This window comes from Salinirussus salinus, assembly GCF_009831455.1.
GTDB classification, from domain to species: Archaea; Halobacteriota; Halobacteria; order Halobacteriales; family Haloarculaceae; genus Salinirussus; species Salinirussus salinus.
The window spans coordinates 57,672-112,359 of the sequence record NZ_WOWO01000001.1; the positions used below are offsets into that span (position 1 = coordinate 57,672).

A 54,688-nucleotide genomic window follows, 5' to 3' on the forward strand; every position below is an offset into this window, starting at 1 on the left:
TAGCATGCCTCACACAGACGCACGCTTTGATACCACGTCGCAGTGGCCAGAAACCGCGTACCAATAACACACTAAGGACGTTATTACTTGCCGATTCACTCTACTCTATTGCCTACACCTCGCTTTCGCAGCCGATTCCGATCCGTGGCGGGCCTGTTCCAGAAGTGAGTTCTACAGCTCCCCGGTCGGAGGGCCGCGTCGACCCTCAGTCCCCGTCGGACTCGTCGCTGCTCCGGAGGTCTCCGACAGTGTCCCAGACCGACCGGCCCTCTCCGGTGAGCGCGCCGGCGATCCCCGAGGGGAAGAAGAGGACGAACAGGACGTAGACGATCCCGAGGATGATCGGCCATCCCTCGATGATGCCGGTGAGCATCTCCCGGGCGCCCAGCAGGAAGGCCGAACCCAGCGCGGCCCCCCAGAGCGTCCCCATTCCGCCGATCAGCGTCACCAGCAGCGCGTCACCGCCGGTCGACCAGTGCAGCAGGTCCGGCGTGACGATACTGAGGAACAGTCCCTGCAACATCCCGGCGACGCCGGCGAAAAAGCCCGCGACGATGAACACCGCCAGCTTGTAGCGGAACGTGTTGTAGCCGAGGAACTGGGCGCGCTCCTCGTTCTCCCGGATGATGACGAGCACCCGGCCCAGCGGGGAGTTGACGAGCCGCCACATCGCCAGAAACGAGAGGACGACGGCGAAGAAAGTCAGGTAGTAGAAGGTTACGTAGTCCGATAGCGGCAAGCCGAGGAGGTCCGGACGGAAGACCAGCAACCCGTTGTCGCCGCCCGTGATCGCCGTCGTCTCGAACACGAAGTAGTACCCGACCATCGACAGCGCGAGCGTCAGCATGGCGAAGTAGACGCCCGACTGCTGGAAGGCGAGATACCCCGTCAGGACCGAGACCACGACCACTGCGACCAGCGCGAGCACCACCGCGACGGGAAGGGACACGCCCGCCTCGGGGATCCCGGGGAGCGGACGCCCCGCCATCGCGATCCCCATCACGTAGGCCGCGGTCCCGAACGGCAGCGCGTGGCCGAAGGAGATCACGCCGGTGTAGCCGATCAGGAGGTCGTAGCTGGCCGCGAAGACCAGAAAGAGCATGAACTCGACGACCAGTCCCGACTCGTAGCTCCCCAGGAACTGCGGGAGGGCTGCGAAGACTGCGAGCAGGACGGCGAACCCGAACAGCCGGACGCGCCGCGAGCCGAGGCCGAGGCGCTGACCGAGGCCGACCGCCATCAGTGCTCCACCCCCTCAGTCCCGAACAGACCGGCCGGACGCACGAGCAGGACGGCGATCATCAGCGCGAAGATGATGATCGACGAGAACTCGGGGACGTAGAAGTTCCCGAACGACTGTGTCAGGCCGGCGAGCAACGCGCCGACGACCGAGCCCTTGAAACTCCCAAGCCCGCCGATGACGACGACGACGAAGGCCTCGATGACCATCTCCGTCCCCATCGCCGGATAGGCCGACATCATCGGGCCGGCCGCGACCCCGCCGATGGCAGCCATTCCCGCCCCGACCGCGAACATGATCGTGAACGCACGCTTGACGTTGACGCCGCTGGCCTCGGCCATCGTTCGGTTGTCGGTTCCCGCACGCACCACCAGTCCGTACCGGGTCCGCTGCAGGAAGAGGTAGACGCCGACGGCGACGACTGCCCCGAGCGCGATGACGAACAGGCGGTAAGCCGGGAAGGCGGCGCCGGCGACGTTGAAGATCCCCTCTGCCCACGAGGGCGTCGCAAAGGAGAGCGCGTTCGGTCCCCAGATGAGGACGACCGCCTCGTCGAGGATGAGCGCGATCCCGAAGGTGAGCAGGATCTGGTACAGCGGGTCGCGTCCGTAGAGCGGCCGGAGGGTGAGAAACTCCATCACGATGCCGATCGCCGCGACGAAGAAGGGGGCGACCAGCAACGCGAGGAAGAACACCCCGGTGCTGTCGAACACCACGAGCCCGAGGTAGGCCCCGATCATGAACAGCGACCCGTGAGCGAAGTTGACCACTCCCATCAGCCCGAAGATGAGAGACAATCCCGAGGCAACGAGCAACAGTAACATCCCGATCGCGAGTCCGTTCAGGACTATCCCTGTTATCGCACTAACTGACGTCATCGGTCTTCCTGGGGCAAGAACGGGGGGATGGTTAAATTTATGGGAACCCCACCTGAGCGTGGTTGTAGGATGAGTCGACGTGCCAGACCCACGCAGTCCGGAGGACCCAGACCATGAGTCTCCTCGAGACTGAGGGACTGACCAAGCACTTCGGCGGTGTAACGGCGGTACAGGACGTCGACCTCTCGGTCCCCGAGGGCGAGATCACGTCGCTCATCGGCCCGAACGGGGCCGGGAAGACGACGCTTTTCAACATGCTGACCGGCTCGCTCGAACCCTCCTCGGGCGAGGTCCGGTTCCAGGGCGAGGAGATCACCGGCCTCCCGCCGGAGGAGATCGCCCGGGAGGGGGTCGCCAGGTCCTTCCAGATAACCAACGTCTTCGAGGGCGTCTCGGTGCTCGAGAACGTCCGCGTGGCAGTCCAGGCCCGCCACCGCGGCGGCTGGAACTTTTACCAGGATGCGGACAACAAGCAGGAGTACATCGACGAGGCGATGGAGATCCTGTCGACGGTCGGGCTCGCAGAGCAGCGCGACCAGCAGGCGAGCGCGCTCTCCCACGGGGCGAAGCGCTCGCTCGAGATCGGGATCACGCTCGCGACCGGCCCCGACCTACTCCTGCTCGACGAACCGGCCGCCGGAATGAGCCAGGTGGAGATAGAGGAGCTGCTCGACCTCGTTGACGACCTGGCCAGGGAGTACACGATCATGCTCGTCGAACACAACATGGACATCGTGATGAACATCTCGGATACGGTTACCGTGCTGCACAACGGCGCGATCATCTCCACCGGGCCGCCGGAGACGGTGCGCGCGGACGAGTCAGTACAGGAAGCGTACCTCGGGGGTGGAGCCTGATGGCCCCGCTCCTGTCGGTCGACGGGATCGACACCTACTACGGGCAGAGCCAGGCGCTCCACGACGTCTCGCTGTCCGTGGACGAGGGGGAAGTCGTCACGGTGCTCGGCCGGAACGGGGCGGGGAAGACGACGACGCTGCGCAGCATCGTCGGGATCGCGCCGCCGCGGCACGGCCGTATCGAGTACGGCGGCGAGGACATCGTCGGGATGTCAACACACGACATCATCCAGCGCGGCATCGGGTACGTCCCGGAGGACCGCCAGGTGTGGTCGACGCTGACCGTCGCCGAGAACCTCGAGGTTCCCGCCGGACGGGGCGGCGACTGGACGCTCGAGGACGCCTACGACCTGTTCCCGACGCTCGACGACCTCCGCGAGGCCAGAGCCGGGACGCTCTCGGGTGGCGAACAGCAGATGCTCGTCATCGCGCGCGGACTGCTGGGCGGGACGGACCTGCTCCTGCTGGACGAACCCAGCGAGGGGCTGGCGCCACAGATCGTCTCCGACGTCCGGGACGCGATCGTCGACCTGAAAGACGACCTGACGATCCTGCTCGTCGAGCAGAACGTGAACCTGGCCCTCGACGTCGCCGACCGCGTCTTCGTGCTGGCAAACGGGGAAGTCGTCCACCAGAGCAGAGCCGACGACCTCGACGCCGACGACCCCGCGATCCGCGAGCACGTCGCCGTCTGAGGACCCGTCGCTCTCGTATCCTTCCTCTCGCCGTCCGCGTGCGTGCACGCTCGAGAACACTCGCCGCCAGCGCCGCTGGCTCCCCGCTAATGGGTCTTCGCGGCCGGCGCGAAAGAACGTCTCCGGCCCGGCTCAGATGTTACAGCCCGTCTCCTCGCAGGGACGGGAGTTCTCGCCGGCCGGGTGCTTCATGAAGATCTCGGGGATGGGGTAGTCGAATTCGGTTCCCTCCGGGTCCACGAGCTGGGACGACCAGACGTTGTTGGTCGCCTGGTGGTCACACGCCCGGACCGTCATCTCGCCTTTCGGGCCGGTGTAGGAGACTCCCTCGAGTGCCGACACGAGGTCGTCGGCTCCGGTCGACCCGGCGTTGACGGCAGCCTTCGCGAGGAAGCGCATCCCCATGTACGACGTACAGGAGTAGGTGCTTGGGTCCGAGCCGTCGCTCACGTCCCGGTAGTCGCTGACGAACCGCTCGTTCTGGTCGTTTCCGGTCTGCTCGCTGGTGAGTGCCGCGTGGTAGGGGACGCCGCCGTAGTTCCCGGTCGCGGCCTCGCCGGCTCCCTGTGCCACGATGGTCGTCTGGTTGGTGATGACGTCCATCTGGTCTTTGAGGCCGAAAGAGGCGATCTGCTTTGCGGACCTAACGCCGTCGGTGCCCGAGGCCCGGACGACGAGGAAGTCGGCGTCCGTACTGGCGACCTGCTGGATGTACGTGGAGTAGTCCGTCGCGCCCAGTTCGGGCCACACCTGCTCGACGACCTCGCCGCCGTTCCGTTCGGCCACCTCGACGAACGCCCCGACGCTCTCGCGGCCCCACGAGTAGTCCGCGCCCATCGTGGCGAATTTCGTCCCCAGGTTCTCCATCGCCCACTCGGCGTTGGGTTTCTGGTTCTGGTAGGTGTGGGTGTTTGCCCGGAAGGTGTACCCGTTACAGTTCTCGCCGGTCAGCGATTCCGCGGTCGAGACCGTGATCATGAACGGGACCTCCTGTTGTCTGGCGTAGTTGCCTACCGCGTTGGCGACCGACGAACTCGCGGTCCCGATGAGTGCGTCAATATCCTCGTTCTGGACGAGTTCCCTCGCCTGGCGCAGGCCGACCTCGGGGTCGAGCTGTGTGTCCCGCTCCACCAGGTCGACCGAGACGCCGACGTCCTCGTCTTCCATGTGCTGGAGCGCCACCTCCACACCGTTACTGCTATCCTCGCCGATCGCGGAGTACGGTCCGCTCACCGAGAACAGCCCCCCGATGGTCAGTTCGAGGTTGCCGTCTCCGCCACCGCCGCCACCGCCACCACCGCCGCCGCCACCGCCACCACCGCCGTTGTCGCCGCCGTCACCGTCGTCGCCGCTCGTACACCCGGCCAGGCCGACGAGCCCGCCAGCGAGCACTCCGGTTCCGACTTTGGACATAACCTCCCGTCGAGACTGCCGCGAATTGCCTCGTGACATGTACTTTCATACCTCAACGGAGCTATTCATAAAGCTTTGGCATCGTTCCCGTGCCGGCTGGGCCCGCTGAGGCTCCTCTGACCTAGTCTCGCGGGGCGGGCGTCGCGGCCGGCCCCGCTGCACGCCCGTCCCCGTCGGCCATCCCTGGCGCCGGCCGGGAGAGCGACTCGGGTATCGTCACAGGTCACACGGGCTCTCTCCGCAGGGCCGGAGGTTCGTCCCGGGCTCGGAGATGGTGAGGATCTCGCGGGTCGGGAAGTCCTTCTGCCCCCACCACCCCTCCTTGCTCTCGACGGCCCTGGAGATGGCGATGTTGCGCGTCGCCTGGTGGTCACACTCCCGGAGCGTCGACTCGCCGGACGGGCCCTGGATACTCATCCCCTCGAGCGCCGAGGCGAGCGCCGACGTGTCCGCCGACCCGGCGGTCGCCTCCGTCTCGGCAGCCGCCTTGGCGGCGAGCATCGTCGCCTCGAACGCGGTCACGGACCAGGTGTCCGGCACTGCCCCGTCGTTTTGCTGCATGTACTCCCGGACGAACGCCCGGTTGGCCTCGGTGTCCATCTCGAAGTAGTAGCCCGCGCCGTAGGTCCCCACAGCCGCCTGCCCGGCCCCGCTCATCACGTCGACCGAGTTGAGGATCAGGACGTCCATCTGGTCTTTGAGGCCGAAGGAGGCGATCTGGTTGGTCGACCGCACCGCGTCGGTCCCGGCCGTCCGGACGACGAGGAAGTCGGCGTCCGTACTGGCGACCTGCTGGACGTACGTGGAGTAGTCCGTCGCGCCCAGTTCGGGCCACACCTGCTCGACGACCTCGCCGCCGTTCTGTTCGGCCACCTCGACGAATCCCCCGACGCTCGAACGCCCCCACGAGTAGTCCGCGCCCATCGTGGCAAAGCGGGTCCCGATGTTCTCCATCGCGTACTCGGCGAGGCCCTTCGTGTTCTGGTACGTGCTGCCGATCGTCCGGAACGTATACCCGTTGCAGTCCTCGCCGGTCAGTGGCTCCGCCGCCGCCCCCGTGATGATGAGCGGCGTCTGGGTCTGGGCAGCGTGTGACGCGACGCCCGCCGCGACGGCGGAACTGTTGGTCCCGACTAGCACGTCGACGTCTTCCTGGCCGGTGAGCTCCCTGGCCCGTCGCAGTCCGGTAGCGGGGTCTAGCTGGGTGTCCAGGATCCCCGCGTTCTCGACCTCGACGCTCCCCTCGGACGCGAGACGGTCGAGGGCCAGTTCGGTCCCCCCGACCTGGTACTCGCCGAGTGAGGAGTAGGGCCCGCTCGTCGGGTAGAGGAAGCCGACCCGGAGCGACGCCTGTCCGTCACCGCCGGTCGAAGTGCCGCCGCCACCGCCGTCGCCGCTGTCCCCGCCACCGCCGTTGTCTCCGCCACCGCCGCCGCCGCCGTCACCGTCTTCACCGCTCGTACAGCCGGCGAGTCCGACGAGTCCGCCGCCTGTTATTCCGACGCCGATCCGTTTCAGTACGCCACGCCGCGACCTGCCCGAGGTACGCATACACGTCCCACACCAAATCACGGGGACAAAAATCTTTGTGTCGTTTGAAAGCGTTCCCGGCCACGGATGGAACCGGTCTACCTCCCGGTTCCGGACCAGTCAGCTCCCCACGGACTGGCTACTCCCGGAGTTCCTGGACGATGGTCCGCTTTTGCATTTCGTCGGTCCCTTCCGTGAGCCGCTTGCCCCGGGCCGTCCGGAAGCGCTCCTCGACCGGTCCCCGGCGGGAGTAACCCTCGCCGCCGTGGACCTGCATCGCGACGTCGGCCGCCCGCTGTTCGAGGTTGGCGGCCGCGAGCTTCGCCATGGCGACTTCCTTTCTGGCGTCCTCGCCGTTGTCGACCTTCCAGGCCGCGTACCGGTAGAGCTGGCGCGTCCGCTCGACGTCCATCGCCACCTCCGCCAGCGGGAACGAGATCCCCTGGCGCTCGATGAGCGGCTGGCCGAAGGTCTCGCGCCCTTCGGCGTACTCGACCGCCTCGCGTACGAGAAAGTCCGCGGAGCCGACACAGCCGGCCGCGACGCCCAGCCGCGCGCTGCCGATCCAGTCCATCGCCTGGAAGAAGCCTTTCCCCTCCTCGCCAAGCAGCGCGTCCTCGCCGACACGACAGTCCTCGAAGACAAGCTCGGCCGGCGCGACCCACGCGTGGCCCATCGGGCGGTGGATCTCCCCCACTTCCACTCCCTCCGTGTCCGTATCGACGAGCAGACACGAGATCCCCCGGATCTCTCCGGGATCGCCGGAGGTCCGGGCGAAGACCATCGCGAAGTCGGCGTAGGGCGCGTTGCTGACCCAGGCCTTCTTCCCGTCGATGACCCACTCGTCGCCGTCTTTCTCGGCGGTCGTCTCGAGGAAGTTCGGGTCGCTCCCGTGCTCGGGCTCGGTGAGCGCGAAGCAGGTGGTCGCCTCGCCGGCCATCAGCGGCTCGAGATAGCGCTCGCGCTGGCCCTCGTCACAGGCCAGCAGGATCGGCGTCGGCCCCCCGCCGGCCCCGCGGACGGCGTAGGTGTGCAGCCCCGCCGGCCGGTTCGCCAGGAACTCCGCGACGATGGCGTCGGTGAGCGTGTCGACCCCCCGCCCGCCGACCTCCTCGGGCATCGTCATCCCCCAGAAGCCGGCCTCTGCTGCCTTCTTCCGGATCGTCTCCTTGAGGTCGAGGTACTCGGGGACCTGTCGGAACTCGTCGTCGAAGATGTGTCGCTCCGCGTCGGGGCCGAGAAAGCGCCCGTGTTCCTCCTCCAGCGGCCTGATCTCCGTCTCGATGAACTCCTCCAGTTCGGATTTGAGCCGGGTCGCACGCTCGGGTTCGCTGAAATCCATGCGAAGTCACACTTCGGTGTGACACATAAAACTATGCGACGGTGTGCCACACTGGCTCCCGCAGCGGTGGCAGCGCCGACACCCGATACCGGGGCGGCGTCGGAGCGTTCGAGACCCCCGTCGAACTGGCCGACGCCTGCGCCGGCCTACTCGACGACCGTCCCCTCGACCGCCGAGAGGTCGTTCTTGAGGACTTTACCGGTCGGGTTCCGTGGCAGTTCATCGAGGAAGGCGACCTCCCGCGGTTTCTTGAAGTCGGCGAGCCGCTCGCCGACGTACTCCCGGACTCCCTCCGCGGTCATCCCGGCGTCGTCGTGGAGGACGATGACGGCCTTGACGCGCTCGGTCCACTCCTCGTCCGGCACGCCCACGACCGCCACCTCGTCGACCGCCTCGTGTTCGTGGAGCACCTCCTCGATCTCGGCGGGATAGATGTTCTCGCCGCCGGAGATGATCATGTCGTCCGACCGGCCGACGAACTCGACGAAGCCCTCGGCGTCCATCCGGACGAGGTCGCCGGAGTGGAACCACCCCTCCTCGTCGATGACCTCGGCGGTCTTCTCGGGCATCCCGTAGTAGCCCTGCATCACCGTCGGCCCCTTGTAGCAGATCCGGCCGATCTCGCCGGGGTCGACCTCCTCGCCGGTGTCGGGGTCGACCACCTTGGCCATCACGTTGAGCAGGGGCTTCCCGACGGTCTCGGGCTTCTCGAGGGCGTGTTCGGGGGTGAGAGTGGTCGCCGTCGGCGACATCTCCGTCTGGCCGAACGCGTCCATGATATCCGCGCCGAAGCGCTCCTGGATCGTCTGTTTCAGCTCCCGCCCCGACGGGGCCGCGCCGATCCGGAACCGCTCGAACGCCGAGAGGTCGTAGCTGTCGAAGTCGGGCTGGTTCAGCAGCGCCCGGGCCATCATCGGGACGAAGAAGGCGCCGGTGCACTCCTCCTCCTCCAGGACTTCGAGCACCCGCCCGGGCTCGAAGTCGGCCATCAATACTGTGGTCGCCGAGACGTAGAACGCGTTGAGAAAGAGCCCGAAGGCGGCGATGTGGAAAAGCGGTGTGACGACCAGGTCCCGCGCGTCGACGTCGACCTCCCGGCCGCTGGTCGCGGCGACGACCACCGAGTTCGTCGCCTGCATCAGGAGGTTCTCGTGGGTGAGCACACACCCTTTGGGCCGGCCGGTGGTGCCCGAGGTGTACATCAGCGTCGCCTCGTCCAGCCGCGAGGGGACGATGTCGACGGGTTCGGGGCTGGCCCCGGCGCGGAACTCCTCGTAGGAGTCGGCGTAGTCGGGGCCGCCGTCGCCGGCGTAGAGGTACTCGTCGGGGGTCGTGTTCCGGCCCTGGAGCTCGTCGACGGTCCCGCGCGCGTCCGCGTCGAACACCATCAGGTCCGCCCCCGAGTCCTCCAGCACGTACGCCACCTCGTCGACCTTGAACCGGTGGTTGACGGGGACTGGCAAGGCGCCGATCTTCATCGCGCCAAGGTAGACCTCGAGCGTCGGGACGTTGTTCTGCATGTAGACCGCGACCGTGTCGCCCTGCTCGATGCCCCGGTCGCGCAGCCCGCGGGCCACGCGGTCGGTCCGCTCGTTGAACTCCGCGTGTGTCACCGCCTCCTCGCGGCCGTCGGGCCCCTGCATCACCACCGCCTCCTTCTCGGGGTACTTGTGAGCGTTGCGCTCGGCCAGCCAGCCGACTGTCATGCCGTCCATGGTACCACACTCCAATCCGGGCCACATAATTCTATCCTCGCATCGACCGCCGGGCCGCCGCAGGCGTGTTTTCGATGGCCGGGTCGGGCCGGGTCAGGTGCGGTCGTCCTCGACCGCCGCCAGCAGGTCCTCGATGTGGCCCGGGACGATGTACTGGAACCACGCGCTGCGGACGCCGTCTGTCTCGCCTTCCTGGTACCGGTGGGCGCCCGCGACGCCGCGGGTCATCATCGTGAACGCGGAGAAGGCCTGCCAGTAGCGGACCCGGTCGCGGTCGACCGTCCGGCCCGTCCGCTTCTCGTACTCGTCGTAGAACCACTCGCGCTCGACCAGCGCGCTCGCCAGCTCCGGCCGCTCGGTGGGCTCGATGAGCTTCCCGGAGAAATAGCGGGTGCTCGCGTAGCCCAGGTCGTACAGCGGGTCGCCGACCCGCGCGAACTCCCAGTCCAGCACGCCGGTGAGTTCGTCCTCGGTGACCAGGACGTTCCCGATCCGGTAGTCGCCGTGGACGAGCGTCGTCTCCGGCACCTCCGGCTTGTTGGCCCGGAACCACCGCAGCGCCTCCTGGACCGCCGGCTCCTGTTTCAGCTTCGTCTCCTCGTAGATCCGCTCGTAGGTGTCGAGTTCGCGGTCGACGACCTCGGCCGGGTCGGTCTGCTCCAGGGAGGGGACCGCCTCTGGGGGGACGGAGTGGACGGCCGCGGTCGCGTCGACGAACTGGCTCGGGAGCGTGTTCTCGGGGTCGTCCCACGCCTCGTACAGCTGCTGTCGGTCCCGGGGGTCCCAGGTGATCGGCGCCTCCCCCTCCAGATGTTCGACGAGGAAGAAGGCCCCGCCGAGCACGGACTCGTCGTCGGCGTACAGCACCGGCTCCGGCGCCGGGGCGCCCGCCTCGTGGGCGGCCTCCATCGTCCGGTACTCCGTCTCGATGTCGTTTCGCGTGTCGTGCGAGCGGTCGACGTCCTCGTCGGTGTCGACCCGGGCGACCAGCCGCCGGGCAGTCTCGTCGCCACCTTCGGTCCACGTCGCGGTGAAGGAGACGGTCTGTCTGGACCACCCTTCCGTGTGGTACTGGAGGTCGGAGACCTCGACTGTCCCCTCGGCCAGCTCGCCCGACAGGTACGCCGCGAGGGCGTCCGTCGAGATGTCGTCGTCAGTCATCGGTCTCCCTCCCGAGCATCTCGAGCTGTGCGGTGACCCGCACGCGGAGGAACTCGTAGAGCGGGTCGCGCACGGCCCGGGCCGCCTCGCCGTCGAGCTCTGCCTCGACTGCGGTGAGCGCGTCCGAGCTCACCTCGAGGAGGAGCTCCTCGTGGTCGTAGACGTCCGCCGGCGGGTCCGCCAGCCGCTCGCGTCCGTCCGCGACGGCCGTCCGGACGTCGGGCGCCCCGGTGTCGACGCCGTCGAGCGCCTGCTCGGCGCCGTCGAGCGCCTCGAGCAGTGCCTCGTGCTGGGCCTCGACAGCGTCGCGCATTCCCCCCAGCTCCTTCGAGAGGAAATCGAGCGTGCTCGACATCGACCCGACCTGCGCTTCGAGGAACTCGTCGCCCTCTCCCACGACCGAGGGACGGACCTCCTCGCGTGTGAACCCCGAGAACCGCCTGAGGACAAGCTCCGGGTGGAGATACGGCATAGATGCTCCTGATTCGACCGGCCGGTAAATAGCTGTCGACGGCGCGGTCCGGGCGGCGCTGGCCCGCGGAGCCGTCTCCTGCGCCTGACTTCGGGGGAACTTATTTGACCCGCTGCACGCAACGCCGATCCATGGCATATGGAGTGCCCGACGACGTCCAGACAGTGCTAGACGACCTCGACGAGTTCATCGAGGAAGAGATCAAACCGCTCGAGGAAGAGCACATCCAGTACTTCGACGAGCGCCGCGAGTACGCCCGCACGGACTGGGAGAACGGCGGCGTCCCCACGGAGGAGTGGGAGGCGCTGCTCGGGGAGATGCGCGACCGGGCCGACGAGGCCGGCTTCTACCGGTATCCGCTGCCCGAGAAGATGGGGGGGATGGACGGCTCGAACCTCGGGATGGCCATCATCCGCGAACACCTCGCTCACAAGGGCCCCGGGCTGCACAACGTCCTCCAGAGCGAGGCGTCGGTCGTCGGGAACCTCCAGTTCCCGCAGATCCTCGACCGCTTCGGCGACGAGGCCCAGCAGGAGATGATCGAGGACGTCATCACCGGCGAGACCCGGATCGCCTTCGGGCTGACCGAGCCCGACCACGGGAGCGACGCGACGTGGATGGAGACGACCGCCGAGAAAGACGGCGACGAGTGGGTCCTCGACGGCGAGAAGCGCTGGAACAGCGGCATGCACGTGGCCGACTACGACATGGTCTTCGCCCGGACCTCCGGCGAGCCCGGCGACGGCGAGGGGATCACCGCCTTCCTGGTGCCGACCGACGCCGAGGGCATGGAGATCGACTACTACTGGTGGACGTTCAACATGCCGACCGACCACGCGGAGGTCACCATCGACAACGTCCGCGTCCCGGAGTCGGCGGTCGTCGGCGAGGAGGGGAAGGGGCTGCACGTCGCCCAGCGGTTCGTCCACGAGAGCCGGATCCGGCAGGCCGCCGCCAGCCTCGGGGCCGCGCAGTTCTGCATCGACGAGGCCGTCGACTACGCCAAAGAGCGGGAGACCTGGGGGGAACCGCTCGCCAGGCGCCAGGCCATCCAGTTCCCGCTGGCGGAACTGCACACCGAAGCCGAGATGCTCCGGAACACGATCCGCAAGACTGCGGCGGCGCTCGACGACCAGGGCGGCCAGATGATCACCGAGTCCCGCTCGTCGATCAGCCAGCTGGTCGCGATGTGTAACTACACGGCCAACGACCTCGTCTGCCGGGCGGCCGACCGGGCGATGCAGGTCCACGGCGGCGTCGGGTACAGCCGGCACAAGCCCTTCGAGCACATCTACCGCCACCACCGCCGCTACCGGATCACCGAGGGGGCAGAAGAGATCCAGAAACGCCGCGTCGCCGGCCACCTCTTCGACTACATCTGACCGGCCGTCCGTCCCGTCTTCCGGGCAGCTCCCGCCCGTTCCCCGACCCGCACCACCACAACATTGAAGTGATGGAGAACGATGAACCGTGTGTCGGCCGTCATCACACCAGCCCGTCTGGCAACCGCCTGGTCACACCCCTTGCCTGGGTCAGTCCCGTATCGCCAGCCACACGATGTCGGCCGGCTGCACGACTCTCTCTTCCGTCGTCTTTTTTGCGGCGCGCGCCCGCTGACCGCGCCCGCCCGCTCGAACGACGACCCGTGTGACCGTTGTGGTCACGAACGCGGCCCACGGTGGACTATCCGCGGTCGGCACTCCACTGGGAGCGTGGGGTCAGGCTCCCGGAGACGCCCGGGGGCGGGGAGGGTCAGTTTGAAATGTACCCGCGAAAATAGGTAGGCTATGGCGACGACAGACGAGCGTGTGATCGACGGTGTGAGCTTCGAGACCGACGACGAGACGCAGCTGATCCTCGACAGCCTCGACGACTTCATCGAGCAGGAAGTCGAACCGGTCGTCGACGACCTCGGTGAGACCTACAGCAACCCCCGGCTGCGCCACGAGCCCGACGGCCGGGTGGTCGACGAGGTCGTCGAGGCCAAGGAGACGATCCGGAAAAAGAGCGCGGAGGCGGGCTTTTACGCGATGAACCTCCCGGAGGAGGCCGGGGGCGGCGGCGTCTCGAACGTGACGTGGTACCGCGCGAAGAAACGGGTCGCCTCCCACGGGACCGGGCTGACCGAGAACGTGCTCGCGGGGCCGGAGGGGCCCAAGCCCCTGCTGCTCCAGGCCGAGGACGAGCAGGTCGAAAAATACCTCGAGCCGACCATCGCCGGCGAGAAGTCGACGGCCTTCGGCCAGACCGAGCCGGGCGTGGGCTCCGACTCGCCGAACATGGACACCACAGCGGAGAAGGAGGGCGACGAGTGGGTCATCAACGGACAGAAGCAGTGGATCACCAACGCACCCTACGCCGACTTCATCCAGGTCTTCGCCCGCACCACCCCGCAGGAGGAGGCCGGCCGTTACGGGGGGATCACCTGCTTCATCGTCGAGGACGACGAGTTCGAGGTCGGGTCGTTCAATAACGCCGTCGGCTCCGTGGGACTGCAGGCGGAGGTCATCCTCGACGACGTCCGCGTGCCCGAGGACCGCGTGCTCGGCGAGGTCGACAACGCCTTCTACGCGGCGATGGGCTTTCTCTCGCTGGGCCGGCTCGAACTCGGCGCGGAGGCCGTCGGGGCGGCCGAGAACGTGCTCGACCTCGGCGTGGAGTACGCCAACAGCCGCGAGGCCTTCGGGCGGACGATCGGGAAGTTCCAGGGGATCTCCCACAAGCTCGCCGAGGGGCGGGCCCGGACCTACGCGGCAGACGCCGCCGGCCTGCGGCTCGCGTGGGCGATGGACCGCGGCGAGGAGACCATCGAGGAGTCGTCGATCTTCAAGTACTTCGCCACCAACGTCTTCTTCGACGTCGCCGACGACGTGTTGCAGGTCCACGGCGGCAACGGGCTCTCCGAGGACAACCCCTTCATGGACAATCTGCAGTACGCGCGGCTGCTGCGGATCGTCGAGGGGACCGACGAGATCCAGCTGAACACCATCGCCAAACAGCTGGGCATCGAGTGACGACAGGAGCCTGACTCCTGCCCCGGACCGGCCGGGGGACTCTTTTCGACGAGCGGTCGAGGGGGACGCGAGCTCGGAGCGACCTCCCTTAATTATATGTCCCAGCCTTCAGTCTGACTGGTAGGATGCGCGAAATCGGTAGCGGAAACGTGAAACTCGAGATCGAGGACAGGCGGGCGGAAGTGCGGCTGAACCGGCCGGAGAAGCGAAACGCGATGAACGAGGCGCTGCTCACCGACCTCCGGACGGCACTCGAGGAAGTCGAAGCCGACGACGACGTGCGGGCCATGCTCCTGCTCGGCGAGGGGCCGGTCTTCTGTGCGGGAATGGACCTGGAGATGATGCGCGAGCGCGGGGAGGGCGACAGCGCCGAGATGGAGACGTCGCTGGACGACGTCACCCACTTCATCGACGACATGAGCGTGCCCTCGGTCGCCGGGATCAGGGGCGCGGCGGTCGCCGGGGCGTTCGAGCTCGTGTTGCCGGTCGACTTCCGGGTCATCGACAGCGAGGCGAACTACGGGCTGCTCGAGGTGAACCTCGGGGTGTTCCCCTCCGGCGGGGCGACCCAGCGGCTCCCCCGGATGGTGGGGCTCTCGAAGGCCAAGGAGCTCGTGCTCACCGGGGAGCTGATCGACCCCGAGGAGGCGGCCGACTGTGACCTGGTCCACGAGGTCGTCGACGACGCCGACGACGTCGAGGCCCGCGCCCGCGAGTGGGCGGACAACCTGGCCGGGAACGCGCCGCTGGGAATGAAACACGCCCGCGAGATGCTCAACTCGGCGCTCGATATGCCGCTGTCGGAAGGGCTGGAACTCGAGGCCGCCCGCGGCCAGCAGCTCGTCGACACCGACGACTACACCGAAGGGTTCACCGCCAGACTCGAGGGCAGAGAGCCCGAATTCGAGGGGAAGTAAGCGGGATTCACCGGCGTGCTCTTTCCAAACGCGACCCTGTGAAAACCAAAAAAACCGCCGTGCTTATTTTCGGCGGGAGAGAACCCCGGGTGATGAGTGAGTACGGGTGTAAAGTTTGCCGGGTGTTGGACGAGTACGGCATGGAACGCTACGAGGAGCAACTCCTCGAGCAGTGGCAGGCGGACCCGCCCCAGCGGAAGGGCTACCGGCAACTCGCCGAGTGGTTCAACACGCTCATGCTGCGCCGCGAGATGGACCGCGCCGGTCTCTCGACGCTGGGCGGCGAGGCCGAGTCGAAGTACGAGCGGCTCCGGGGTGACGGGACGCTCGCCGAGGAAGTCGCGACGGGGCTGTCGAACGCGGGGGTTCCGATCGCCCAGCTGCGGGACGACTTCGTCTCCTACGGCGTGGTCCGGACACACCTCACGGAGTGTCTCGGTGCCGAGGTCGACCTCCAGAGCGGGGACTGGGAGCGTGACGCACTGGGGATCGCGCGGGACCACGCCGCCACGAAAGCCGAGGAGGCGGTCCGCTCGCTCCGGAACAAGGAGCAGCTGTCGGCCGGCGGCGAGGTCGACGTCTCCGTCACCGTCGAACTCGAGTGCGAGAGCTGCCACACCCGCGTGCCCGTCGACCGCGCGGTCCGTCGCGAGTACGTCTGTCACTGTGACGATTGACGATGTCCGGACACCTGCACCTCGAACTGGAGAACGTCGGTGGTATCGAACACAAGCAACTGTCGCTGGCCGAGGGGCCGACGTTCATCCAGGGGCCCAACGCGGCGAACAAGAGCTCCTTTCTCAGAGGCTTGCTCTTCGCGCTCGGGAGCCGGACGGTCCCGGTTCGTAGCGGCGCGGACGAAGCCCGCGTGGTGCTGTCGACCGACGAGCGACGCGTCGAGCGGGTCGCCCGGCGGACCGACTCCGGCATCCGGACCGAGGGCGAGGCGTGGGTCACCGACGCCGACGACGTGACGCTGCTCGAGCGGTTCGCGGGGTTGCTGGGGACGAACTCGCTGCGCAGTGCCGTCGCCCGCAACGAAGACGTCGAGTCGCTGTTGAAAGAGCCGATGGACATCGAGGCACTCGAGCGCGAGCGGGCGCGGAAGGTCGGTCGCAAGCGCGAACTCACAGCGGAACTCGAGTCTGCGGGCGATGTCGAGGACCGCCTCGAGTCTACCGAACGGGACCTGGCCGACAGGCGCGAGCGCCTCGAGGAGCTGGAATCGGCCCTGGCGGAGCTGCGCGACGAGCGCGACCCCGCGGAGACCGATGACGCCCTCGAACAGCTCCGCGAGGAGCGGACCGAACTCCGGTCCGAGGCGGCCGAGTGCGAGACCCGGATCGAGGAGCTGGAGGCCGCTATCGACCGTCTCGAGGAGCGGCGGGCGGAGCTCACCGCGACCCTCGAGGAGGCGCGCGAGGCCGCCGAGGGAACTGACGTCGAGGCACTCGAGCGGGAACGCGAGTCGGTGCAGTCCGAACTCGAGGACGTGACCGAGCGACTCGACGTGCTGCAGTCGGTGCTCACCGCGAACCGCGAGATGCTCGATTCCGGGTTCACCGGCGCGCTCGGCAGCGAGGCCGGGCTGATGGGTGACGAGCTCACCTGTTGGACGTGTGGCCAGCCGGCCTCAGTCTCGGACGTCGAGGGGACCGTCGAGGAGCTGGTGGCGCTCGTCGAGGAAGACAAGCGCCGAAAGCGCGAGCGCGAACCGGAGATCGAGGAACTCACCGACGGGATCGAGCGCGCCCGGGAGGCCGAACGCGAGGTCCGGCGCCTCGAAAGCGAGAGAGAGACCGTCGAGCGGAAGCTGACCGAGCGCCGCGACTCGCTGGAGGAGCAACGGGAGCGACACCGGGCCATCCACGAGCGGCTGGACGAACTCGACGACGAGGTCGCCGCCCGACGGGCCGACCAGGCCTCCGCACAGTCGGGGCTCGCCGAGGAGATCGAGGAGACGCGGGTCGAGGCCGAGACGCTGCGCCGGGAGGTCGACCGGCTCGAGGAGGCCCGCGACTCGCTGCGCGAGCGGCGCGCGGAGCTGCAGCGCAAACGGGAGGAGGTCGACCGGCTCTCCGAGGAGATAACGACGCTGACAGACCGGGTCGAGAACCGCGAACGCGAGCTCCGGACGGTGTTCAACGGGACGATGGACGAGCTGCTGGAGGCGCTGGCGTTCGAGGGGATTGAGCGCGTCTGGCTCGACGGGGAGTTCGACCTCGTGGTCGCCCGGTCGGTCGACGGCCGGACCCGGTCGGACTCCGTCGAGCACCTCGCCGAGAGCGAGCGGGAGATGGTCGGGCTCGTCCTCGCGCTGGCCGGCTTCGTCACCTACGACGTCGACGACGTCTCGCCCGTGCTCGTGTTGGACTCGCTGGGGGCCTTCGACGCGGAGCGGACCCGGCGGCTCGTCGACTACTTCGCCGACGAGACCGACTACCTGGTCGCGACCGTCCATCCGGAAGCCGCCGTCGACGCCACCTTCGACACGGTGCAGTTCGAACCGCCCGCCCGGAGCTGAACGCGGCCCCGGTCGGGTCCCGGGGACGGTGCCCGGCCGACGGCGGGTCAGTACACCGGGAGGTAGTTTCTGATGTTCACGGTGCGGTCGGTCTCGATGAAGTAGTCGACCTCGGTCACCGGCTCGAGCGCCCGCACGTCCACGAGCAGGTCGTCGATCTCCGGGTTCGACTCCGCGGTCGCGATGCCGTACAGGTCGACGGTGCCAAAGCCCTCGGCGACGAACCAGAAGTCCATGTCCGACATCGCGTCGAAGGCTTCCCGCTTGGCGTCGGCCTCGTTCCGCGTCCGGGCGGTCACGAGCACGATCTCCCAGCTGTTGCGCTCCGGGCGCGGCAGGAAGAAGCTCGTCATGTTCGACAGCAGGGAGGTCACGCGCCGGCGGACGCCCTCGCTGCTCATGTCGATGTCGTACTCGGCCAGTTCGTCCGCGATGTCGGCGTAGGGGCTCCGGGGGTCGTTGGCCAGGATCTCGAGGATCCGGCGGTCGATCTCGTCTATTTCGAGGACGTCGTCGCGCGAGCGGTCTGTCATGCTCGAACACTGCAGCCACCGCCTATTAAAAGCCGCTCTACGGGCCGTCGCCCGGATCCGCCGGACGGCTGTGGAAAACACTATACCACTCGGAGAGTGACCACGACCATGGAGGGACTGACCCTCGGTGACGTCGCGGAGACGAACGCAACGAAATATCCCGACGACCACTGTCTCGTGTCACTCACCGGCGACACGCGGCGGGAACTCACGTTCCGGGAGTTCGACGACCGCGTGAACCAGCTCGCCCGCGCCTTCGCCGACCGCGGGGTCTCGAAGGGCGACCGCGTCGCGGTCTACATGCAGAACCACCCGGAGACGCTCGTGACCTACTACGCCGCGATGAAACTCGGGGCACTGCCGGTCCCCGTCAACCACCGGTTCAAGGACGAGGAGGTCGGCTACGTCCTCCGTGACAGCGGCGCGGGGCTCTGTGTCTTCGACGCCGACGCGAGGGAGACGATCTCGACGGTCGCCGACCGGGGCGGGACGGACATCCAGGAGTACCTGTATCTCGGGGACGACGTCCCCGGCTTCGCAGACGGCTTCCACGCCACGCGCGAGACCGCGTCGACCGACCGGGTCGAGGTCGTCCCGGACCGGCTGGACGAGGCCGCCCTCATGTACACGAGCGGGACGACGGGGAAGCCGAAAGGCTGCGTCCTGACCCACGACAACGTCATCCAGAACTCCGTCAACACGGTGTACACCTGCAACTTCGAAGAGAACGAGGACCGGTTTCTCGTCGTCACTCCGCTCTTTCACGTCGCGGCCTTCGCGCTGTTCAACAACACCTTCTACTGCGGGTCGACGACCTACCTGATGAACGACTTCGACCCGGTCCGGGTGATGGAGGCCATCGAGGCGGAACGGCTCACCGGCTCGTTTTTCGTCCCGACGATGAGCCGCGCGTTGCTCAACGTCGACGGCTTCGAGGACTACGACCTCGGGTCGTTCCGCCACTACATGACCGGCGCCGCGCCCTCGGGGGAGGAACTCAAGCGGGAGGTCATCGACGCCTTCGACGCCAACCTCTATGACATGTTCGGACAGACGGAGATGTCCCCGGTCACGTGTCTGCTCGACCCCGAGGCCGCCCTCGAGAAGCCCGACAGCATCGGGAAGCCGATCGTCAACGTGGCGGTCAAGGTCGTCGACGACGACGGCGAGGAGGTGGAGCAAGGCGAGGTCGGGCGGATCGCCTACCGCGGCCCGACCGCGTTCCGGGAGTACCTCGGCATGCCCGAGAAGACCGAAGAGGTGTTCGACGACGAGGGATACTTCGTCTCCTCGGACCTCGTTCGCGAGGACGAGGACGGCTTCTTCTACTTCGTCGGTCGCCACGACGACATGATCATCTCCGGCGGCGAGAACATCCACCCCGCGGAGGTCGAGGAGGTGCTCCACGAACACGACAGCGTCGCCGAGGCGGCGGTCGTGGGCGTGCCGGACGAGGAGTGGACCGAGCGGGTGAAGGCGGCCGTCGTCCTCCATGACGGCGAATCGATGACCCCCGGGGACGTCACCGAGCACGTCGGACGAAACCTCGCCGACTTCAAGAAACCGCGCGAGGTGGAGTTCTACGACGAACTCCCGCGCAACCCCTCCGGCAAGGTCCTCAGGGCGGACCTCGAGTGAGTCCGCCAGCGGGAGTGACACCCCGGCCGGTACCGGCGGACGTGCCGTTCCTGGCTGGTACCGGTGGGCGCGCCGTTCCCGGCTGGTACCGGCGGGGGAGCCGCGCCCCCGCTCTCCCGTCGCTCCCGGCGCCCGTCGGTTCGCCGGTGACACCAGCACCGGAGGTGTCGGTCTCGTCCGGACTGTGTCACACTGTCCTCGCTCAGGTACTAACGAACTAAGGGTGTTATTTTTCTCCGGCCGCGGTACGGGATCGCAATCGTTCGTCCCAGCAGATGCAATGTCGACCCGGCGGGGAGCCCGGCCAGCGGGTAGCCGGGCTACCCGGCGTCGCCGCTGACGCCGACTATCTCCCCGTTCTCCCAGACGTAGAACCCCTCGCCGGTCTTCCGGCCGAGCTTCCCGGCCCGGAGCTTTCGCTTGAGCAGCTGTGGCGGCTTGAACCGTTCGCCGAGTTCCTCCCGGAGGTACTCCATCACCTCGACGTTGACGTCGACTCCGGTGTGGTCGACGAGCTCGATCGGTCCCATCGGGAGGTTGTACCCCAGCCGCATCGTCTCGTCGATGTCCTCGACGCTCGCGACTCCCTCCTGGGCCATGCGGATCGCCTCGAGGCTGAATATCGCGCCGAGCCGGGAGGAGGCGAAGCCGGGCACGTCGGTGACCGTCGTCGGTGTCTTGTCGATGCTGTCGACGTACCTGTCCGCGAACTCCTCCGTCTCAGCGTTCGTCTGCTCGGCGACGACGACCTCCACCAGCGGCATGATGTGGGCGGGATTGAAGAAGTGAAGCCCGATACAGCGCGAGGGGTCCTCCAGCGCGCCGGCGATCTCCGTGACGGACAGCGACGAGGTGTTCGTGGCCATGACAGCGTCGCCGGGTGCGACCGCCTCGGCCTCCTCGAAAACCTCCTGCTTGAGGTCGAGACGCTCCGGGACCGCCTCGACGACGAGGTCGGCGTCCTCGACGGCCGGTTCGAGCGAGACCGTCCCGGTGAGCCGCTCGATGGCGTCTTCCTTCTCGGCCGGCGTGAGCTTCCCGCGCTCGACACCGTCCTCCAGGTCCGCCTCGACCTGCTCGAGGCCCCTCTCGATGCGCTCCTGTTCGACGTCGCGGACGATGACCGAGTGTCCGCCGAGGGCGCTGACGTGAGCGATGCCGTGGCCCATCGAGCCAGCTCCCAGGACTGCAACGTTCATACTGTGTCGATCCTCACCATCCCCATCCACACCCCTCGGCATATATTTACTGTCGGCGCAGCCACGACGCGATCACCCGACCTGTCGATGACTTCGACCCCAGCCCGCTCACGACGGCACCGGGACCGCTCGGGCTGACTGTTTAGTTATCACCAGATAGCTGTTCGAGTACTCGAAATGCTCGCAGAACTGGATATCGGCTGGAAACAAGATTTATAACTGACTACCCAGTAACCTCGGATATGAACCGGCCGGTGTCGCGGAAACGGCCCTGGGTCGCAGCCGTCCTGGGCGCGGTCGCGATGGGGCTCGGCCACATCTATCTCCGCCGGTGGCGCCGCGCAATCGGGTGGTTCGCCGTCTTCTTCGGCGTGAGCTTTCTCTTCGTCGACCCCGCCGCGCTCGCCGCGGTGGCGCGCGGGAGTGCCGCGGACCCGACAGCGCTAGCACCGGTATTCGTGGTGGGGAGCCTCAGCGTCGCCGACGCGTACCTGCTCGCCCGTGCCCGGAACGCGACCGTGCGGCCGGTGTCCGTACCGGAGGAACGGCCGACTCGCTGCCCGAACTGTGGCGACGAACTCGACGCCGACCTCGATTTCTGTCACTGGTGTGCGGCCGACGTCTCCGGATCCGACGCCACATCCTCCCACGACCGCGACGGGAAGCGGTGAGCGGCGACGGCCGACCGAGCACACGAGACATCGACCGGCCCGACCGCTTGCGCCCGCGACGCCGCACCGACCCCTCCGGGGTGACCGGCAACGAGCACGGGAAACGACTCCCGATTCACGCGAAAATCTACTGATTAGTCAGCTCAAGAACTGTCCAATAAGAATACTGAACCTCAATTTACGGCCTCACTCGGAACGATGAATATCTTGACTAATTAATCAGTAAGCAACCGGCCGTCATCGCGGTTTCCTCTCCGACGCTGGGGGTGATACCGTCCGTGTAGCGGCGGGTGAGGTGGCCGGCCCTTGGTCGGGGGGCGTGCGTCCGCGAGCGTACTCACGTACCCCGTTTCACGGCGGGAGGCGGCGGGTCGGGGCAATCTATCTAGCCTCTCAGACCGGAGTCGTCCACGAGCGTAGTGAGGTCGCTTGTGGGGATCGGGCGTGTCCGGACGAGTATGAACGGACTCCTCCCACGGGAATCGACGGTCGACCAGCCCGAGCAGCCACAGGTCGTGGGCCTCGACGACGGGGATTCGGCGGACGCCTTCTCGGTGCTCTCCTCGGACACCGCCCGGTCGGTGCTCGGCCAGCTGTACCGGGAGCCGGCGACCCAGTCGGAGCTGGCCGACGAGCTCGGGCTGTCGATCCAGAACGTCGCGTACCACGTCGAGCGGCTGGAGGCGGCCGACCTCCTCACCGTCGTCGACAGCTGGTACTCCGAGAAGGGACGGAACATGGACGTGTACGCCCCTGCCGGCGACCCGCTGGTGCTGGTGGCCGGCGGCGGGGACGGACTGGACGAGGCCCGTCGGGCCGTCGCCGGGCGCCCGGAGGACAACCCCGACCGGGGTGCCGGTGACTGACCCCCGCTGTCGCTTGCGCGGCTGACTTCGACAGCCACAGCCCGACAGTCTCCGCCGACGAGCGGCGACGGGGAACCCACAGTCCGGTGATGGGTGCCCGACGGTTCGGCGGTGCGGCGCCGGGTGCCGGGAGGCAGGGTGCTACTACCCGATCTCTGCCCGGCCGAAGGCCAGGACTCCGAGCACGAGCGGCACGACCGTCCACAGCAGCAGGATGACGACCATGAACCACGTCTCCAGGTAGAACGGCAGCGAGCCGGAGACCTGAATCGCCTGGAAGTTCTCGGGGCTGAATATCGCGAGCGTCGAGTTGAGATAGGCCTCCGCGGGCGAGGCGACTGCCACCATTCCGGCGTACAGGTCGTCCCCGATCCCCAGCCCGAGCAGGTCACCCAGCACCCATCGGAGCGCCGACTCGATGGAAAAGCCCTGGAAGACGGTGAGGACGACCGTGACGAAGTAGACTGCCATGGTGGCCGAGATAGCGCGCGAGCGGCTGGCAGCCGCCGCGGAGATGCCGACGGAGACGGAGACGTAGGCGCCGACCAGAAGCAGCGAGAGGCCGAAGAACTTCCCTATCGCGGCCGGCTCGAGGGCGGGGTACAGCGCGACGACGAACCCGACGCCGACGAGTACTGCGAGGAGCAACGCGAGTGCGAGCGTGAGCCCGCGTGAGAGAAACTTCCCGAGGACGACCGAGTGCCGGGCGGTCGGCTGGCTCAGCAGGAACCGCGCCGTGTTCGACTCGCGCTCGCCGGCGACGGCGAGATACGCCCCGGCGACCGCGACCAGGGGCAACAGCAGCGTCGTGAGAAACACCGCGCCGAACAGGGTCTGTGTCACCGCGGGGCTGTCGCCCGTCCCGCCGGTGTAAAACAGCAACGCGACGAAGGCGACGTAGATCCCGACCACGCCCCACAGCAGCCGCGAGCGACGGACGTTCCGGAAGTCGTTGCGGGCGACCGTCGAGACGTCGTTCAACAGCCCGCTCATCGGGCCACCTCCGCGGGCCGCCGCTCCGGCTCGCCGCTCGCGCTCTCACTTCCGTCCGCCCTGGTCGCCGACGGCGGATCGCCCCCGGAGCCGGCGTCGGTGCGCGTGTAGCTCTCGAACATCGCCTCCAGGGATTTCTCCTCGGAGATGATGTCCTCGACGCGTGCCCGCTCGTCGAGTGTCCTGACGACGCGGACCTTGTCGCCAGGGTCGTCCAGCTCGACCCGGATGGTGGTCCCGTCGGCGGTCACCGACCGAACGCCGTCCAGCGCCGCCAGGTCGGCCGCGACGTCCTCGGGGACCGCGTCGACGGTCACCGTCATCGGCACGTGGCTGACCGACTCCTGGCGCAACTGTGCCAGCGAGCCGACCGCCGCCAGGTCGCCACCCGACAGGATCCCGACCCGGTCACAGACCGCCTCCACCTCCGAGAGGAGGTGACTGGAGAAGAAGACCGTCGTGCCGGCCTCGGCCTCCGACCGGATCAGCTCGCGCATCTCCGCCATCCCCTCGGGGTCGAGGCCGCTGGAGGGCTCGTCGAGCACCAGCAGGTCGGGGTCGCCGACGAGGGCGGTCGCGAGCGCGAGGCGCTGACACATCCCCTTGGAGTACTCGCCGGCCGGCCGGTCCCAGGCCTCCCGGTCGAGGCCGACCCGCTCGAGCAGCCCCTCGACGTCGGGCCGACACTCCTTGATCCCCGCGGCGTACTCGACGTGTTCGCGGGCCGAGAGCCGGTCGTAGGGCTGGAACGCCTCGGGAAGGACGCCGATGCGCTCGCGGACCCGTCGCGACTCCGTCTCGACGTCGTGGCCCAGCACGGTCGCCGACCCGGCAGTCGGCTCCAGAAAGCCCAACAGCATGTTGATCGTCGTCGACTTCCCGGCGCCGTTGGGCCCGAGAAAGCCGAACACCTCGCCGCGCTCGACGGCCAGGTCCAGCCCGTCGACCGGCGTGAGGTCGCCGAACTGCTTGGTCAGGCCGTCGGTTTCGATAGCCGTCATTGTAGTTCCCACCTCTTACCCCTCCTCAAAAAACCGGGTCGGAGCGTTGCGCGGCCGACAACCCGGCCGGTATTGTTTTATATCAGGAATGCTACCGCCGTTCCGAAACGGGGCCGACCCCGTTACTGCTCGGCGACGGAGTAGCCGCCGTCGACGACCAGCGAGTGGCCGGTGACCCAGTCGGCCTCGTCGCTCGCCAGGAATAGCATCGCGTTCGCGATGTCCCTGGGCCGGCCGAGCCGCCGCAGCGGGTACTGTTCGGCCATCTGGGACTTCAGCTGCTCCCACTCCTCGTCGTCGGTGTCGCCGCGGGCCAGCGGCGTGTCGGTCACCGCCGGACAGATCGCGTTCACGCGCACGCCGTCGGGGCCGGCCTCAGCCGCGAGCGAGTGGGTGAAGTTCACGACCGCCCCCTTCGTCAGCGAGTACGCCGACAGCCGCGCGACGCCGGTGACCCCCGCGAAGGAGGCGGTGTTGATGATGCTCCCCGACCCCTGCTCTTTGAGGTGGGGGAGGGCTGCGTGACAGCCGTTCCAGACGCCCTTGATGTTGACGTCGATGACCTGGTCGCGCTCCTCCTCGCCGATCTCCTCGGCGACTGTGCGGGTGTGGCTTATGCCGGCGTTGTTCACGACGACGTCGAGCCCGTGCTCCTCTGCGGTGGCGTCGACCGCCGCGTGCACCGCTTCGGCGTCGGTGACGTCGAGTTCGTGTGCCACCGCCGTCCCGCCGTCGTCCTCGATGGCGGCGACGGTCTCCTCGGCCGCCGCGGCGTCGATGTCCGCGGCGACGACCGTCGCTCCCTCCTCCGCGAACCGTTTCGCTGTCGCCCGTCCGAGCCCCGACCCGCCGCCGGTAACAAACGCCGTCTTGGTATCGAGTCGCATACCGACCCCCTCGACCGCCAGGATATAAAGATTCCCGCGACGCGTCCGGTCGCGGGTCCGCGGCGGTGGGCCGGCCGGTCGCAAGTCCCGGCAGGCTGGCCGTCCCCCCGACCGCGGGTCAGTGATGCAGTTGCTGTGGGACCGGGCTCTCCTCGTCACGGTGTCGGTCCAGGAGCGAGCGCCGGGTCTCCTCGTCCATCCCGTCGTAGCGCCCGGCGGCGTCCAGCACCATCGCGACGAGCTTCGGGTCGCCCGGGGTGACGACGCTGGTCAGTCCCCGCGCGGCCGCGAAGTCGAACCGTTCCTGTACTGCTGCCGGCGTCCGGACGGGCTCGTACCAGGTCGCGTAGGGCCGGTCGGCCGGGGCGAGGTCCTCTGCCGGCGGCCACGGCCCTTTCGCGAAGGCCTTGATCCCGAGCGTCCCGACTCCCTCCCGCTCGGCCAAGTCGAGGACTCCCTCGTAGTCGTACTCCTCGCCCTCCTTGGCGGCGACGACGGGGTTGAACGGGAACATGACGGTCTCGAAATCCTCGACCCGGTCGAGTGCCTCGCGGACGAGGGCGGGCTGGCCGTGGCTGGTCAGCCCGATGTGGTCGACCAGCCCCTCCTCCCTGGCCTCCCGGATGGCTGCGAGTGCGCCGTCCGGTTCGGTGATAGCGTCGAGTTCCTCCCCGGTCTCGAGCCCGTGGACCTGGTAGAGGTCAATGCTGTCGACGCCGAGCCGGTCAAGCGAGCGCTCCAGTTCGCGGCGCGCGCCCTCGTAGTCGCGGTTCTGGGTCTTGCAGCCCAGGAATATCTCCCCGCGGTGCTGGCGGAGCTTCGGCCCGAGCTTGAGCTCCGCGTCGCCGTAGGTCGGGGCGACGTCGACGTGGTCGACGCCGTACTCAAGCAGAAGCTCGACGAGCTGGTTCGCACCCTCCTGTTCGAGCCAGTTGAGCGCGATGGCGCCGAACGTGACGACCGTGCTGTCGTGGCCGGTCTCCCCGAGTGGTCTGGTGTCCATGCACACACTTCGCCCGCGGGGCTCAAAAGCGTGTGCCGGCCGACTGGGGCGGATCCGCTGGGTCTGCAACAGCGCTGTCCAGTTTATATCCCGCCCGGCCGTAGCGTCGCTCGTATGGCAGACATCACCGTCACCACGACCGACAGCATCGAAGGCAGAGCGGTCTCGGAGTATCTCGGCGTCGTCTCCGGGGAGGCCGTCATCGGCGCGAACGTCGTCAGCGACATCGCCGCCGGTATCCGCGACGTCGTCGGGGGCCGAAGCGGCTCCTACGAGAAGAAGATCGAGACCGGACGACAGGAAGCCGTCACCGACATCAAGGCTGAGGCCGAGCAACTCGGGGCGGACGCCGTCGTCGGAGCGACCATGGACTACGAGGAGATGGCCGAGGGGATGCTCTGGGTCAACATCTCCGGGACCGCGGTCAAGACCCGCCGGGCGTAGCGGCTGTCACCGGCCCCGGGACCGCTCAGACCGCGTCCGGCTTCGTGAGGACCGCGTGGCCGGCGACCTCGTACCGCCGGGCCTGCGGTTCCTCCTCGGTCAGTTCGTAGTCGAGGTCGCCGTCGAGGATCGCTTCCAGTCCCTCGAGATAGCTGTCGATGATCTCCAGTTCCTCCCCCGAGAGCGTGTGTGCGTGCGAGACGTGCAGCGTGTCGAAGGCGCCCGAATCGCGCAGGTCACGGACCCGCTGGAGGGTCTCGACGTACTCGTGGATGTCACACCCCTCGAAGTGGATGTAGAGGTCGTGCTCTCGGTGGAGCAGGTCCGCGCCGTAGAGGACGCCGTCGCCCCGGTCCAGGACGGCCAGCTGGCCCGGCGAGTGGCCGGGCACGCCGACCAGTTCGAGTTCGCGGCCGCCGAGGTCGACCGTCTCGCCCGCCTCGGCGGCCCCGACGCCGGTCGCCGGCGGGATCTCGAACCCCTCGGCGTCGAAGCCGTCGGGGAACTCGCGACCGGCAGCCTCCCAGTCGGCGATGAAGTCGGCGGGGCTGTACCCGAAGTCGTCGGTCACCACGTCGGTCGTCACCCGGCCGTCGGCCGTCCGCTCGCGGTCGTCGATGCGAACGTCCTCGAACTGGTGGGCCGCGCCCATGTGGTCCCAGTGAGAGTGGGTCAACAGGAGGGTGACGGGGACGTCGACGAGCTCGTCGACGGTCCCCCGGAGGTCGCCGAAGCCGCCGCCGGCGTCGACTTGGAGGGCCCGGTCCTCGCCGACGACGAGGAAGGTTCCGAACAGGCCGCCCTCGGTGACCCGGTAGCTGTGGTCCGTGAGCCGGTCGATGTCGTACCAGTCGTCGGTCGCGTTCATCGCCTTCCCCTTGGGACCACGGGGGAATGAAGGGTTCGCCCGGGCCGGGCGGCGGAGTCGGGTGCCGTCTCCCGAAGCTCAGCCCCACGTCTCCAGCGCCTCGTCGACGAGCGCCCGGACCTCCCGTGTGGCGTCCTCGTCCAGCGGCCTGTGCGGGGACCGCGGCTGCCCGGCCGGCGCGCCGCGGTGTCGCATCGCCGCCTTGACGCCCGGCACCCCGTACTCGGCGGTGATCGCCCGGTTCAACTCGACCAGGTCCGCACACAGCTCGCGGGCGCCCGCCACGTCGCCCTCGCGGTGGCGGTCGTAGACCTCGCTGGCCAGGTCGGGGACGGCGTTGGCAAGCGCCAGGACGCCGCCGTCCGCGCCCGCATCGAGTGCCGGCGCGTAGAGGCCGCCGCTGCCTACGAACGTCTCGAAGTCGGGGCCGGTCATGCGGCGCGTGCGCTGGAAGGTGACCAGGTCACCCCCCGAGTCCTTGATCCCGACGACGTTGTCGTGGTCGGCGAGGCCCGCCACGGTCTCGGGCTCGAGGCGCGCCCCGGTCATCTTCGGGACGTCGTAGAGGTAGACCGGCAGCGGGCTCCCGTCGGCGACCTCCCGGTAGTAGGCCGCGAGGTCGGCCTGGGAGTGCTCGAAGTAGAAGGGGGTCACGACGAGCGCGGCGTCGGCGCCGGCCTCGGCCGCCCGGCGGGTCCCCTCCAGCGTCTCGACAAGCCCGGGGTGGCCGGTCCCGGCGAGCACCGGGACCGACACCTCGTCGGCGACCGTCGCGACCACGCGGGCGCGCTCGTCGAGGGTCATGAGTTCGGACTCGCTGTTCGACCCCGCGGGGACGACGAAGTCGACGCCGCGGTCGACGACCCACGAGGCGACCGCGCGCAGCTTCGACTCGTCGACGGCACCCGAGTCGTCGAACGGCGTGGCCATGGGAACGCCCGTTCCGTTCATGCCCGAGGGTGGGAGTGGCCGACAGAAGAGGATTCGGGCGAGAGGGTGGAGAACCGGTGGCGCGGACAGCCTACTGGTCGGCCACGCTGTAGGTGACGGTGCCGATGGCGACCTGCTTGCGCTCGCCGTCGGGGGCGGTGCTCTCGACGTCGACCTGCGCGATGGCCGCCGAACTCCCCACGCGGACGACCTTCGCGGTCGCGTAGGCGGTGTCGGTGATCGGCCGGAGGTAGTTGATGTCGAGGTTCGTCGTCGCCATGAACGGGCGGTCCTCGCGGTCCTCGAAGGTCGACCCGATGGCGACGCCGCCGGCGACGTCGATCAGCGTCGCGGTCACGCCGCCGTGCATCACATCCCCGGGGTTTCGCTTGAACTCCTCGTAGTCGACGGCCAGCACCACCTCGCCCTCGCCGTACTCCTCGACCCGGAGGCCGACCCAGTCGTTGAACGTCCCCTCCGGGAAGAAGTCGCCGTCCTCGCGGGCGCCCGGGCGGTCGTCGGTGTCGACGTCGGCTTCCGGCCCCTGCTCGTCGTCGGAGTCAGTCATCGGCCGGGAGGTGTCCCGCCGGTCGCAAAGAGCCTTCGCTTACCCGCTGGAGTAGCCGCCGTCGACGACCAGCTCGTGGCCGGTCACGAACGAGGACTCCTCGCTGACCAGAAAGAGGATCGCGTTGGCGATCTCCTCGGGCTGGCCGATCCGGTCGAGCGCGTACAGGCTCTCGAGTTTCTCCCGGGCGGCCTCCGGGTCGTCGCGGGACTCGAGCCCGCCCCGAACCAGCGGCGTGTCGGTGAACCCGGGGCAGACGGAGTTGGCGCGGATCCCGTCCCGGCCCAGCTCGCCCGCCAGCGACTTCGTGAACTTCGTGACCCCGCCCTTGGTGAACGCGTAGGCCGCGGCGAAGGGCTGGCCGATGACCCCCGCCAGCGAGGCGATGTTGACGATCGACCCCGACCCCTGTTCCTTGAAGTGGGGGATCGCGGCCCGGCAGCCGTTCCAGACCCCCTTGCCGTTGATGTCGAGGATCCGGTCGCGGTCCTCGAGTGAGAGCTCCTCCATCGCACAGTTGGTCTGGCCGATGCCGGCGTTGTTGACGATGGCGTCCAGCCCGTACTCCGCGGCGGCGGCGTCGACGGTCTCCTCGAAGGCCGCGGCGTCGGTCACGTCCAGTTCGTGGAAGGCCGCGCTCCCGGGGCGGTCGCTGTCCTCGATCGCGGCGACGGTCTCCTCGCCGCCCTCGACGTCGACGTCGGTGACGACGACTGTCGCCCCCTCGTCGGCACACCGCTTTGCGGTCGCGCGTCCGATACCCGAGCCTGCACCGGTGACGAAGACGGTCCTGTCTTGGAGTCGCATACCCCAACGACCACAGCGGGGCACAAAAGTCCACCTACCGGCCCGGCGAGTACGGGACGGGGTGAACCGCGCCGGCCTCGCCGGCGAGGGCAACGGTTACGGCCCGACCCCCCGTGCTCCAGCTATGGACGTCGTCGAGGCGCTCGCGGCCCGGTCGGGAACCACCTGTCTGGTCGGAGCCGGCGGGAAGAAGACGACGATGCGGACGCTCGCCGCCCGGACGGACGCCGTCGTGACCGCGACGGTCCGCATCCCGATCTTCGACCGGTGGGTCGAGCGCGTCGTCGTGACCGGCGACCCGGTCAGCGCCGCCGAGCGGGTCGACGAGCGCCCGCTCGGGGTCGTCCCCGAGCGCGAACGCGAGGACCGCTACCGCGGCTACGACCCCTCCGTCGTCGACCGCCTCGCGCGCGCTGTCGGCGACCCGCTGGTCGTGAAGGCCGACGGCGCGCGGAGCCGCCTGCTGAAGGCCCCCGCGGACCACGAGCCCCAGCTCCCCACCAGCGCCGACACGGTCGTCCCGGTCGCGAGTGTCCGCGCCGCCGGCAGGCCCCTGACCGACGAGCACGTCCACCGGGTCAACCGGGTCGCGGCCCTGACCGGCCGGAGCCCCGGCGAGGAGCTACGCCCCGACGACATCGCAGCGGTCCTGGCCGACGAGGCCGGCGGGCTGAAAGACGTCCCCGACGGCGCGACCGCCGTTCCGCTGCTCAACATGGTCGACGACGAGCGCCTGGCGGCGACGGCCCGCGAGGTCGCCCGCGCCGTCCGCGACCGCACCGACGCGCCCCGCGTCGTGCTCGCGGAGATGCGTGCGGCCGACCCGGTGGTCGACGTGGTCTGAGGCTCACTCGCCGCGGAGCCGCTCGGCGGCGGCCTCGAACTCCGCTCGCGTGTTCAGGTTCTCGAACGTCTCCGCCGTGGCGTGTTCCGCGACCTCCCCGGGGCCGACGACGACGTAGTCGAGGTCCTCCAGCGGGGCGATCACCCTGCGGTCCCCGCGTTCGAGCGCGGCCGCGCAGGCCGCCGCCGTCGGCCCGGCCCGGTAGACCGCCTGCATCGGCTCGAACCACTCGTCGGGTTTCGGGACCGCCGCGTCGTGGCCCGCCGCGCGCTCGAAGAGGTAGTCGAGGAAGCCGGGGGTGACGAAGGGCATGTCACAGGCCACGGCGGCGGCGTACTCGCTGTCGACGGCCCGCAGACCGGCCATGAGCCCGGCCATCGGCCCCCGGTCAGGCTCGGGGTCCTCGGCGAACCGCGGCGCTGGGTCGACGCCCGCCAGGGCGGCCTCGATGGCCGCGCGCTGGTCCGGCCTGCAGTTGACCACGAGTTCGTCGACGACGCCCCCGAAGCGGTCTGCTACCCGGCGGACCAGCGGGGTTCCGGCGAGGTCGGCGACGGCCTTGTCCCGGTCGCCAAAGCGGGTCGACCGCCCCCCGGCGACGATGACACCGGCGCGCATCGTCGGCCGTTCCGCGCCGGCGGTAAAGAGGCTTGGCCGCGGCGGGCCCGGAACGGGTCGGGATTCCCGGACTCGCCCCGGGTATTGCGGGGGTTTTTGAGCCCCCGCCCCATCGTGTGGCGGCATGTCACACGCACCGGAGACGGCCGGCGACGCGCCGCTCCTGCGGGTCGCGGCACGCCCCGGGGACGGTCGGGAGGTCGCGACGGCCGCGCGCGAGGCGGGGGAGGTGCGGGTCGTCGAGACCGGGCCGACCGGCGTCGAGGGGCTGGAGCCGCTCGTCCTCGCGACCGCCGGCGGACGGACGGCCTTCCTCCCCGACCCCGACCGGGAGACGGTCCGGGAGGTGGTCGGGGACCTGGCGGCGGGCGAATTCCCCGACGGAACGTGGACGGTCGACCACGACCCCGGCCGGCGGACGCTTCCCCGGCCCGCGGCGGGGCCGCTGTCGGTGGGAAAGCGGCGGGTGCTGGGCCCCTGTGGCTGGGTCGACCCGACCACCCCTGGCGACCACGATTTCGTCTCGCCCGACCGGGACGCCGGCGACTGCGCCGTCGACCTGCTGGGGCGCGGTCGGGGCGACGCGGTCGCGGACGAGCCCGCGAGCGGCGCGTGGGAGCGCGCCCGCGCGACGGAGGGTGAGCCGGTGGTCGTCGTCAACGCCCACGAGACCGACGGTCGCCCGCGCGCGGACCGGACGCTGCTGGCCGGCGCTCCCCTGACTGTGCTCGACGGCGCCGCGGCCGTCGCGGCCCACGTCGACGCGACCGACCTCGTCGTCTACCTGGCCGCGGGCGACGACCTGCTCGCCGAACGCGTCCGGGAAGCCGCCGACGCGGCGACCGTGGCGCTCCCCGCCGCGGTCCAGGTCGTCGCCGGCCCCGACGAGTACCGGGCCGGCGCCCCGACCTGCGCCCTCGAAGCGATGGAGGGAGCGGACCGGGTCGAGCCACGTCTCCAGCCACCCACGCCCGCCGAACACGGCCTGTACGGCCGGCCGACGGTCGTCCACACGCCCCGGACCGTCGCGCAGGTGCGGGCCGCGCTCGCGGAGCCCGAGGGGTTCACTTCCCGGGCTCGTGACCCGGGGACGCGGCTGGTGACCGTGACCGGCGACGTGGCCGCACCTGCGACCGTCGAGCTGGCCCCGGGCGCGGACCTCGAGGAAGCGAGAGGGGCCGTCGACCTGGAGGGCGCGTACAAGATGGCCTGCGTCGGCGGCCCCCTCGGGGGACTCACCCGCGACCTTTCGGTGGGGCCGGATGCGCGCTCGCTGTCGGCGGCCGGCCTGGGGACCGACGGCGTCGTGGAACTGTTGACCGACCGGCGGTGTGTGGTCGCCGTGGCCGGGCGGCGGGCCCGCTTCGCCAGCGAGGAAAACAGCGGGCGCTGCGTGCCCGGCCGCGAGGGGACCGAACAGCTGACCGCGCTCCTCCGGGACGCCTCCCGGGGCGACTACGAGCCCGAGGCGGTCCGCGAACTCGGGCGGGTGATGCGCCGGTCGGCGAACTGCCGGATCGGCGCACACGCGTCCCGACCGGCGATGACCGCGATGGAGGCCCTCGGCGCGGAGTTTCGCGCCCACGCCGAGGGACGGTGTCCCGCCGGCGTCTGCGAGGTGGGTCGATGAGTACCGACCCAGTTCCCGGGGTGCCCGATGTCGACGACTCCGCCCGGGAGACGCCCGTCACCGCCGAGTTCGAGACCGGGACCGCCAACGACCCCGAGGTGGGAACCGACGGGCCGACGGCGCTGACCGTCGACGGCGAGCGCGTCTCGGTTCCCGCGGGATCGACGGTCATCGACGCCCTGCGGCGGGCCGAGGAGGTGACCGTCGACGCCGGCACGGAGGGACTGGCCGAGGGCGGGACCGCCATCGACAGCACGGCCGACGTGGCCGCGCTCTGTCACTACGACCGCGAGAGCGAGCAGAGCGAGGGCGTGGGGCCGCGCAGCGAGTGCCGGACCTGCATGGTCGAGACCGACGCCCACGGGCTCGTCCCGGCCTGTTCGTTCCCGGCGGAGGAGGGGCTGACCGTCCGCGTCGACACCCCCGACGCCGCGGAGGCCCGGTCGGTCAACCTCGACCTGGTGCTCTCGAACCACAACCTCCGGTGTACGACCTGTAACGGGAACGGCCGCTGCGAGTTACAGGAGGCGGCCGTCGACCAGGGGGTCGACCACCCCCGGTACGGCGTCTTCGACGAGCGCGACGCCTACGAACCCCTCGACGACACCTCCTCGTTCATCCAGGTCGACCGCAACAAGTGCATCCTCTGCAACCGGTGTGTCGAGGCCTGCAACGACGTGCAGGTCGAGGGCGTGTTGCGCGTCGAGGGGTCGGGGGCGGAGACCCGGATCGGCTTCCAGTCCGACGCGGTGACGATGGACGACTCCGACTGCGTCTCGTGTGGGCACTGTTCGACTGTCTGCCCGACCGGCGCACTCACCGAGAAGGGGATCGGCGGCGCGACGACGCTCCCGGTCCCGGGGTTCAGCCAGCGCAACTCCGTCGGCGACGTGCTGGAGGGCGAGCGCGCCGAGACCATCGACGACACCGTCGCGCCGAACCGCGGCTCCCCGGGCGAGCAGGGGTTCGGAGGTGGGGGGCACCAGCGCGGCGCGGGGATGGTGGAGAGGGACCTCAGTGACGGCGACCTCGGCCAGTTGCTCTCGGCGGCCCGGTCGTGGGCCGGCGACGCGGCGGGAGCCTTCGGGCGACGGGCCGCCGTCGCCGGCGAGCACGCCGCCGAGAACATCGCCGCCCGGACACTGCCAGAGGGGTTGCTGTTCGACGTGGCGACGCGGGTCGCCGACCTCCGCAAGCGGGGCATCGACACCGAGGAGACGACCTGCGGGTTCTGTGCCGTCGGCTGTCGGGTCGAGATGTGGGGCAAGGACGGCGACGTTCTGGGCGCCGAACCCGTCGACGACCCCGCCGACGCGCCCGCCAACGACTTCTCGACCTGCGTCAAGGGGAAGTTCGGCCACGAGTTCGCCAACAGCGACGGCCGGCTGACCGAGCCCCTGGTCAGACGCGACGGCGACCTGGAGCCGGTCGGGTGGGACGAAGCGCTTGAGTACGTCGCCGACCGGCTGGAGGCGATCCAGGCCGAGCACGGCGTCGACGCCGTGGGGGCGCTCGCCTCCTCGAAAGGGTCCAACGAGGAGGCCTACCTCGTCCAGAAGTTCGCCCGGCAGGTCCTGGGGACGAAAAACGTCGACAACTGCGCGCGGCTCTGTCACTCCTCGACGGTCGCGGCTCTCCAGCAGACGATGGGCTACGGCGCGATGTCCAACCGGATCAACGAGGACATCGGCGAGGCCGACGCCTACCTGATCACGGGGTCGAACACCACCGAATCCCACCCCGTGCTCGCCACGCGGATCAAGCAGAACGTCCGCGAGGGAGCCGACCTCGTGGTCTTCGACCCACGGAAGGTCGGCATCGCGGAACACGCCGACCAGTACACCCGCACCCGGCCGGGCTACGACGTCGCCTGGCTCAACGGGCTCATCCGCGAGGTCATCCAGCAGGGCTACCACGACGAGGCGTTCATCGAGCGCAACACGACCGGCTTCGCCGACCTCCGGGAGAAAGTCGACCCCTACACCCCCGAGCGCGTCGCGGAGCTGGCCGGCGTGCCCGCCGAGGAACTCCGGAGCGCGGCGGAGACGCTCGGCACCGCCGACACCGTCGTCTTCGGGTGGGCGATGGGGATGACCCAGCAGAGCTACGGCACGCAGAACGTCCTGGCGATGGCGAACCTGGCGCTCGCGCTCGGCCAGGTCGGCAAGCCCGGCGCGGGCGTCTCCCCGTTCCGCGGGCAGAACAACGTCCAGGGTGGGGGCGGTGACATGGGCACCCTGCCGGGGAGTCTCCCCGGCTACCAGGACCCCGGCGACGAGGCAGTCCGCGGGAAGTTCGCCGACGCCTGGGGCGTCGAGCCCCCCGCCGAGCCCGGGCTGAAGGTGCCGGAGATGCTCGAGGAAGCGCGGGAGGGGAACCTCCGGGGAATGTACGTCGTCGGCGAGAACCCCGCGCTCTCGGAGCCCGACATCCGGCACGCCGAGGAGGCGCTTCGTGCGCTGGACCTGCTCGTCGTCCAGGACATCTTCATGACCGAAACTGCCGAGCACGCCGACGTCGTCCTCCCGGCGGCCACCTCCCCGGAGAAACACGGCACCTTCACCAACACCGAGCGACGGGTCCAGCGGGTGCGCCCGACCGCCGACCCGCCCGGCCAGGCCCGCCAGGACTGGGCGATCACGCAGGCGCTGGCCCGCCGGCTCGGCCACGACTGGGGGTACGAGCACCCGCGGGAGGTGATGGACGAGATCAGCGACCTCGTCCCCATCTACGGCGGCGTCAGCTACGAGCGCCTGGAGACTGGCGACCGGCACGGCCTCCAGTGGCCCTGCCGGGACGCCGAGGACCTCGGGACGCCCTACCTGTACGACTACGAGGACGGGGAGTTCAACTTCGAAGACGGGAAGGCGCGGTTCGTTCCGGCCGACAGCGGCCACCCCGGCGAGGTGCCCGACGAGGCGTTCCCGCTCACGCTCACCACCGGGCGGGTCCTCTACCACTGGCACACCGGGCAGATCACCCGCCGGGTCGAGGGGCTGATGGGCCACGTCGGCGAGAGCTTCGTCGAGGTCAACCCCGAGACTGCCGACACGCTGGGCGTCGCGGACGGCGAGTACGTCCGCGTCGAGTCCCGCCGGGGCGACGTCGTCGTGCGCGCCCGGGTGACCGACCGGGTCGGCGAGGGGACCCTGTTCATCCCGATGCACTTCGCGACCGGTGCGGCCAACAGGCTCACCGGCGAGACCTTCGACCCGCAGGCCGGTATCCCCGAATACAAGGTCTCGAGCGTCCGGGTCGAGCCGCTGGGAGAGGAGACCGACGAGCGGGTGTTGCGACGGCCGGACGCCGGGACGACCGGCCGCGAGGAGGTCGTCGACGACTAGCACCGGAGCGGGGGCGGCCCGCCGGCGCGGGCCTGCCAGGCCGTGTGCTTATATTGTTGAACGACTAACAGTAATCATGCCTGACAGCGTGGAAACACAGCCCGGACAGCAGGACCTGTCGACACCCAGTACGTTTCCGGAACTCGCGGTTCAGGTCGTCCGCGACGGCGTCATCGGTGCCATTGCCGGGGCCGCCGGTAACGTCGCCGTCCTCGGAACGTTGCTGGTCGCAGCCGTGCTCGGCGGGTTCTCCATCGAGGCGTTCACCCGCTTTCCTGCGTTGCTCGGGTTCGATGCGTTCCTGACCCCGGGCCAGCTTCTGGCCGTCGGCGTCGGCTCGTTCATCATCGGCGGCATGACCGTCTGGCCGCTCTTTCTGGCGACTATCGGGGCCCTCCTGCCCGGCGAGACGTACGCCGCCAGGGGGGTGGTGTTCGGGGCAGTCATCTGGACCGGATTCGCCACCTACTTCCACGGCGACGTGACCGGGAGCGGCCTGGTTATCTACGCCGTCTTCTCGCTTCTGGGGCACATGGGCTATGGCTTCGTCACCGGGGCGGTGATGGACCGGCTGTTCGGCGACCGGCCGCCGCTCGTCACTGCCGCGCTCACCGCGCCCGACGAGTGAGCAGGGAAGACGGCACCGGCCCCCACCGATGCCCACGACGGCCCGGAAGGGGTATCGACCTATAAGGACAGGCCCGCCGGGGCACGAACGAGTGGAGGGGCGTCAGCGGGGCGTTCGAGGGCAGCGGCTGCCGTTTCCCCGTGGCTGACGTCGGCTTCCGGTCGCGTCAGCGCTCACTGTCGTCGTTTTCGTCGTCCCCATTGCCGTCGTCGTCATCCCCGTCGTCTTCGTCGTCATTGCTATCGTCGCCATCCTCACCGTCGTCGCTGTCATCTTCCTCGTCACCGTCCTCACTGTCGCTGTCGTCCTCTTCGTCGTCACTCCCGGCGTCGGTACCGTCGTCGTCGGCGTCGTCGGTACCATCGTTGCTGTCACTGTCGTCGTCGCCGCTGTCGTCCTCGCCATCCCGTTCCTCGCGGTCGGCATCGGGACGGTCGCCGTCGCGGTCGTACTCCCGGTCGGTGAGGGTCAGCGAGCCGTTTTCGACGGCGAACTCGTACTCGGCCTCGAAGGCACCTTTGACCAGGTCGAGTTCCAGGTCGTCGGCCACGTCCCCGACGTCGAAGCGCAGCGAACCGTCGGCGTCGGTCCGCCCGACTGCCTCGCCGTCGGCGTAGACCGTCGCGTCGGGGATCCCGTCGCCCCCGTACGCGGCGCGCACGGAGACGGTGCCGTCCTCGAGCGTGGCCGAGAACGCGAAGTTCCGCTCGAACTCCGCCTCGAGCGCCCGGTCGTCACCCAGTCCGACGTCGAGCGTCGCCTCCTCGCCGCCAGCGACGGCGGTGACCGTCACGTCGCCGGCCGCAGGGAGCGTGAGTGCCAGCGTGCCGTCGTCGCCGGTCTCACCGACCGCCTCGCCGTCGACCGCGACGCTCGCGTTCGCGACCGCCCGGCCGTCGGCGAGGACTCGCACCGTCACCGTTTCGTTTGGGCCCGGCTGGCCGTCGGCGACCAGGAGGGACAGCTCCTCGAACTCGCGGTCCTCACGGTCGTCGTCACCGTCGCCCTCTTCACCGTCCTCGTCGCTCTCCCGCTCCTCCTCGCCGTCGTCGGGTTCGCCCGCCCCGCCGTCGGCCGGTTCGGTCTCCTCTTCGAGGTTGAACACCTCGCCGGAGGAGCCGTCGATGCCGACCTCCGCCTCGCCGGTGAGGCCGCCGGCCCGGAGGACGAACTCGAACTCGTAGGTGCCGTCCTCGCTGTCGATGCTGGCGTCGGTGAGCACCCACGAACCGTTCCCGACGTCGGTCAGCGCCGCGCGCGCTGTCTCGAGGGCGGCGGACTGGTTCACCGTGACCGCGGTGTCGCCGTCGGGCTCGCGCTCGAACTCCCGGGAGCGCTCGCCGCCCTCGCTGCTCACCTCGATGGAGAGCCCGCCATTGACCTCCAGCTCGACCTCACCGCGCCGCTCGCCGGTGAACTGCGCGAGCAGCGCGCCGGCACCGGTCCCCCGGACGTCGTCGAGGGTGGTCACGGCCCGCTCCAGGGCGGTCCAGTTGAGCCCGGCCGCCCGCAGGTCGAAGGCCGAGACGTTGGCAGCGCGGCGTTCCAGGCGGTCGTGGGCCTCGATGACGTTCCCGGCGCGGGCGTTCAGCGCCGCGAGCCGCCGGGCGAACTCCGAGCGGTCGAGGTCGCCCTCGCGGTATGCCTCGAGGGCCTCGCGGTAGTTCTCGCGAACAGCCTCGGCGCGCTCCCGGACTGCCTCGGCACGCTCGGCGACGGCCTCGGCGCGGCCCTCGCCGCGTTCGTACTCGACCTCGAAGGCCGTCTCCTCGACCTCGGCGTGGACGTCGTCGCTCGTGACCGACAGCACGGTCGAGAGCTGCGCGCCGGCGGTCACGCTGACGGAGCCGTCGGTCGTGGCGTTGGCTCCGGAGCCGTCGGCCGCCGAGCCGTTCGCCCCGGGGTCGCCGGTCGTCTGTGCACCGACGGGGGCCGCGATTGCGACCAGGCCCGCGGCGCCGACCACGACGAGGGTTACGACGAGCACCGACAGGAGCGGGCGGTCTCGCATCACCCGGAGGTGCGAGCCACAGCGACATAAACCGGGCCGACGCTGGCGCCCGTTTGCAGCCGTTTGCGGACAGTTGCAGCCCCGTCCCCTCCGGCGGTCGTTCGAACAGTCACAAGCGGTAAGACACCGAGCGCCGAACGACAGCACGGATGGTCACCCGAAAGGGAGTCGTCGTCATCATCCTCGCGCTGGCGCTGGCCGCGGGGCCGCTGCTGACGGGTACAGGGCTGGCACAGAGCCAGCCCGAACCCGAGACGGACAACACCGTCACGCGGATCGAACTCCGGGCGGACGGGGATGCCCGCTGGACGGTCCGGGTCCGGACCCGGCTGTCGACCCAGGGAGAGGTCGACGCCTACCGGACCTTCCAGGAGCGGTTCCGAAACGACACGGCGAGCTACCTCGGCCCGTTCCGCGAGCGCATCCGGGGTGTCGTCGCCAGCGCTGCCGGGGCCACCGACCGCGAGATGCGGGCGACGAACTTCACCGCTACGACCGACATCCAGCAGGTGCCTCGCCGGTGGGGCGTCGTCTCGTACTCGTTCACCTGGGAGGGCTTTGCGGCCGGCCGGGCAAACGCCGTCCGCGTCGGTGACGCCTTCGAGGGCGGGCTGTTCATCACCGAGAACGACACGCTCGCCATCGAAGGACCCCCCGGCTACGCGGCCACGTCCGTCGACCCGGCGCCGACGAGCCGGGCGAACGGCACGCTCACCTGGGTCGGCCGGGTCGACTTCGCCGACCGGCACCCGCAGGTCAGGTTCGTCCCCGCCGGCGCGGCGCCCGGAAGCGGGACGCCGACGACGACGGACCCCGGTGGGGAGGCCGGGAACGACGGCGGGGACGGCGCGGGCGACGACCCGAGCGTCGGGAGCGGCATCGTGCTCGCGCTCGCGGGCGTCTCGGTCGGCCTGGCGGCGGTCCTCGGGCTGTTGCTCTGGCGGCGGACCCGCGCCGGCGCCGGAGCCGACCCCGGGGACCCGGCCGGGATTGACCCGGCGTCCGGCACCGACGGGGAGCACTCCGACCCGGCCGAACTGCTCTCGGACGGGGAGCGCGTGGTGGGGCTCCTCGAGAGCGAGGGCGGGCGGATGCGCCAGTCCGCCGTCGCCGACCGGCTGGACTGGTCGGCCTCGAAGACCTCGCGGACCGTCTCCTCGCTGGCCGAGGACGGGGAGGTCGAGAAGCTCCGGATCGGCCGCGAGAACGTCGTCACCTTGACCGACGCGGACTCGTCCGCGTCGGAAGGGGAGTCAGGCCAGCGAGAGGGCTAGCCGCTCGCCGGTGTCCAGGCCACAGCGCAGCGCGGCGTGCAGACGACCCTCGCCGGCGACCCAGTCGCCCACACAGTAGAGGTCGTGTGCCTCGGCGGCGTCGACCGGGCCGCGCGCGACGCCCCCCTCGGGCTGGGCGTAGAGCCAGCCCTGGTGGTCGGTCCAGTCCGGCTCGCCCAGCCGCTCGTCGCCGACGACCTCGGCGGCCATCTCCGCGAGCGCCGCGACGTTCGCCTCGGGGTCGTCGTCGTAGTGGGCCGTGGCCCACTCGGGGTTGGCCTGGACGACGAGCAGCGTCTCGCCGTCGGCGACGTGGCCGGGCTTGCACTCCTCGCGGCTTATCCACCCCACGTCGTGGGCCTTGTCGGTGTTGACCAGCCCGTAGTAGGGCCGGTCGAGTTCGAACGGGTAGTGGAGGACGGCGGTGTAGTTGCTCCGGTACCCGACGTCGGCGACGGCGCCGGCGAGTGTCCCCCGGAGGTCGGCGTCCCAGTCGGCGGAGGCGAGCAGGTCGGCAGTCTGGGGGGCGGGTGGGTTGAGGACGAGTGCGTCGAATGGCCCCCACTCCCCGCCGTCGGCGTCGACCAGCCGCCACGCCCCGTTCTCGCGAGCGACCCCCTCGACGCGGGTCCGGCGGTGGACGGTCGCGTCGGTTCGGTCGAACAGCCGCTTGGCTATCTGGGTCAGCCCGGACTCGTAGCTCCACTTGTGGTCGTCGGCCTCGCGGCCCTCCGAGACCGTCCCCTCGGCGTCGAAGGTGTAGATGGGTTCGGTCACGTCCACGAGCCCCTCGGTGTCGAGCTGCTCGGTCACCAGGTCGACCACGCGGTCGTCGTCGTCCTTCAGGTAGTTGGCGCCGTAGTCGTAGCGGACGCCGTCCCGGCGGCGGGTCGCGGCCCGCCCGCAGACGCCGCCCGACTTCTCGAGAATCGTGGTCTCCACGTCGGCCGTGTTCTCGACGACGTAGGCGAGTGCCGCCGCGCCCGCGCCCGCGCCGACGATGCCAAGGTGCATACCGGCGAGTGGGGCCGAACGGAGGAAAACCACACGCTCCGGACGGGACGAAGCAGAACAGGCCGGCACGGGGCTGGTCGCAGGCGCCGCCCGGATAGGAACGCTTTTCGCTACCGGGCGATGACCCGCGGCCGAGATGGACGTCGGACTGACCGGTTACGGCCGGTACGTACCGGAAGGGGTGCTCACCGGCGCCGAGGTGGCCGAGCGAAGCGGGATCCCGGAGGAGGTCGTCGTCGAGAAAATGGGGATGCGCCGCAAGCACGTCTGCCCGCCGGACGGCGACCACTGCACGGACATGGCGCTGGAGGCCGCCGACGACGCCCTCGCGGACGCGGGCGTCGACGCCGCCGACCTGGACCTCGTTCTGTACCACGGCAGCGAGTACAAGGACCACATCGTCTGGTCGGCGGCCGCGGACATCGCCGAGCGGCTCGGGGCCGAGAACGCCTACGCGACCGAGAGCTACACGCTGTGTGCCGGCTGCCCGGTCGCGCTCCGGCAGGCCCGCGCCCAGCTCCTCGCCGAGGAGCTCGACACCGTCCTGCTGGTCACCGCCAGCCGCGAGGAGGACCTGCTCGACTACGAAAACGAGCGCTCCTCGTTCATGTTCAACTTCGGGAGCGGCGGGGCGGCCTGCGTCCTCGAAGCCGACCCCGCACCCGACCGGACGAAGGCCGTCGTGCGGGAGAGCGCCGCGGTCACCGACGGCTCTTTTTCCGAGGACGTCGTCATGCCGGCCGGCGGCTCGGTCAACCCCGCGAGTCACGACACCGTCGACGGGGACCTGCACTACCTGGACGTGCCCGACCCCGACGGGATGAAAGAGCGCCTCGCCCCGGTCTCGCTGCCGAACTATCTGGAGGTCGCCGACGGGGCGCTCTCGCGGTCGGGCTACGGCCGGGAGGACGTCGATTTCGTGGCCGTCACGCACATGAAGCGGTCCTTTCACCGGACGCTCCTGGAGGAGCTCGGCGTCGACCCGGAGGAGGACGCCTACTACCTCGACGAGTACGGCCACATGCAGAGCGTCGACCAGGTGGTGGCGCTGGACGAGGGCCTCGACCGGGGCCGCGTCGCGCCCGGCGACGTCGTGCTCTTTCTGGCCGCCGGCACGGGCTACACCTGGTCGGCGACGGCCCTGGAGTGGCGCGGGGCGTGACACCCCGGCGGCGTGTCCGCGCCGTGTTGCGCTCGGAACCCCGACTCCCGGATAGCGGCCGATACTGTCGCCGTGGCGGGGGCTTTTGAGGCCCGGTCCCGTACCTGGCGTCAATGACGCGCCTGCGGATCGCCTTGCTGAACGCGGCCCACGGCGGCGACCACACCCGCCGGAACTTCCGGCGGGAGGTCGACGCCGACCTCGTGGAGTTCGACGTCACCGAGCGTGAACTCCCCGACGGCTTCGCGTTCGACGGTTGCATCGTGACCGGCTCGCGGGCCTCGGTCTACTGGGACGAGCCGTGGATCGGCGAGCTGAAGGAGTGGGTCGGTGACGCCGTCGAGGCCGGCCTCCCCTTCCTGGGGGTCTGTTACGGCCACCAGCTACTCGCGGACGTCCTCGGGGGAAGCGTCGAGGGGATGAGCGAGTACGAGATCGGGTACCGGACGGTCGAACACGACGGCTCGCTCCTGTTCGAGGGGGTCGACGAGGAGTTCACCGTCTTCACGACCCACTCCGACCGGGTCACCGAACTCCCGCCGGGTGCCGCCCTGACCGCGCGAAACGACTACGGGATACACGGCTTCCGGAAGGGTGACGTCTTCACCGTCCAGTTCCACCCCGAGTACGACACGGAGACCGCCCGGACGGTCACCGAGGGCAAGGACGACCAGCTCTCCGAAGAGCGGCTCCAGGGGGTGCTGGACGGGATCACCGAGGAGAACTTCGCGGCGGCCTGCGAGGCAAAGGCGCTGTTCGACAACTTCACCGAGTACGTCCGGGAACGGCGCGACCTCGAAACCGGGGCGGGGACGGCCGCCGACGACTGACCGTCCGACGGCGAGCGGAAAAACGCTACGAGAACTGCCCGGTCACCGCGTCACACTCCTGGCAGACGGTCACCAGCCCCGACCCCTCGTCGGCGCGCTCGATCTCCGTGGGCGTTCGCTCGCCACACTCCGGACACTCCCGGCGGATGTCGGCCCCGCTCGCGTCCGCGGGCGCGCCGAGCGCGAGCGCGACCACGCGCTCCTCGCCCTCGTTGCGTCCCAGTTGCCACTCGCCGGGCGCGAAGCGGACCGCCTCGCCGGCCCCGACGGTCACGTCGCCGTCCTCGGTCTCGAAGGTCGCCTCGCCCTCGAGGACGTAGAACAGCTCCTCCTGGTCGGGGTGGCGGTGGTAGCCGAAGCCGAAGGCGTCGCCCGGCTCGAGCTCGTAGTGGTTGAGGGCCAGCTCCTCGGCGCCGAGCGCCCGCCCCAGCGGCCGCTTTGCAGCCGCCGGCGAGGTCCAGCTGTCGACGTCCCCCGTGTTGACTCGCTCCATCTTACTCGCTCCTGTCGATGTCGAGTTCCTCGTCGAGCCCGTCGAGCCAGTCCGCGTCCGATAGCTCCTCCATCTGCTCCCGGAAGTGCTCCTCGCAGACGCCGACCCGAACGCCCTCCTTCTCGACGGTGATGTCCGCCGCCCGGTCGCAGTAGTGGCACTGCATACCCGACTGTACTCGTGCCCCGGGCATGAAGCCTGCGACCCCGACCGGCCGCCCACTCTCCGGGAACGCTGTCTGTCCCTTATACACACACAATGACCTTCGAGACATCTATGGTGATAGATAGTGAAGTTTATGTGAGCGCCGCCGAAGAGGGAGGTATGCAAGTGCTCGGTCCCGCCGAGGAGTCGTTCGACACACAGGAGTTCCCCTGCACGGCCGGCGAGTTCGTCGAGGCCCACGGGAGCGTGGAGCTCGAGCTGCCAAACGGCGCGGAGACCCTGTCGGACGCGCTGTCGTGTCTGCCAAGCGACGAACGGTTCCGGACCCGCGAGGACGCCCGGCTGGCGGTCTGTAACGGCCTCGGCGAGGCAGCCATCGGCCGCAAGGCCTACAGCGACCGCGACCCCGCCTGCCCCGGCGAGACGGGTCACGACCGCGTCTCGCTGTAGCGGCTCGTTCGACTGCAGGCAGCCGCTTCTCCGGAATCGACGCGTTGATGCCGGCCGCGTGACCGATCCCGTCCGTGAATCGGGTGTGGCGGTACGCGGTGTTGGTGCTGGGTACGCTCGCCTACACCTGCCTGACCTTCGTCTGGTTCTCGCTCGCGGCGTACCTCTCGGCGGTCACCGCCGACCTCTCGCTCACCCCCACGCAGGCCGGCCTCCTCACCGGCGCGATCCCCCTGACCTACATCCCGCTCTCGCTGGTCTCGGGCTCCGTCGTCGACCGCGTGGGGCCCTACCGGGCCATCGGCGCCGGCCTCGCCGTCTTCGGGCTCGCACAGCTCGGCCGTGCCGCCGCCGGCTCCTTTCCCGCGATGCTCGGACTCACGGTCGTCGTGGGTGCCGGGGCGACGGCGATCACCTTCGGGCTCCCGAAGCTCGTCTCCGAACTGTTCCCGGCCGACGCCTCCGGCGCGCCCTCCTCGGTGTACGTGCTCGGGGCGTCGGCGGGGACGGCGGCGGCGTTCAGTCTCGGACGCGGCCTGCTGGGGCCGGCGGCCGGCGGCTGGCGACCCCTCTTTCGGCTGACCGGGCTGGCGGTGCTCGGCTACGCCGTCTGTTGGCTGGTCGCCGTCCGGCTCGCCCCGCTCGCGGCGATGCGCTCGGCCGACGCCCAAGCAGCCGACGCCGACGACGAGGTCAGCCTCGCCACGCTCCGAAGCGACGTCGCCCGGGTGTTCGCCAGCGGCCCGATGCGGCTACTGGTGGTCGCCGGCGTCGTCTACCTGCTCGTGGTCCACGGCTTCCAGAACTGGCTGGCGACGGTGCTTGAGGCCCGCGGGGTTCAGGCCTCGCTGGCCGCCACCGCGACGAGTGGCTTCGTCGTCGCCGCGGCGGCGGGGACGCTCACACTCCCGGCCCTCTCCGACCGGCTCGACGACCGGGGGACGGTCATCGCGGCCTGTGGCGCCGTCTGCACCCTGGGGACGGCGGCGCTTCTGGTCCCGGGAGTTCCCGCGGTCGTCGGCGTCGCCGGCGCGCTCGCGGCCGGCGTCGGGGCCGGCGGCATCTCCCCGCTGGTCCGGGTCGTCCCCGCCGAGCTGGAGGACGTCGGCCCGGCGCTGACCGGGACGGCCGTCGGGCTGGTCTTCGCCGTCGGCGAGGCCGGGGGCTTTCTCGGTCCCTTCCTCATCGGGTGGCTCTACGACCTCTCGGGGTCGTACGCGCCCGGGCTGGCGGTCATCTGTGTCTGCTCGCTCGGGGCCGTCGTCGCGGGCCGACGACTCCCGGTTTGAGCGCCGGCGTCTCTGTAACTTGCCTGCCTCTCACCCGGACGCCCCGGCCCCGTCCACCCGGGCGAGCAGCTCGGTCGTCCCTTCGTCGTCGAAGCGCAGCGGCCGCCGCCACCACGGCCCTCGTCCCGAGTCGCCGGAGTGGTCGGTCACCAGGTCGCCGGCCTCCGTCCCGCCCTCGGGGGTGCTCAGCAACACCGCGCGCTCGTAGAGCCGCGAGTCCCCGGGGTCGCCGGCCAGGAGCACGCGGGCGTCGACCGTCTCCCGCTTCACGTGGGCGTTGTTCGCGAAGGCCGCCCGCTCCTCCCGGCTCAGTCCGTCATAGTCGGTCACCGGGTCGCGGGCCAGCCGGAGGTGGCCGACCAGAAAGGCCCCCCACGCCGCCGGGAGCCACTCGGCGGGCTCGGCGACCGACAGCGTCGCGTAGAAGAAACAGTAGTCACCGGCCGACAGTTCCGAGAGCGGGCCAGCCTTGACGCCGTGCTCGTCGCCGTAGGTGTACCGCTCACAGCAGGGGTAGCCGGCGAACTCCGGGTCGAGGTGGACGGGGTCGTCGTGGACCCGCGCAGGGATGTCGGCGTCGAGGTGGGGCGCGAGGTCGCCGTAGGTGGGCACCGGCCCGCGGGTGGGCTCGGACTCGGGAATGGGGACGTAGGCGAAGCTGCCGTCGGCCCGGACCGGCCCGCGGAAGCCGGGTTCGTTGGTGTTCGCGCCGACGTTGATGGCGACGGCGTTCACAGCTGGCCGGCACACTCCCGGCAGTAGGAGTAGCCCGGTTCGTTGTGTGCGCCACAGTTCCGGCAGTAGACGCCCTGTCCGCCGGCGTCCGGGTTGCGGTCGGCGACACGCTCGACCGGCGCCCGCGCGCCCTCCGGCTCGGACCCGCGGGGCGCGGTCTGTCCGCCCCGGGAGTCACGCAGGTACCGGTAGAGCAGCACCTGCACGAGCGCGAATCCCACGAGGTAGACGGCCAGCCAGACCCACGTGGACATATCTGACCTTTGGTGTCGGCGCACTTGGATGTTCGGCCGCCCGGCGACCGCGTCCGCAGCCGGCGCGCGCTCGCCGGGGCCGAGACGCGTGCTGAACGTTTTTACGCCGCTTCCGTCAATAGACAGGCATGAGGTCCCCGGAACACCCTCCCTCCCAGCGCCGACGCCGGCTGCTGCGTGCCGGCGGCGTCCTCGCCGCCGCCGGCCTCGCCGGCTGTCAGATGAACTTCGGTACCGAACTGAGCGAACGGAGTGAGCGGACCGTCGACCCCGAGGACGCCGAGGCGATGACGGTCGACCTCCGCAACGGCGACGTCGAGCTGTCGGGCGAGGACACCGACGTCGTCTCGGGGACGGTCGTCAAGCGGACCCGGGCCAGCCGGGAGGCGCTCGACGCGGTCGCCGTCACCGCGACGGTCGAGGACGGGACGCTCCGGATCGAGGCCGACCACTCGGAGGTCCCGCCCGGGGCGTCGGTCAGCGTCGACCTCGACCTCTCGGTCCCCGACTCGCTTTCGGTCGTCCGCGCCGCCTCGGAGAACGGCGACGTGACCGGCCGCGACCTCGCCGGCGACGGCGAGTACCGCACGGCCAACGGCGACGTCCGCGCCGAGGGGGTCGAGGGATACGTCACCGCCCGCTCCGAGAACGGCGACGTGACTGTCCGGGAGCCCGGCGGGCTCGACGGCGCCCGGACGACGAACGGGGACGTCGACGTGGACGTTCCCGCGCTCCGCGACGATATCACCTGCCGGACGACGAACGGGGACGTGACCGCCGCGGTCGCGGAGTCGGTCGATGCGGCCGTCGTCCTGCGGACGCAGAACGGAGACGCGACCGTCGAAGGGGTCGACCTCGGGAGCCTCGAGGCGTCGGACGCGCGGGCCAGCGGGCGGCTGGGCGAGGCGACCCACGCCCTCGACCTCCGGTCGGTCAACGGCGACGTGACGCTGCGGTCGCTGTAGGCGCGTCGACACCGTCGCGGGAGCGCGCCGCTCGGGCAGCCCGACGCGCAGGTGGCCCGACCGCTACGCGTCCGGCGGCGAGAGGTCCCGGCCGAACTCGTCGAAGACCTCCATGTTGTCGGGCACCTCGGTGGGGATCCGGCGCTGGTCGCGCCGGTCGACGTTGGCGTCCTCGAGGGGCTCGGCGACGGACTCCCAGCCGTCCTTGATCCCGATGCTCGTGGCGGGCGACCCGGCGGCGATGTGGTGGGCAGGGATGTCCTTCGAGGCTGCCGACTTGGCCGCGAGGATGGCGTTCTCCCCGACCTTCACGCCCGCTCGGACCATCGTGTCGTAGGTGACCCGCGCGTCGTCCTCGATGACGGTGTGGTAGTTCTCCACGTGGGTCTGGTCGACGACGTCGTGGTCGTGGGAGTAGACGTGGGCGTCGTCCGAGATGGAGACCCTGTCGCCGACCGTCAGCTTCCCCCGGTCGTCGAGGTGGACGTTGTCGTGGACGACGACGTTGTCACCGACGGAGATGTTGTGGCCGTAGGTGAAGGTGATCCCCTTGAAGAAGCGGCAGTTGTCGCCACACTCGTCGAAGAGGTGTTTGGCGAGCATCCGGCGGAAGCGAAGCGCGAAGGCGATGTTGTCGGCCATCGGGGTGGCGTCGAACTGCCGCCAGAGCCACTGGAGGTACTTCGAGCGCTCGAACTGCGCTTCCATGGTCTCGACCTCGGCGTAGTACTCGCTCTCCAGGGTCGCGTTGCAGGGGTCATACCCCTGCAGGCGGACGCGCTCGGCGGGGGAGATCTCCCCACCGGACTGCCAGCGCTCGTAGGCGTCCCGGTCGCCGAAGAGGTCGATGAGCACGTCCTCCACCACGTCGCAGACGTCCTCCTCGTCGCTGGAGAGGCGCCCGTCGACGTCCTGGATGAACTGCTGGAGTCCCTCCTCGGCCAGCGGAGGGAGGGAGACGTGTCGCTTGGTCATACCCACCACCTTGCCCGGCCGCGTTGATAGTCGTTGCGTGTGCGTGCGCGAGCCGCCGTTCGAGCCGTACCGGGACCGGCGGCCGCGGCTTCGGTCCCGCCCCCGGCCGCGGCCCCCGCACTGCGGTCCGCTGTGGCCGCCCGAGCCACGGTCCGGCAGTCTCAAACCCACCCCGCCCCGTAGTGGATGCATGAGCGGCGTACGCGGGCTGTTCTGGAACGGGACCGAGGCGCGGCTCCGGGCGCCCTGGCGGGTCGGGGCGACGCTCTCCCTGCTCCTGCTGGCCGCGGTGGTCGTCGCCCCACTCGCCCGCCTGCTCACCGGGCTGGACGCGCCCGGGAGCGGCTGGGACCTGGTCGTCCTCGCCGGCGCCTTCCTCGGGCTCTCGGTCGCGGTGGTCGGCCTCTCCTGGGTCGTCGACCGCCGGTACACCCGCGACCTGGGGGTCGCGCTGAGCGGCCGGTGGTACCGGGACTGTGCCGCCGGCCTCGCCGTCGGCGGGGCGATGGCGACTGCCGTGGTGGCGGCACTGCTGGCGACGGGGACGGCGTCGGTGGCCGGGACGGTCACCGGCCGGGAGGCCCAACTCACGGTGACCGGGGTCGGCCCGCTCGCCAGCGCCGGCCTCTGGGCGCTGTTCTACGCCGGAGCCGCCACCCTCGAGGAGGTCGCCGTCCGTGGCTACCTGCTCGTGAACGCCGCCGAGGGGCTGTCGGGCCGGCTCGGCCGCCAGCGGGGGGTGCTCGCCGCCGTCGCCGTCACCGCCGGGCTCTTCGGGATCCTCCACGCCTCGAACCCTGGTGGCACGATACTGGGGCTGCTCAACGTCACCCTCGCCGGCGTGCTCCTGGGCGGGGCGTACGTCCTGACCGGGCGGCTCGCCATGGCCGTCGGGATCCACGCGGCCTGGAACTTCGCGGTCGGGGCAGTGTACGGGCTGCCGGTCAGCGGGCTGGAGACGAGCTCGGCGCTGCTCGCGGTCGAGCCCGACGGTCCACGGGTGCTCACCGGCGGGGCCTTCGGCCCGGAGGGTGGGGTCCTGATGCTCGCGGCGCTGGCCGTCGGGGCCGCGCTGGTCCTCCTGTGGGTTCGCCGGTCGGAGGGGGCACTCTTCCTCCAGACGCACATCGCGGAGCCGGACCTGCGCAAGCGGCCGGCGGTCCAGCGGGCGGACGGGGCGAACGAGGGGGACGGCCCCGACGCCGACACGGACGGACAGCCCGACGGCGACGCGGCGGGGGAAACCGATACTGGAACGGCAGGCGACGGAGGCGACGGGGACCGGCGGCAGCCGGAGCCGGAAGGGTGAGCTACTCGGCGATGAGGCCGTCCTCGTCGACGCGCATCACGGCCTCGCCGTCGGGGAGGTTCGGTGCGTCGACCAGCCGGACGATCCGCTTGTCCTCCTTGGACTTGCGCAGGTAGAGCCGGAACGTCGAGGTGTGCCCGAGGATGTTGCCGCCGATGGGCTGGGTCGGGTCCCCGAAGAAGGAGTCGGGGTTGGCCGCGACCTGGTTGGTGACGACGACGGCGGTGTTGTTGAGGTCGCCGATGCGCATCAGGTCGTGGAGGTGCTTGTTGAGCTTCTGCTGGCGCTCGGCGAGTTCCCCGCGGCCGACGTACTCCGCCCGGAAGTGCGCGGTCAGCGAGTCGACACAGAGCAGCCGGACGGGGAACTCGTCGTCCTGGCTCTCGCTCGCGATCTCCTGGGCCTTCTCGGCCAGGAGGATCTGGTGGTTGGAGTTGAACGCCTTGGCGACGTGGATCTTGTCGAGGATCGACTCGACGAGCGCCTCCTGGAGGGTCTCGTCGGCCGGGTCGGCGTCGCCCTCCTCGGCGACCCCGTGGAGCACCATCGTGTCCGCGATGACTTCGTCGGGGTGACCGAGCAGCATCTGCTCGATGCGCTCGGGGCGGAAGGTGTCCTCGCTGTCGACGAAGATGGCCGACCCCTCGAGCCCGCCGTGCTCGGCGGGGAGCTGGACGTTCACCGCGAGCTGGTGGGTGACCTGGGACTTGCCGGCGCCGAACTCGCCGTACACTTCGGTGATAGACTGGGTCTCGACGCCGCCGCCCAGGAGGTCGTCGACCTCCTCGACCCCCCAGGTGAGCTTGCCGATCTTCTCCCGGCGCTCCAGGACGGTGACCCCGGACTCGAAGCCGCCGATGTCGGCGGCGTCGCGGGCGGCGTTGATGATGTCGGCGGCGCTCGACTCGCCGATGTCGGCCGTGTTGGAGAGCTCGCCGGGGCTGGCGACGGCGATCCCCTGGTAGGAGTCGAACCCGTTGTCCTTGAGCTTCTCCGCGGTCGCCGGACCGACGCCCGGCAGCTCCTCGAGGTCCTCTGTTGCGGACATACACCGGGGTTGTGCCTCCCCCCACATAAAGCCTCGTTAACAGCCTGGTGAAAGTGAAACACTGGGACGGAAGCAGGCCGCTCGGGCTGGTCGGGCTGGGGTTGATGTGTGAAGCGCGCGGCACGGGGGCCGCGACCGCCGGTATCCGGGACCGGAACGTGCGGCTTAAGCGCGCGAGCGGCCTACGCCCGGTAATGAGTCGGTCCGGCACCTTCTGCCCGCGGTGTGGCGACCCCGTCGGGGGGAGTCTCGAGGACGGGGCGCTGTGTGGGGAGTGCTACCTCGAGGAACACGACCTCGTGGACGCGCCCGACCGCGTGGAAGTCCGGGTCTGTGCACAGTGTGGCGCGGTCCACCGGGGGAACCGGTGGGTCGACGTCGGCGCCGAGGACTACACCGACGTCGCCGTCGAGGAGGTGACGGAGGCGCTCGGCGTCCACGTCGACGCCGAGGGGGTATCCTGGCAGGTCGCCCCAGAGCAGGTCGACGAGACCACCATCCGGATGCACTGCCAGTTTTCGGGGCTGTTGCGCGAGCGGCCGGTGACCGCCGAGGTCACAGTCCCGGTGAAGATCAGCCGGGAGACCTGCGACCGGTGTGGCGAGGTCGCCGGCGGCTCTTTCGCCGCGACCGTCCAGGTCCGGGCCGCCGACCGCGAGCCCAGCGACGAGGAGATAGCGCGTGCCACCGAGGTCGCCAGAGAGTACGTCGCCGACCGCGAGGGGAAGGGCGACCGCGGGGCCTACATCACCGAACTCGGGGAGGTTGACGGCGGGCTGGACGTCAAGGTCTCGACCACGCAGATCGGCCGGGCGGTCGCCGAGCGGGTGGTCCGGCAGCTCGGCGGGGAGGTCAGCGAGTCCCGCCGGCTCATCACCGAGGAGGACGGCGAGCGGGTCTACCGGATGGCCTACGTCGCCCGGCTGCCCGCCTACCGGCCCGGGGAGGTGATCGACCCCGGGGACGGCGACGGCCCCGTACTCGTCCGCAGCGTCCGGGGGAACCTGAAGGGCGTGCGGCTGACCACCGGCGAGGGCTACGAGGCGGCCTTCGAGGACGGTGACCGGCCCGAGGCCACGCGACTGGGTTGGCGTGCGGACGGCCAGGAGACGACGCTGGTCGCCGTGGAGGACGACCGCGCCGTCCAGGTCCTCGACCCCGAAACCTACGAGGCCGAGACCATCGCTCGCCCGGACTACCTCGACCCCGACGCCGAGACGGTGACCGTACTGAAGAGCCGGGCCGGGCTGCATGTCCTGCCCGAGACGTGACCGCGTGCGAAGCGACCGCGGGGCCTGTCAGGCCCGGAACGGCGTCGCCGAGGGCGCGCCAGGGGGGATCCCCATCTGGCTGCGGTGGTCTCTGTCCTCGGAGCCGGCCTCGCTGGTCTCGGCGTCGAGGTCGGCACCCTCGCCGTCGCCTTCTCGGCCCTCGAGCAACCCGTCGACCGCTTCGAGGACCTCGCGTGCGCGGGACTGTGCCTCCTCGGGGTCGAGTCGGACCCGGGCGGAGTCGTACGTGTCGATGTTGAACACCGACAGGACGACCTCGCCGTCCTCCACAGTGACCGACAGTGGGTCGTGGTTCCCCGCCATCAGTGAACAGCGGCGACGGGCGGATATCAGTGCTTGGATCTCCGGTCAGCTCACTCCCGGAGGGCGTCGACGACCTCGCGGACCCGCTCGGCGTCCTCGCGGGGAACCACGAGCGTCCGGCCGTCGTAACTGGCAACCGCCAGCCCCTCGACGCCGACCGCGCTGACGTGGCTGTCCTCTCCCGCCGCGAGCACGCAGTCGGTCGCGTCGACCGCCAGCGTCTCCCCCAGGCGGGCGTTCCTGTCGCCGTCCGCCTCGAGCACGCGGCCGACGGCATCCCACGAGCCCAGGTCGTCCCACGGGAAGTCAGCGGGCACGACGGCGACGTCGTCCGCTCGCTCCAGCACCGCGTTGTCGACGCTGACGGGCTCGACCGCCTCGAAGCCGCCCGCGGGGTCGCCGGCCTCCAGCGCCTCGACCAGCCGGGCCAGCGGCGAGTCACGGGCGGCCCCGAGCAGCGCCTCGGGCGTCCACGCGAAGACCCCGGCGTTCCAGAGCCAGCCCGCCTCGACGTACCGCCGGGCGGTCTCGCTGTCGGGTTTCTCGACGAAGCGGGCGACCTCGCGGTACTCGCCCCGGTCCGCGCCGGGTTCGATGTAGCCGTACCCCGTCGCCGGGCGCGAGGGCTCGACGCCGACGGTGACCAGCCGGCCGGCGTCGGCGGCGACGCCGGCGGCTCGCTCCATCGTCGGCGCGAAGTCCCCGGAGATGTGGTGGTCGCTTGGCAGACAGACCAGGACGCAGTCGCCGACCTGCTCGCGGACCCGGTGAGCGGCGTAGACCAGCGCCGGGCCGGTATCTTTGGGCTCGGGTTCGGTCAGCACTGCCGCGCCGGGGGCATGTTCCCGGACCGCGTCCGCCAGCGATGGACGGGTGAGCACGTACCGCTGGTCGGCGAAGCCGGCGCGGTCGACGGTCCGGGCGAGCAGCGATTCCTCGCCGCCGAGTCCGAGCAGTTGCTTGGGGCGGTCGGGCCGGCTGGCGGGGTACAGGCGGGTGCCGGTCCCGCCGGCCAGGACGACCGCGACGACGGTCACTCCCACGTCTGGACCGCCCCGTCGCGGATGTCTTCGACACACCCCTCGCAGTCGGGGTGGTCCTCGTAGCAGGCGGGCCGTCCGTCCCCGTCGAGTGTGACCGCGCGGCGCTCGGCGTACCGGCGACAGACCAGCTTCGTCCGCCCCTCCCCGTCGGTCGGCAGGTCCGCGACCGCGGCTGCCTTCCCCTCGCCGTAGGCCTCCCTGGCCTCGGCGTACTGCCGGCCCGCCGCCCGGAGTTTCGCCCGGAGAAAGCCCGGGAGCCCGTCGGGGTCGCTCATACGAGCGCTGGGGCCGACAGCCACAAAGACCCTCCGGCTCCCCGCACGGAGGGTCGGCCCGGTCGTCGCCGCCGGCGCCCACCCGGCTTCGCCCCCGGGTTACAAGCCAGGGGCACGACAACAGGCGACACATGGCGTGGGACGTCCGACTCGACCAGGACAGCTACGAGAGTGCCCGCGAGGAGTTCGACTGGGACCTGCCCGACGACTACAACATCGCCCACGACTGCCTGCGCAAGCACGACCGGACCGACCGGCCGGCGCTGTACCAGCACGACCCCGACGGCGATACCGGGACCTACACCTTCGAGGACCTCGACGACCTGTCGAACCAGCTCGCCCACGCACTCGCGGACCTGGGGGTCGACCGCGGCGACCGCGTCGGGGTCGTCGTCCCCCAGAAGCCGGCGAACCCGCTGACCCACTTCGCCTGCTGGAAGCTCGGCGCGGTCTCGCTGCCGCTGTCGGTGCTCTTCGGCGTCGACGCTCTCCAGCACCGCATCGCGGACAGCGGCGCCGAGGTGGTCGTCGCCGACGAGTCGGTCCTGGAGGCGGTGCAGGCGGCCGCCGC

54 protein-coding genes (1 of these 54 running past the window's edge) are annotated in these 54,688 nt (G+C 70.0%); 24 read left to right on the forward strand and 30 right to left on the reverse strand.

What is annotated here, in order from left to right:
• Positions 1–205: 205 nt before the first annotated feature.
• Together GN153_RS00235 and GN153_RS00240 are read right to left on the reverse strand one after the other, a co-directional pair.
• Positions 206–1,240 (reverse strand): branched-chain amino acid ABC transporter permease, encoded by a 1,035-nt coding sequence (locus tag GN153_RS00235; RefSeq protein WP_159898612.1) that lies wholly within the window; start codon positions 1,238–1,240, stop codon positions 206–208.
• A complete protein-coding gene (locus tag GN153_RS00240) occupies positions 1,240–2,118 on the reverse strand; it encodes a branched-chain amino acid ABC transporter permease (protein ID WP_159898613.1) in 879 nt (292 codons plus the stop codon). The genes GN153_RS00235 and GN153_RS00240 overlap by 1 nt, the downstream gene beginning before the upstream one ends.
• Before the next feature lie 113 nt (positions 2,119–2,231).
• Between GN153_RS00240 and GN153_RS00245 the strand changes: the two genes are divergently transcribed.
• Both GN153_RS00245 and GN153_RS00250 read left to right on the forward strand, forming a co-directional pair.
• Positions 2,232–2,975 (forward strand): ABC transporter ATP-binding protein, encoded by a 744-nt coding sequence (locus tag GN153_RS00245; RefSeq protein ID WP_159898614.1) that lies wholly within the window; start codon positions 2,232–2,234, stop codon positions 2,973–2,975.
• Complete coding sequence (locus GN153_RS00250) at positions 2,975–3,670, forward strand: ABC transporter ATP-binding protein (protein WP_159898615.1); 696 nt, start codon at positions 2,975–2,977, stop codon at positions 3,668–3,670. Before GN153_RS00245 ends, GN153_RS00250 begins: the two co-directional genes overlap by 1 nt.
• A 132-nt stretch (positions 3,671–3,802) precedes the next feature.
• Here GN153_RS00250 and GN153_RS00255 read toward each other — a convergent pair whose 3' ends face one another.
• The 6 genes from GN153_RS00255 to GN153_RS00280 all read right to left on the reverse strand — a co-directional run bounded on the left by GN153_RS00255 (position 3,803) and on the right by GN153_RS00280 (position 11,303).
• A complete protein-coding gene (locus tag GN153_RS00255) occupies positions 3,803–5,083 on the reverse strand; it encodes an ABC transporter substrate-binding protein (RefSeq protein ID WP_159898616.1) in 1,281 nt (426 codons plus the stop codon).
• A gap of 216 nt (positions 5,084–5,299) precedes the next feature.
• Positions 5,300–6,634 carry an ABC transporter substrate-binding protein gene (locus GN153_RS00260; protein ID WP_159898617.1) on the reverse strand — a complete coding sequence of 445 codons (1,335 nt, stop codon included), beginning with the start codon at positions 6,632–6,634 and terminating at the stop codon, positions 5,300–5,302.
• A gap of 118 nt (positions 6,635–6,752) precedes the next feature.
• Complete coding sequence (locus GN153_RS00265) at positions 6,753–7,955, reverse strand: acyl-CoA dehydrogenase family protein (protein WP_159898618.1); 1,203 nt, start codon at positions 7,953–7,955, stop codon at positions 6,753–6,755.
• 146 nt (positions 7,956–8,101) lie between these two features.
• Positions 8,102–9,670, reverse strand: a complete 1,569-nt coding sequence (locus GN153_RS00270; protein WP_159898620.1) for a class I adenylate-forming enzyme family protein — start codon at positions 9,668–9,670, stop codon at positions 8,102–8,104.
• A 93-nt stretch (positions 9,671–9,763) separates the two neighbouring features.
• Entirely contained in the window at positions 9,764–10,831 is a 1,068-nt protein-coding gene (locus tag GN153_RS00275) for a phosphotransferase family protein (RefSeq protein WP_159898622.1), read from the reverse strand.
• Positions 10,824–11,303 carry a hypothetical protein gene (locus GN153_RS00280; RefSeq protein ID WP_159898624.1) on the reverse strand — a complete coding sequence of 160 codons (480 nt, stop codon included), beginning with the start codon at positions 11,301–11,303 and terminating at the stop codon, positions 10,824–10,826. Before GN153_RS00280 ends, GN153_RS00275 begins: the two co-directional genes overlap by 8 nt.
• Positions 11,304–11,434: 131 nt before the next feature.
• Here GN153_RS00280 and GN153_RS00285 point away from each other — a divergent pair, with 131 nt between their 5' ends.
• The 5 genes from GN153_RS00285 to GN153_RS00305 all read left to right on the forward strand — a co-directional run bounded on the left by GN153_RS00285 (position 11,435) and on the right by GN153_RS00305 (position 17,758).
• Positions 11,435–12,685, forward strand: a complete 1,251-nt coding sequence (locus GN153_RS00285; protein ID WP_159898626.1) for an acyl-CoA dehydrogenase family protein — start codon at positions 11,435–11,437, stop codon at positions 12,683–12,685.
• Positions 12,686–13,090: 405 nt separating this feature from the next.
• A complete protein-coding gene (locus tag GN153_RS00290; protein WP_159898628.1) occupies positions 13,091–14,317 on the forward strand; it encodes an acyl-CoA dehydrogenase family protein in 1,227 nt (408 codons plus the stop codon).
• 125 nt (positions 14,318–14,442) lie between these two features.
• Positions 14,443–15,234: an enoyl-CoA hydratase/isomerase family protein gene (locus tag GN153_RS00295; protein WP_159898630.1), complete on the forward strand. Its 792-nt coding sequence runs from the start codon at positions 14,443–14,445 to the stop codon at positions 15,232–15,234.
• 92 nt (positions 15,235–15,326) lie between these two features.
• Positions 15,327–15,911, forward strand: coding sequence for a rod-determining factor RdfA (gene rdfA / locus GN153_RS00300; protein WP_159898632.1), 585 nt, complete (start codon positions 15,327–15,329; stop codon positions 15,909–15,911).
• Positions 15,912–15,913: 2 nt separating this feature from the next.
• Entirely contained in the window at positions 15,914–17,758 is a 1,845-nt protein-coding gene (locus GN153_RS00305; protein WP_159898634.1) for an archaea-specific SMC-related protein, read from the forward strand.
• Between the two features lie 47 nt (positions 17,759–17,805).
• On the opposite strand, the gene GN153_RS00310 is transcribed toward GN153_RS00305, so the two are convergent.
• Positions 17,806–18,291 (reverse strand): AsnC family transcriptional regulator, encoded by a 486-nt coding sequence (locus GN153_RS00310; protein WP_159898636.1) that lies wholly within the window; start codon positions 18,289–18,291, stop codon positions 17,806–17,808.
• Between the two features lie 108 nt (positions 18,292–18,399).
• Here GN153_RS00310 and GN153_RS00315 point away from each other — a divergent pair, with 108 nt between their 5' ends.
• Positions 18,400–19,929 carry a class I adenylate-forming enzyme family protein gene (locus tag GN153_RS00315; protein ID WP_159898638.1) on the forward strand — a complete coding sequence of 510 codons (1,530 nt, stop codon included), beginning with the start codon at positions 18,400–18,402 and terminating at the stop codon, positions 19,927–19,929.
• Between the two features lie 320 nt (positions 19,930–20,249).
• Here the strand turns inward: GN153_RS00315 and GN153_RS00320 are convergent, their stop codons facing one another.
• On the reverse strand, positions 20,250–21,128 hold the full coding sequence (locus tag GN153_RS00320) for a 3-hydroxyacyl-CoA dehydrogenase family protein (protein ID WP_159898640.1): 879 nt from the start codon (positions 21,126–21,128) through the stop codon (positions 20,250–20,252).
• A gap of 242 nt (positions 21,129–21,370) precedes the next feature.
• Here GN153_RS00320 and GN153_RS00325 point away from each other — a divergent pair, with 242 nt between their 5' ends.
• Together GN153_RS00325 and GN153_RS00330 are read left to right on the forward strand one after the other, a co-directional pair.
• A complete protein-coding gene (locus tag GN153_RS00325; protein WP_159898642.1) occupies positions 21,371–21,799 on the forward strand; it encodes a zinc ribbon domain-containing protein in 429 nt (142 codons plus the stop codon).
• A 458-nt stretch (positions 21,800–22,257) separates the two neighbouring features.
• Positions 22,258–22,665, forward strand: a complete 408-nt coding sequence (locus tag GN153_RS00330; RefSeq protein ID WP_159898644.1) for an ArsR/SmtB family transcription factor — start codon at positions 22,258–22,260, stop codon at positions 22,663–22,665.
• 144 nt (positions 22,666–22,809) lie between these two features.
• Here the strand turns inward: GN153_RS00330 and GN153_RS00335 are convergent, their stop codons facing one another.
• From GN153_RS00335 to GN153_RS00350, 4 genes are all read right to left on the reverse strand, one after another.
• Positions 22,810–23,658: an ABC transporter permease gene (locus tag GN153_RS00335; RefSeq protein ID WP_236544720.1), complete on the reverse strand. Its 849-nt coding sequence runs from the start codon at positions 23,656–23,658 to the stop codon at positions 22,810–22,812.
• A complete protein-coding gene (locus tag GN153_RS00340; protein ID WP_159898646.1) occupies positions 23,655–24,659 on the reverse strand; it encodes an ABC transporter ATP-binding protein in 1,005 nt (334 codons plus the stop codon). The genes GN153_RS00335 and GN153_RS00340 overlap by 4 nt, the downstream gene beginning before the upstream one ends.
• A 122-nt stretch (positions 24,660–24,781) precedes the next feature.
• The gene (locus GN153_RS00345) at positions 24,782–25,546 is read right to left on the reverse strand and encodes an SDR family NAD(P)-dependent oxidoreductase (protein WP_159898648.1); all 765 of its coding nucleotides are present in this window, start codon (positions 25,544–25,546) and stop codon (positions 24,782–24,784) included.
• A 118-nt stretch (positions 25,547–25,664) separates the two neighbouring features.
• Positions 25,665–26,549 (reverse strand): aldo/keto reductase, encoded by an 885-nt coding sequence (locus tag GN153_RS00350; protein WP_159898649.1) that lies wholly within the window; start codon positions 26,547–26,549, stop codon positions 25,665–25,667.
• 114 nt (positions 26,550–26,663) lie between these two features.
• Between GN153_RS00350 and GN153_RS00355 the strand changes: the two genes are divergently transcribed.
• Entirely contained in the window at positions 26,664–26,993 is a 330-nt protein-coding gene (locus GN153_RS00355) for a YbjQ family protein (RefSeq protein ID WP_159898650.1), read from the forward strand.
• A 25-nt stretch (positions 26,994–27,018) separates the two neighbouring features.
• Here the strand turns inward: GN153_RS00355 and GN153_RS00360 are convergent, their stop codons facing one another.
• The 4 genes from GN153_RS00360 to GN153_RS00375 form a co-directional block, all read right to left on the reverse strand.
• On the reverse strand, positions 27,019–27,861 hold the full coding sequence (locus GN153_RS00360; protein WP_159898651.1) for an MBL fold metallo-hydrolase: 843 nt from the start codon (positions 27,859–27,861) through the stop codon (positions 27,019–27,021).
• Between the two features lie 78 nt (positions 27,862–27,939).
• Complete coding sequence (locus GN153_RS00365) at positions 27,940–28,812, reverse strand: dihydrodipicolinate synthase family protein (RefSeq protein WP_159898652.1); 873 nt, start codon at positions 28,810–28,812, stop codon at positions 27,940–27,942.
• Positions 28,813–28,882: 70 nt separating this feature from the next.
• A complete protein-coding gene (locus tag GN153_RS00370) occupies positions 28,883–29,359 on the reverse strand; it encodes a PaaI family thioesterase (protein ID WP_159898653.1) in 477 nt (158 codons plus the stop codon).
• A gap of 39 nt (positions 29,360–29,398) precedes the next feature.
• A complete protein-coding gene (locus tag GN153_RS00375; protein WP_159898654.1) occupies positions 29,399–30,166 on the reverse strand; it encodes an SDR family NAD(P)-dependent oxidoreductase in 768 nt (255 codons plus the stop codon).
• A 124-nt stretch (positions 30,167–30,290) separates the two neighbouring features.
• On the opposite strand from GN153_RS00375, the gene yqeC reads away from it, so the two are divergent.
• Positions 30,291–31,010 (forward strand): selenium cofactor biosynthesis protein YqeC, encoded by a 720-nt coding sequence (yqeC, locus tag GN153_RS00380; RefSeq protein ID WP_159898655.1) that lies wholly within the window; start codon positions 30,291–30,293, stop codon positions 31,008–31,010.
• A gap of 3 nt (positions 31,011–31,013) precedes the next feature.
• Here yqeC and GN153_RS00385 read toward each other — a convergent pair whose 3' ends face one another.
• Complete coding sequence (locus tag GN153_RS00385; RefSeq protein WP_159898657.1) at positions 31,014–31,628, reverse strand: molybdenum cofactor guanylyltransferase; 615 nt, start codon at positions 31,626–31,628, stop codon at positions 31,014–31,016.
• Positions 31,629–31,752: 124 nt separating this feature from the next.
• Here GN153_RS00385 and GN153_RS00390 point away from each other — a divergent pair, with 124 nt between their 5' ends.
• From GN153_RS00390 to GN153_RS00400, 3 genes are all read left to right on the forward strand, one after another.
• Entirely contained in the window at positions 31,753–33,258 is a 1,506-nt protein-coding gene (locus tag GN153_RS00390; protein WP_159898659.1) for an NADH-ubiquinone oxidoreductase-F iron-sulfur binding region domain-containing protein, read from the forward strand.
• Positions 33,255–36,602, forward strand: coding sequence for a formate dehydrogenase subunit alpha (gene fdhF, locus GN153_RS00395; RefSeq protein ID WP_159898661.1), 3,348 nt, complete (start codon positions 33,255–33,257; stop codon positions 36,600–36,602). Before GN153_RS00390 ends, fdhF begins: the two co-directional genes overlap by 4 nt.
• 76 nt (positions 36,603–36,678) lie before the next feature.
• Positions 36,679–37,230, forward strand: coding sequence for a DUF6789 family protein (locus GN153_RS00400; RefSeq protein ID WP_159898663.1), 552 nt, complete (start codon positions 36,679–36,681; stop codon positions 37,228–37,230).
• 166 nt (positions 37,231–37,396) lie between these two features.
• Here GN153_RS00400 and GN153_RS00405 read toward each other — a convergent pair whose 3' ends face one another.
• On the reverse strand, positions 37,397–39,241 hold the full coding sequence (locus GN153_RS00405) for a DUF7096 domain-containing protein (RefSeq protein ID WP_159898665.1): 1,845 nt from the start codon (positions 39,239–39,241) through the stop codon (positions 37,397–37,399).
• A 149-nt stretch (positions 39,242–39,390) separates the two neighbouring features.
• Between GN153_RS00405 and GN153_RS00410 the strand changes: the two genes are divergently transcribed.
• Entirely contained in the window at positions 39,391–40,515 is a 1,125-nt protein-coding gene (locus GN153_RS00410) for a helix-turn-helix transcriptional regulator (protein WP_159898667.1), read from the forward strand.
• On the opposite strand, the gene GN153_RS00415 is transcribed toward GN153_RS00410, so the two are convergent.
• Positions 40,495–41,529 carry an NAD(P)/FAD-dependent oxidoreductase gene (locus tag GN153_RS00415; RefSeq protein ID WP_159898669.1) on the reverse strand — a complete coding sequence of 345 codons (1,035 nt, stop codon included), beginning with the start codon at positions 41,527–41,529 and terminating at the stop codon, positions 40,495–40,497. The genes GN153_RS00410 and GN153_RS00415 overlap by 21 nt on opposite strands.
• A 136-nt stretch (positions 41,530–41,665) precedes the next feature.
• On the opposite strand from GN153_RS00415, the gene GN153_RS00420 reads away from it, so the two are divergent.
• A complete protein-coding gene (locus GN153_RS00420) occupies positions 41,666–42,691 on the forward strand; it encodes a 3-oxoacyl-ACP synthase (RefSeq protein WP_159898671.1) in 1,026 nt (341 codons plus the stop codon).
• A 113-nt stretch (positions 42,692–42,804) separates the two neighbouring features.
• Positions 42,805–43,521 (forward strand): type 1 glutamine amidotransferase, encoded by a 717-nt coding sequence (locus GN153_RS00425; protein WP_159898673.1) that lies wholly within the window; start codon positions 42,805–42,807, stop codon positions 43,519–43,521.
• 25 nt (positions 43,522–43,546) lie between these two features.
• On the opposite strand, the gene GN153_RS00430 is transcribed toward GN153_RS00425, so the two are convergent.
• The gene (locus GN153_RS00430) at positions 43,547–44,014 is read right to left on the reverse strand and encodes a cupin domain-containing protein (RefSeq protein WP_159898675.1); all 468 of its coding nucleotides are present in this window, start codon (positions 44,012–44,014) and stop codon (positions 43,547–43,549) included.
• Between the two features lies 1 nt (position 44,015).
• A complete protein-coding gene (locus GN153_RS17400; protein ID WP_201287775.1) occupies positions 44,016–44,180 on the reverse strand; it encodes a DUF6757 family protein in 165 nt (54 codons plus the stop codon).
• A gap of 158 nt (positions 44,181–44,338) precedes the next feature.
• Between GN153_RS17400 and GN153_RS00435 the strand changes: the two genes are divergently transcribed.
• Complete coding sequence (locus GN153_RS00435; protein WP_159898677.1) at positions 44,339–44,629, forward strand: DUF5789 family protein; 291 nt, start codon at positions 44,339–44,341, stop codon at positions 44,627–44,629.
• Positions 44,630–44,703: 74 nt separating this feature from the next.
• The gene (locus GN153_RS00440; RefSeq protein ID WP_236544721.1) at positions 44,704–45,918 is read left to right on the forward strand and encodes an MFS transporter; all 1,215 of its coding nucleotides are present in this window, start codon (positions 44,704–44,706) and stop codon (positions 45,916–45,918) included.
• Positions 45,919–45,948: 30 nt separating this feature from the next.
• On the opposite strand, the gene GN153_RS00445 is transcribed toward GN153_RS00440, so the two are convergent.
• Both GN153_RS00445 and GN153_RS00450 read right to left on the reverse strand, forming a co-directional pair.
• Complete coding sequence (locus tag GN153_RS00445; protein ID WP_159898679.1) at positions 45,949–46,653, reverse strand: Nmad3 family putative nucleotide modification protein; 705 nt, start codon at positions 46,651–46,653, stop codon at positions 45,949–45,951.
• A complete protein-coding gene (locus tag GN153_RS00450; RefSeq protein ID WP_159898681.1) occupies positions 46,650–46,907 on the reverse strand; it encodes a DUF7577 domain-containing protein in 258 nt (85 codons plus the stop codon). Before GN153_RS00450 ends, GN153_RS00445 begins: the two co-directional genes overlap by 4 nt.
• 128 nt (positions 46,908–47,035) lie before the next feature.
• On the opposite strand from GN153_RS00450, the gene GN153_RS00455 reads away from it, so the two are divergent.
• Entirely contained in the window at positions 47,036–47,872 is an 837-nt protein-coding gene (locus tag GN153_RS00455; RefSeq protein ID WP_159898683.1) for a DUF4097 family beta strand repeat-containing protein, read from the forward strand.
• 63 nt (positions 47,873–47,935) lie between these two features.
• Here the strand turns inward: GN153_RS00455 and GN153_RS00460 are convergent, their stop codons facing one another.
• Complete coding sequence (locus tag GN153_RS00460; RefSeq protein ID WP_159898685.1) at positions 47,936–48,847, reverse strand: acyltransferase; 912 nt, start codon at positions 48,845–48,847, stop codon at positions 47,936–47,938.
• A 190-nt stretch (positions 48,848–49,037) separates the two neighbouring features.
• Between GN153_RS00460 and GN153_RS00465 the strand changes: the two genes are divergently transcribed.
• Positions 49,038–50,156 carry a CPBP family intramembrane glutamic endopeptidase gene (locus GN153_RS00465; RefSeq protein ID WP_159898687.1) on the forward strand — a complete coding sequence of 373 codons (1,119 nt, stop codon included), beginning with the start codon at positions 49,038–49,040 and terminating at the stop codon, positions 50,154–50,156.
• A gap of 1 nt (position 50,157) precedes the next feature.
• Here the strand turns inward: GN153_RS00465 and radA are convergent, their stop codons facing one another.
• Positions 50,158–51,204: a DNA repair and recombination protein RadA gene (gene radA / locus GN153_RS00470; RefSeq protein WP_159898689.1), complete on the reverse strand. Its 1,047-nt coding sequence runs from the start codon at positions 51,202–51,204 to the stop codon at positions 50,158–50,160.
• 194 nt (positions 51,205–51,398) lie between these two features.
• Here radA and GN153_RS00475 point away from each other — a divergent pair, with 194 nt between their 5' ends.
• Positions 51,399–52,475, forward strand: coding sequence for a 60S ribosomal export protein NMD3 (locus GN153_RS00475; protein ID WP_159898691.1), 1,077 nt, complete (start codon positions 51,399–51,401; stop codon positions 52,473–52,475).
• A 27-nt stretch (positions 52,476–52,502) separates the two neighbouring features.
• Here the strand turns inward: GN153_RS00475 and GN153_RS00480 are convergent, their stop codons facing one another.
• The 3 genes from GN153_RS00480 to GN153_RS00490 are packed head-to-tail and all read right to left on the reverse strand — an operon-like array spanning position 52,503 to position 54,117.
• Positions 52,503–52,799 carry a hypothetical protein gene (locus tag GN153_RS00480; protein WP_159898693.1) on the reverse strand — a complete coding sequence of 99 codons (297 nt, stop codon included), beginning with the start codon at positions 52,797–52,799 and terminating at the stop codon, positions 52,503–52,505.
• Positions 52,800–52,849: 50 nt separating this feature from the next.
• Entirely contained in the window at positions 52,850–53,836 is a 987-nt protein-coding gene (locus tag GN153_RS00485) for a mannose-1-phosphate guanylyltransferase (RefSeq protein ID WP_394350876.1), read from the reverse strand.
• Positions 53,833–54,117, reverse strand: coding sequence for a DUF7091 family protein (locus GN153_RS00490; RefSeq protein ID WP_159898697.1), 285 nt, complete (start codon positions 54,115–54,117; stop codon positions 53,833–53,835). Before GN153_RS00490 ends, GN153_RS00485 begins: the two co-directional genes overlap by 4 nt.
• 131 nt (positions 54,118–54,248) lie before the next feature.
• On the opposite strand from GN153_RS00490, the gene GN153_RS00495 reads away from it, so the two are divergent.
• Positions 54,249–54,688, forward strand: partial view of an AMP-binding protein gene (locus GN153_RS00495; RefSeq protein WP_159898699.1) — the beginning only. Its footprint extends 1,213 nt past the window's final position; the window shows 440 of its 1,653 coding nt (coding positions 1–440); its start codon is at positions 54,249–54,251; the stop codon falls past the right edge of the window.

Excerpts from the sequence above, each read along its gene's own strand:
- GN153_RS00345 (WP_159898648.1), bottom strand. The coding sequence starts at position 25,546 with ATGCGACTCGATACCAAGACGGCGTTTGTTACCGGCGGCGGGTCGGGG.
- GN153_RS00430 (WP_159898675.1), bottom strand. The coding sequence starts at position 44,014 with ATGGAGCGAGTCAACACGGGGGACGTCGACAGCTGGACCTCGCCGGCG.
- GN153_RS00435 (WP_159898677.1), top strand. The coding sequence starts at position 44,339 with ATGCAAGTGCTCGGTCCCGCCGAGGAGTCGTTCGACACACAGGAGTTC.
- GN153_RS00245 (WP_159898614.1), top strand. The coding sequence starts at position 2,232 with ATGAGTCTCCTCGAGACTGAGGGACTGACCAAGCACTTCGGCGGTGTA.
- GN153_RS00425 (WP_159898673.1), top strand. The coding sequence starts at position 42,805 with ATGACGCGCCTGCGGATCGCCTTGCTGAACGCGGCCCACGGCGGCGAC.
- GN153_RS00375 (WP_159898654.1), bottom strand. The coding sequence starts at position 30,166 with ATGCGACTCCAAGACAGGACCGTCTTCGTCACCGGTGCAGGCTCGGGT.
- GN153_RS00285 (WP_159898626.1), top strand. The coding sequence starts at position 11,435 with ATGGCATATGGAGTGCCCGACGACGTCCAGACAGTGCTAGACGACCTC.
- GN153_RS00280 (WP_159898624.1), bottom strand. The coding sequence starts at position 11,303 with ATGCCGTATCTCCACCCGGAGCTTGTCCTCAGGCGGTTCTCGGGGTTC.
- GN153_RS00455 (WP_159898683.1), top strand. The coding sequence starts at position 47,036 with ATGAGGTCCCCGGAACACCCTCCCTCCCAGCGCCGACGCCGGCTGCTG.
- GN153_RS00355 (WP_159898650.1), top strand. The coding sequence starts at position 26,664 with ATGGCAGACATCACCGTCACCACGACCGACAGCATCGAAGGCAGAGCG.
- GN153_RS00465 (WP_159898687.1), top strand. The coding sequence starts at position 49,038 with ATGAGCGGCGTACGCGGGCTGTTCTGGAACGGGACCGAGGCGCGGCTC.
- GN153_RS00340 (WP_159898646.1), bottom strand. The coding sequence starts at position 24,659 with ATGACGGCTATCGAAACCGACGGCCTGACCAAGCAGTTCGGCGACCTC.
- GN153_RS00275 (WP_159898622.1), bottom strand. The coding sequence starts at position 10,831 with ATGACTGACGACGACATCTCGACGGACGCCCTCGCGGCGTACCTGTCG.
- GN153_RS00360 (WP_159898651.1), bottom strand. The coding sequence starts at position 27,861 with ATGAACGCGACCGACGACTGGTACGACATCGACCGGCTCACGGACCAC.
- GN153_RS00335 (WP_236544720.1), bottom strand. The coding sequence starts at position 23,658 with ATGAGCGGGCTGTTGAACGACGTCTCGACGGTCGCCCGCAACGACTTC.
- GN153_RS00290 (WP_159898628.1), top strand. The coding sequence starts at position 13,091 with ATGGCGACGACAGACGAGCGTGTGATCGACGGTGTGAGCTTCGAGACC.
- GN153_RS00420 (WP_159898671.1), top strand. The coding sequence starts at position 41,666 with ATGGACGTCGGACTGACCGGTTACGGCCGGTACGTACCGGAAGGGGTG.
- GN153_RS00460 (WP_159898685.1), bottom strand. The coding sequence starts at position 48,847 with ATGACCAAGCGACACGTCTCCCTCCCTCCGCTGGCCGAGGAGGGACTC.
- GN153_RS00255 (WP_159898616.1), bottom strand. The coding sequence starts at position 5,083 with ATGTCCAAAGTCGGAACCGGAGTGCTCGCTGGCGGGCTCGTCGGCCTG.
- GN153_RS00450 (WP_159898681.1), bottom strand. The coding sequence starts at position 46,907 with ATGTCCACGTGGGTCTGGCTGGCCGTCTACCTCGTGGGATTCGCGCTC.
- GN153_RS00410 (WP_159898667.1), top strand. The coding sequence starts at position 39,391 with ATGGTCACCCGAAAGGGAGTCGTCGTCATCATCCTCGCGCTGGCGCTG.
- radA (WP_159898689.1), bottom strand. The coding sequence starts at position 51,204 with ATGTCCGCAACAGAGGACCTCGAGGAGCTGCCGGGCGTCGGTCCGGCG.
- GN153_RS00295 (WP_159898630.1), top strand. The coding sequence starts at position 14,443 with ATGCGCGAAATCGGTAGCGGAAACGTGAAACTCGAGATCGAGGACAGG.
- GN153_RS17400 (WP_201287775.1), bottom strand. The coding sequence starts at position 44,180 with ATGCAGTGCCACTACTGCGACCGGGCGGCGGACATCACCGTCGAGAAG.
- GN153_RS00265 (WP_159898618.1), bottom strand. The coding sequence starts at position 7,955 with ATGGATTTCAGCGAACCCGAGCGTGCGACCCGGCTCAAATCCGAACTG.
- GN153_RS00390 (WP_159898659.1), top strand. The coding sequence starts at position 31,753 with ATGTCACACGCACCGGAGACGGCCGGCGACGCGCCGCTCCTGCGGGTC.
- GN153_RS00320 (WP_159898640.1), bottom strand. The coding sequence starts at position 21,128 with ATGAACGTTGCAGTCCTGGGAGCTGGCTCGATGGGCCACGGCATCGCT.
- GN153_RS00235 (WP_159898612.1), bottom strand. The coding sequence starts at position 1,240 with ATGGCGGTCGGCCTCGGTCAGCGCCTCGGCCTCGGCTCGCGGCGCGTC.
- GN153_RS00480 (WP_159898693.1), bottom strand. The coding sequence starts at position 52,799 with ATGGCGGGGAACCACGACCCACTGTCGGTCACTGTGGAGGACGGCGAG.
- GN153_RS00250 (WP_159898615.1), top strand. The coding sequence starts at position 2,975 with ATGGCCCCGCTCCTGTCGGTCGACGGGATCGACACCTACTACGGGCAG.
- GN153_RS00240 (WP_159898613.1), bottom strand. The coding sequence starts at position 2,118 with ATGACGTCAGTTAGTGCGATAACAGGGATAGTCCTGAACGGACTCGCG.
- GN153_RS00330 (WP_159898644.1), top strand. The coding sequence starts at position 22,258 with ATGAACGGACTCCTCCCACGGGAATCGACGGTCGACCAGCCCGAGCAG.
- GN153_RS00350 (WP_159898649.1), bottom strand. The coding sequence starts at position 26,549 with ATGGACACCAGACCACTCGGGGAGACCGGCCACGACAGCACGGTCGTC.
- GN153_RS00260 (WP_159898617.1), bottom strand. The coding sequence starts at position 6,634 with ATGCGTACCTCGGGCAGGTCGCGGCGTGGCGTACTGAAACGGATCGGC.
- GN153_RS00475 (WP_159898691.1), top strand. The coding sequence starts at position 51,399 with ATGAGTCGGTCCGGCACCTTCTGCCCGCGGTGTGGCGACCCCGTCGGG.
- GN153_RS00405 (WP_159898665.1), bottom strand. The coding sequence starts at position 39,241 with ATGCGAGACCGCCCGCTCCTGTCGGTGCTCGTCGTAACCCTCGTCGTG.
- yqeC (WP_159898655.1), top strand. The coding sequence starts at position 30,291 with ATGGACGTCGTCGAGGCGCTCGCGGCCCGGTCGGGAACCACCTGTCTG.
- GN153_RS00490 (WP_159898697.1), bottom strand. The coding sequence starts at position 54,117 with ATGAGCGACCCCGACGGGCTCCCGGGCTTTCTCCGGGCGAAACTCCGG.
- GN153_RS00400 (WP_159898663.1), top strand. The coding sequence starts at position 36,679 with ATGCCTGACAGCGTGGAAACACAGCCCGGACAGCAGGACCTGTCGACA.
- fdhF (WP_159898661.1), top strand. The coding sequence starts at position 33,255 with ATGAGTACCGACCCAGTTCCCGGGGTGCCCGATGTCGACGACTCCGCC.
- GN153_RS00365 (WP_159898652.1), bottom strand. The coding sequence starts at position 28,812 with ATGAACGGAACGGGCGTTCCCATGGCCACGCCGTTCGACGACTCGGGT.
- GN153_RS00310 (WP_159898636.1), bottom strand. The coding sequence starts at position 18,291 with ATGACAGACCGCTCGCGCGACGACGTCCTCGAAATAGACGAGATCGAC.
- GN153_RS00270 (WP_159898620.1), bottom strand. The coding sequence starts at position 9,670 with ATGGACGGCATGACAGTCGGCTGGCTGGCCGAGCGCAACGCTCACAAG.
- GN153_RS00325 (WP_159898642.1), top strand. The coding sequence starts at position 21,371 with ATGAACCGGCCGGTGTCGCGGAAACGGCCCTGGGTCGCAGCCGTCCTG.
- GN153_RS00415 (WP_159898669.1), bottom strand. The coding sequence starts at position 41,529 with ATGCACCTTGGCATCGTCGGCGCGGGCGCGGGCGCGGCGGCACTCGCC.
- GN153_RS00385 (WP_159898657.1), bottom strand. The coding sequence starts at position 31,628 with ATGCGCGCCGGTGTCATCGTCGCCGGGGGGCGGTCGACCCGCTTTGGC.
- rdfA (WP_159898632.1), top strand. The coding sequence starts at position 15,327 with ATGAGTGAGTACGGGTGTAAAGTTTGCCGGGTGTTGGACGAGTACGGC.
- GN153_RS00370 (WP_159898653.1), bottom strand. The coding sequence starts at position 29,359 with ATGACTGACTCCGACGACGAGCAGGGGCCGGAAGCCGACGTCGACACC.
- GN153_RS00305 (WP_159898634.1), top strand. The coding sequence starts at position 15,914 with ATGTCCGGACACCTGCACCTCGAACTGGAGAACGTCGGTGGTATCGAA.
- GN153_RS00315 (WP_159898638.1), top strand. The coding sequence starts at position 18,400 with ATGGAGGGACTGACCCTCGGTGACGTCGCGGAGACGAACGCAACGAAA.